The sequence below is a fragment of the Lutibacter sp. A64 genome (genome assembly GCF_022429565.1).
Taxonomy (GTDB): Bacteria; Bacteroidota; Bacteroidia; order Flavobacteriales; family Flavobacteriaceae; genus Lutibacter.
Window position 1 is genome coordinate 553701 of record NZ_CP092487.1, and the last position, 57542, is coordinate 611242.

The 57542-nt window shown below is 29.1% G+C and carries 63 protein-coding genes (2 of these 63 cut by a window edge); 26 read left to right on the forward strand and 37 right to left on the reverse strand.

Annotated elements, in window-relative coordinates:
* The 6 genes from MKD41_RS02035 to MKD41_RS02060 form a co-directional block, all read right to left on the reverse strand.
* Positions 1–813: the beginning of an NADP-dependent isocitrate dehydrogenase gene (locus MKD41_RS02035; RefSeq protein ID WP_240243787.1), read on the reverse strand. Its footprint begins 1413 nt before the window's first position; only the first 813 of its 2226 coding nucleotides appear in the window; the start codon lies at positions 811–813; its stop codon lies beyond the left edge, outside the window.
* A 774-nt stretch (positions 814–1587) separates the two neighbouring features.
* Positions 1588–1938: a 50S ribosomal protein L19 gene (gene rplS / locus MKD41_RS02040; protein ID WP_240243788.1), complete on the reverse strand. Its 351-nt coding sequence runs from the start codon at positions 1936–1938 to the stop codon at positions 1588–1590.
* An 87-nt stretch (positions 1939–2025) separates the two neighbouring features.
* A complete protein-coding gene (gene trmD, locus MKD41_RS02045) occupies positions 2026–2703 on the reverse strand; it encodes a tRNA (guanosine(37)-N1)-methyltransferase TrmD (RefSeq protein ID WP_240243789.1) in 678 nt (225 codons plus the stop codon).
* Between the two features lie 54 nt (positions 2704–2757).
* Positions 2758–4074, reverse strand: coding sequence for a DEAD/DEAH box helicase (locus tag MKD41_RS02050; RefSeq protein WP_240243790.1), 1317 nt, complete (start codon positions 4072–4074; stop codon positions 2758–2760).
* A gap of 97 nt (positions 4075–4171) precedes the next feature.
* Positions 4172–5026 carry a peptide chain release factor N(5)-glutamine methyltransferase gene (prmC, locus tag MKD41_RS02055; RefSeq protein WP_240243791.1) on the reverse strand — a complete coding sequence of 285 codons (855 nt, stop codon included), beginning with the start codon at positions 5024–5026 and terminating at the stop codon, positions 4172–4174.
* A complete protein-coding gene (locus tag MKD41_RS02060; RefSeq protein WP_240243792.1) occupies positions 5026–5517 on the reverse strand; it encodes a GNAT family N-acetyltransferase in 492 nt (163 codons plus the stop codon). Before MKD41_RS02060 ends, prmC begins: the two co-directional genes overlap by 1 nt.
* 22 nt (positions 5518–5539) lie before the next feature.
* Between MKD41_RS02060 and ribD the strand changes: the two genes are divergently transcribed.
* On the forward strand, positions 5540–6589 hold the full coding sequence (gene ribD, locus MKD41_RS02065; protein ID WP_240243793.1) for a bifunctional diaminohydroxyphosphoribosylaminopyrimidine deaminase/5-amino-6-(5-phosphoribosylamino)uracil reductase RibD: 1050 nt from the start codon (positions 5540–5542) through the stop codon (positions 6587–6589).
* Between the two features lie 139 nt (positions 6590–6728).
* On the opposite strand, the gene MKD41_RS02070 is transcribed toward ribD, so the two are convergent.
* Positions 6729–7445, reverse strand: coding sequence for a YebC/PmpR family DNA-binding transcriptional regulator (locus tag MKD41_RS02070; RefSeq protein ID WP_240243794.1), 717 nt, complete (start codon positions 7443–7445; stop codon positions 6729–6731).
* A gap of 68 nt (positions 7446–7513) precedes the next feature.
* Positions 7514–9142 carry an acyl-CoA carboxylase subunit beta gene (locus MKD41_RS02075; RefSeq protein ID WP_240243795.1) on the reverse strand — a complete coding sequence of 543 codons (1629 nt, stop codon included), beginning with the start codon at positions 9140–9142 and terminating at the stop codon, positions 7514–7516.
* A gap of 132 nt (positions 9143–9274) precedes the next feature.
* On the opposite strand from MKD41_RS02075, the gene MKD41_RS02080 reads away from it, so the two are divergent.
* Genes MKD41_RS02080 through MKD41_RS02095 form a run of 4 tightly spaced genes read left to right on the forward strand, consistent with a single transcriptional unit; the run spans position 9275 to position 11332 of the window.
* Complete coding sequence (locus MKD41_RS02080) at positions 9275–9631, forward strand: DoxX family protein (protein WP_240243796.1); 357 nt, start codon at positions 9275–9277, stop codon at positions 9629–9631.
* A 13-nt stretch (positions 9632–9644) separates the two neighbouring features.
* The gene (locus tag MKD41_RS02085; RefSeq protein ID WP_240243797.1) at positions 9645–10175 is read left to right on the forward strand and encodes an NADPH-dependent FMN reductase; all 531 of its coding nucleotides are present in this window, start codon (positions 9645–9647) and stop codon (positions 10173–10175) included.
* Position 10176: 1 nt separating this feature from the next.
* Entirely contained in the window at positions 10177–10644 is a 468-nt protein-coding gene (locus MKD41_RS02090) for a MarR family winged helix-turn-helix transcriptional regulator (protein ID WP_240243798.1), read from the forward strand.
* Positions 10616–11332 carry a pirin family protein gene (locus MKD41_RS02095; protein ID WP_240243799.1) on the forward strand — a complete coding sequence of 239 codons (717 nt, stop codon included), beginning with the start codon at positions 10616–10618 and terminating at the stop codon, positions 11330–11332. Before MKD41_RS02090 ends, MKD41_RS02095 begins: the two co-directional genes overlap by 29 nt.
* Positions 11333–11340: 8 nt before the next feature.
* On the opposite strand, the gene MKD41_RS02100 is transcribed toward MKD41_RS02095, so the two are convergent.
* Positions 11341–13281, reverse strand: a complete 1941-nt coding sequence (locus MKD41_RS02100; protein ID WP_240243800.1) for an ATP-binding protein — start codon at positions 13279–13281, stop codon at positions 11341–11343.
* Positions 13282–13511: 230 nt separating this feature from the next.
* Between MKD41_RS02100 and MKD41_RS02105 the strand changes: the two genes are divergently transcribed.
* Positions 13512–13688: a CAL67264 family membrane protein gene (locus MKD41_RS02105; RefSeq protein ID WP_240228052.1), complete on the forward strand. Its 177-nt coding sequence runs from the start codon at positions 13512–13514 to the stop codon at positions 13686–13688.
* A 127-nt stretch (positions 13689–13815) separates the two neighbouring features.
* Positions 13816–15507, forward strand: a complete 1692-nt coding sequence (gene ettA, locus MKD41_RS02110) for an energy-dependent translational throttle protein EttA (protein WP_240243801.1) — start codon at positions 13816–13818, stop codon at positions 15505–15507.
* Between the two features lie 98 nt (positions 15508–15605).
* On the opposite strand, the gene MKD41_RS02115 is transcribed toward ettA, so the two are convergent.
* The 19 genes from MKD41_RS02115 to MKD41_RS02205 form a co-directional block, all read right to left on the reverse strand.
* The gene (locus MKD41_RS02115; protein ID WP_240243802.1) at positions 15606–16007 is read right to left on the reverse strand and encodes a DUF4878 domain-containing protein; all 402 of its coding nucleotides are present in this window, start codon (positions 16005–16007) and stop codon (positions 15606–15608) included.
* Between the two features lie 16 nt (positions 16008–16023).
* On the reverse strand, positions 16024–16629 hold the full coding sequence (locus tag MKD41_RS02120) for a YiiX/YebB-like N1pC/P60 family cysteine hydrolase (RefSeq protein ID WP_240243803.1): 606 nt from the start codon (positions 16627–16629) through the stop codon (positions 16024–16026).
* 162 nt (positions 16630–16791) lie between these two features.
* Positions 16792–17109: a DUF6122 family protein gene (locus MKD41_RS02125; RefSeq protein WP_371824278.1), complete on the reverse strand. Its 318-nt coding sequence runs from the start codon at positions 17107–17109 to the stop codon at positions 16792–16794.
* Positions 17110–17112: 3 nt separating this feature from the next.
* Positions 17113–17733 (reverse strand): WbqC family protein, encoded by a 621-nt coding sequence (locus MKD41_RS02130; protein ID WP_240243804.1) that lies wholly within the window; start codon positions 17731–17733, stop codon positions 17113–17115.
* A gap of 44 nt (positions 17734–17777) precedes the next feature.
* The gene (gene lepB / locus MKD41_RS02135; RefSeq protein ID WP_240243805.1) at positions 17778–19331 is read right to left on the reverse strand and encodes a signal peptidase I; all 1554 of its coding nucleotides are present in this window, start codon (positions 19329–19331) and stop codon (positions 17778–17780) included.
* Positions 19332–19347: 16 nt separating this feature from the next.
* Entirely contained in the window at positions 19348–20052 is a 705-nt protein-coding gene (gene dapB, locus MKD41_RS02140; protein ID WP_240243806.1) for a 4-hydroxy-tetrahydrodipicolinate reductase, read from the reverse strand.
* A 111-nt stretch (positions 20053–20163) separates the two neighbouring features.
* Complete coding sequence (locus tag MKD41_RS02145) at positions 20164–20745, reverse strand: DUF5683 domain-containing protein (protein WP_240243807.1); 582 nt, start codon at positions 20743–20745, stop codon at positions 20164–20166.
* Positions 20745–21644, reverse strand: coding sequence for a ParB/RepB/Spo0J family partition protein (locus MKD41_RS02150; RefSeq protein ID WP_240243808.1), 900 nt, complete (start codon positions 21642–21644; stop codon positions 20745–20747). The genes MKD41_RS02145 and MKD41_RS02150 overlap by 1 nt, the downstream gene beginning before the upstream one ends.
* 5 nt (positions 21645–21649) lie before the next feature.
* Positions 21650–22417: a ParA family protein gene (locus tag MKD41_RS02155; protein ID WP_240243809.1), complete on the reverse strand. Its 768-nt coding sequence runs from the start codon at positions 22415–22417 to the stop codon at positions 21650–21652.
* A 145-nt stretch (positions 22418–22562) separates the two neighbouring features.
* Positions 22563–23060 carry a GNAT family N-acetyltransferase gene (locus tag MKD41_RS02160; protein ID WP_240243810.1) on the reverse strand — a complete coding sequence of 166 codons (498 nt, stop codon included), beginning with the start codon at positions 23058–23060 and terminating at the stop codon, positions 22563–22565.
* A 145-nt stretch (positions 23061–23205) separates the two neighbouring features.
* Positions 23206–23358, reverse strand: a complete 153-nt coding sequence (locus MKD41_RS02165; protein ID WP_240243811.1) for a hypothetical protein — start codon at positions 23356–23358, stop codon at positions 23206–23208.
* A 47-nt stretch (positions 23359–23405) separates the two neighbouring features.
* Positions 23406–24278 (reverse strand): nucleoside phosphorylase, encoded by an 873-nt coding sequence (locus MKD41_RS02170; protein ID WP_240243812.1) that lies wholly within the window; start codon positions 24276–24278, stop codon positions 23406–23408.
* A gap of 3 nt (positions 24279–24281) precedes the next feature.
* Positions 24282–24632 (reverse strand): translation initiation factor, encoded by a 351-nt coding sequence (locus MKD41_RS02175; RefSeq protein ID WP_240243813.1) that lies wholly within the window; start codon positions 24630–24632, stop codon positions 24282–24284.
* Between the two features lie 43 nt (positions 24633–24675).
* Entirely contained in the window at positions 24676–24846 is a 171-nt protein-coding gene (locus MKD41_RS02180; RefSeq protein WP_240243814.1) for a hypothetical protein, read from the reverse strand.
* Positions 24843–25790 (reverse strand): isopenicillin N synthase family dioxygenase, encoded by a 948-nt coding sequence (locus tag MKD41_RS02185; protein WP_240243815.1) that lies wholly within the window; start codon positions 25788–25790, stop codon positions 24843–24845. Before MKD41_RS02185 ends, MKD41_RS02180 begins: the two co-directional genes overlap by 4 nt.
* Before the next feature lie 115 nt (positions 25791–25905).
* Positions 25906–26643: a DUF6048 family protein gene (locus tag MKD41_RS02190; protein ID WP_240243816.1), complete on the reverse strand. Its 738-nt coding sequence runs from the start codon at positions 26641–26643 to the stop codon at positions 25906–25908.
* A complete protein-coding gene (locus MKD41_RS02195) occupies positions 26609–27067 on the reverse strand; it encodes a DUF6452 family protein (RefSeq protein WP_240243817.1) in 459 nt (152 codons plus the stop codon). Before MKD41_RS02195 ends, MKD41_RS02190 begins: the two co-directional genes overlap by 35 nt.
* Before the next feature lie 2 nt (positions 27068–27069).
* Positions 27070–28479, reverse strand: coding sequence for a 23S rRNA (uracil(1939)-C(5))-methyltransferase RlmD (rlmD, locus tag MKD41_RS02200; protein WP_240243818.1), 1410 nt, complete (start codon positions 28477–28479; stop codon positions 27070–27072).
* A 73-nt stretch (positions 28480–28552) separates the two neighbouring features.
* Positions 28553–28969, reverse strand: coding sequence for a c-type cytochrome (locus tag MKD41_RS02205; protein ID WP_240243819.1), 417 nt, complete (start codon positions 28967–28969; stop codon positions 28553–28555).
* Between the two features lie 205 nt (positions 28970–29174).
* Between MKD41_RS02205 and rocD the strand changes: the two genes are divergently transcribed.
* Positions 29175–30416, forward strand: a complete 1242-nt coding sequence (rocD, locus tag MKD41_RS02210) for an ornithine--oxo-acid transaminase (RefSeq protein ID WP_240243820.1) — start codon at positions 29175–29177, stop codon at positions 30414–30416.
* Between the two features lie 65 nt (positions 30417–30481).
* Here the strand turns inward: rocD and MKD41_RS02215 are convergent, their stop codons facing one another.
* Complete coding sequence (locus MKD41_RS02215; protein ID WP_240243821.1) at positions 30482–32284, reverse strand: DEAD/DEAH box helicase; 1803 nt, start codon at positions 32282–32284, stop codon at positions 30482–30484.
* 91 nt (positions 32285–32375) lie between these two features.
* Complete coding sequence (locus MKD41_RS02220; RefSeq protein ID WP_240243822.1) at positions 32376–33767, reverse strand: TlpA family protein disulfide reductase; 1392 nt, start codon at positions 33765–33767, stop codon at positions 32376–32378.
* A gap of 165 nt (positions 33768–33932) precedes the next feature.
* On the opposite strand from MKD41_RS02220, the gene MKD41_RS02225 reads away from it, so the two are divergent.
* Positions 33933–35558, forward strand: coding sequence for an ABC-F family ATP-binding cassette domain-containing protein (locus MKD41_RS02225; RefSeq protein WP_240243823.1), 1626 nt, complete (start codon positions 33933–33935; stop codon positions 35556–35558).
* 228 nt (positions 35559–35786) lie between these two features.
* Here MKD41_RS02225 and MKD41_RS02230 read toward each other — a convergent pair whose 3' ends face one another.
* Complete coding sequence (locus MKD41_RS02230) at positions 35787–37007, reverse strand: exo-beta-N-acetylmuramidase NamZ family protein (protein ID WP_240243824.1); 1221 nt, start codon at positions 37005–37007, stop codon at positions 35787–35789.
* 17 nt (positions 37008–37024) lie between these two features.
* On the opposite strand from MKD41_RS02230, the gene MKD41_RS02235 reads away from it, so the two are divergent.
* Positions 37025–38260 carry an ABC transporter permease gene (locus MKD41_RS02235; RefSeq protein ID WP_240243825.1) on the forward strand — a complete coding sequence of 412 codons (1236 nt, stop codon included), beginning with the start codon at positions 37025–37027 and terminating at the stop codon, positions 38258–38260.
* Between the two features lie 21 nt (positions 38261–38281).
* Complete coding sequence (locus MKD41_RS02240; RefSeq protein ID WP_240243826.1) at positions 38282–38734, forward strand: GNAT family N-acetyltransferase; 453 nt, start codon at positions 38282–38284, stop codon at positions 38732–38734.
* 47 nt (positions 38735–38781) lie between these two features.
* On the opposite strand, the gene MKD41_RS02245 is transcribed toward MKD41_RS02240, so the two are convergent.
* Entirely contained in the window at positions 38782–40368 is a 1587-nt protein-coding gene (locus tag MKD41_RS02245; protein WP_240243827.1) for a peptide chain release factor 3, read from the reverse strand.
* Between the two features lie 143 nt (positions 40369–40511).
* On the opposite strand from MKD41_RS02245, the gene idi reads away from it, so the two are divergent.
* From idi to MKD41_RS02280, 7 genes are all read left to right on the forward strand, one after another.
* Positions 40512–41030 carry an isopentenyl-diphosphate Delta-isomerase gene (idi, locus tag MKD41_RS02250; RefSeq protein ID WP_240244991.1) on the forward strand — a complete coding sequence of 173 codons (519 nt, stop codon included), beginning with the start codon at positions 40512–40514 and terminating at the stop codon, positions 41028–41030.
* Between the two features lie 2 nt (positions 41031–41032).
* Positions 41033–41329, forward strand: a complete 297-nt coding sequence (locus tag MKD41_RS02255) for a hypothetical protein (RefSeq protein ID WP_240243828.1) — start codon at positions 41033–41035, stop codon at positions 41327–41329.
* Positions 41313–41723 (forward strand): 6-pyruvoyl trahydropterin synthase family protein, encoded by a 411-nt coding sequence (locus MKD41_RS02260; RefSeq protein WP_240243829.1) that lies wholly within the window; start codon positions 41313–41315, stop codon positions 41721–41723. Before MKD41_RS02255 ends, MKD41_RS02260 begins: the two co-directional genes overlap by 17 nt.
* Before the next feature lie 75 nt (positions 41724–41798).
* Positions 41799–42083 carry a hypothetical protein gene (locus MKD41_RS02265; protein ID WP_240243830.1) on the forward strand — a complete coding sequence of 95 codons (285 nt, stop codon included), beginning with the start codon at positions 41799–41801 and terminating at the stop codon, positions 42081–42083.
* 177 nt (positions 42084–42260) lie between these two features.
* Positions 42261–42728 (forward strand): nuclear transport factor 2 family protein, encoded by a 468-nt coding sequence (locus MKD41_RS02270; RefSeq protein ID WP_240243831.1) that lies wholly within the window; start codon positions 42261–42263, stop codon positions 42726–42728.
* 3 nt (positions 42729–42731) lie between these two features.
* Positions 42732–43118, forward strand: coding sequence for a hypothetical protein (locus MKD41_RS02275; protein ID WP_240243832.1), 387 nt, complete (start codon positions 42732–42734; stop codon positions 43116–43118).
* A gap of 120 nt (positions 43119–43238) precedes the next feature.
* Positions 43239–43850 carry a fumarylacetoacetate hydrolase family protein gene (locus tag MKD41_RS02280; RefSeq protein ID WP_240243833.1) on the forward strand — a complete coding sequence of 204 codons (612 nt, stop codon included), beginning with the start codon at positions 43239–43241 and terminating at the stop codon, positions 43848–43850.
* Positions 43851–43896: 46 nt separating this feature from the next.
* Here MKD41_RS02280 and MKD41_RS02285 read toward each other — a convergent pair whose 3' ends face one another.
* Positions 43897–44310: a hypothetical protein gene (locus MKD41_RS02285; RefSeq protein ID WP_240243834.1), complete on the reverse strand. Its 414-nt coding sequence runs from the start codon at positions 44308–44310 to the stop codon at positions 43897–43899.
* Between the two features lie 108 nt (positions 44311–44418).
* On the opposite strand from MKD41_RS02285, the gene MKD41_RS02290 reads away from it, so the two are divergent.
* The 6 genes from MKD41_RS02290 (at position 44419) to MKD41_RS02315 (ending at position 49145) form a co-directional block, all read left to right on the forward strand.
* On the forward strand, positions 44419–45663 hold the full coding sequence (locus tag MKD41_RS02290) for a competence/damage-inducible protein A (protein WP_240243835.1): 1245 nt from the start codon (positions 44419–44421) through the stop codon (positions 45661–45663).
* Positions 45664–45742: 79 nt separating this feature from the next.
* Positions 45743–45982 carry a 50S ribosomal protein L28 gene (gene rpmB, locus MKD41_RS02295; protein WP_240243836.1) on the forward strand — a complete coding sequence of 80 codons (240 nt, stop codon included), beginning with the start codon at positions 45743–45745 and terminating at the stop codon, positions 45980–45982.
* 6 nt (positions 45983–45988) lie between these two features.
* Complete coding sequence (gene rpmG, locus MKD41_RS02300) at positions 45989–46174, forward strand: 50S ribosomal protein L33 (RefSeq protein WP_240243837.1); 186 nt, start codon at positions 45989–45991, stop codon at positions 46172–46174.
* 45 nt (positions 46175–46219) lie between these two features.
* Complete coding sequence (locus MKD41_RS02305) at positions 46220–46372, forward strand: DUF4295 domain-containing protein (protein WP_240227183.1); 153 nt, start codon at positions 46220–46222, stop codon at positions 46370–46372.
* Between the two features lie 91 nt (positions 46373–46463).
* On the forward strand, positions 46464–47417 hold the full coding sequence (ftsY, locus tag MKD41_RS02310; RefSeq protein WP_240243838.1) for a signal recognition particle-docking protein FtsY: 954 nt from the start codon (positions 46464–46466) through the stop codon (positions 47415–47417).
* 78 nt (positions 47418–47495) lie between these two features.
* The gene (locus MKD41_RS02315) at positions 47496–49145 is read left to right on the forward strand and encodes an amidase family protein (protein WP_240243839.1); all 1650 of its coding nucleotides are present in this window, start codon (positions 47496–47498) and stop codon (positions 49143–49145) included.
* Positions 49146–49149: 4 nt separating this feature from the next.
* On the opposite strand, the gene MKD41_RS02320 is transcribed toward MKD41_RS02315, so the two are convergent.
* Entirely contained in the window at positions 49150–50211 is a 1062-nt protein-coding gene (locus tag MKD41_RS02320; RefSeq protein WP_240243840.1) for a serine hydrolase domain-containing protein, read from the reverse strand.
* Between the two features lie 92 nt (positions 50212–50303).
* Between MKD41_RS02320 and rimO the strand changes: the two genes are divergently transcribed.
* The gene (rimO, locus tag MKD41_RS02325; protein WP_240243841.1) at positions 50304–51617 is read left to right on the forward strand and encodes a 30S ribosomal protein S12 methylthiotransferase RimO; all 1314 of its coding nucleotides are present in this window, start codon (positions 50304–50306) and stop codon (positions 51615–51617) included.
* Between the two features lie 88 nt (positions 51618–51705).
* Here rimO and MKD41_RS02330 read toward each other — a convergent pair whose 3' ends face one another.
* The 3 genes from MKD41_RS02330 to MKD41_RS02340 form a co-directional block, all read right to left on the reverse strand.
* Positions 51706–52440: a hypothetical protein gene (locus tag MKD41_RS02330; RefSeq protein WP_240243842.1), complete on the reverse strand. Its 735-nt coding sequence runs from the start codon at positions 52438–52440 to the stop codon at positions 51706–51708.
* An 87-nt stretch (positions 52441–52527) separates the two neighbouring features.
* Entirely contained in the window at positions 52528–54270 is a 1743-nt protein-coding gene (locus MKD41_RS02335; RefSeq protein ID WP_240243843.1) for an OmpA family protein, read from the reverse strand.
* Between the two features lie 304 nt (positions 54271–54574).
* The gene (locus MKD41_RS02340; RefSeq protein WP_240243844.1) at positions 54575–57043 is read right to left on the reverse strand and encodes a M14 family metallopeptidase; all 2469 of its coding nucleotides are present in this window, start codon (positions 57041–57043) and stop codon (positions 54575–54577) included.
* A gap of 100 nt (positions 57044–57143) precedes the next feature.
* Between MKD41_RS02340 and MKD41_RS02345 the strand changes: the two genes are divergently transcribed.
* Positions 57144–57542: the 5' portion of a diphthine--ammonia ligase gene (locus tag MKD41_RS02345; protein ID WP_240243845.1), read on the forward strand. It continues 300 nt past the right edge of the window; only the first 399 of its 699 coding nucleotides appear in the window; the start codon lies at positions 57144–57146; its stop codon lies off the right edge, out of view.

Consider the following 57542-nt stretch of genomic DNA (forward strand, 5'->3'; position numbering starts at 1 on the left):
AGCATGGCCAAAAATAATTGGATCAGAAACCTTCATCATTGTTGCTTTCATATGTAAAGAAAACAATACATTTTTATTTTTAGCATCTTTAATTTGAGCATCTAAAAACTCTAAAAGAGCTTTTTTATTCATTACTGTACCGTCAATTATTTCACCTTTTAGTAGTGCAAGGTTTTCTTTTAAGATGGTAGTATTTCCATTAGCATCAACATGTTCAATGTTTATAGAAGTAGCATCTTTTAAGGTTATAGATTTTTCGTTTGATCTAAAATCTCCGTGATCCATTGTTGCAACATGAGTTTTAGAATTTGAGGCCCAGGCACCCATAGAATGTGGGTTCTTTTTAGCATAATTTTTAACTGCTTTTGGAGCTCTTCTATCTGAATTCCCTTCTCGTAAAACAGGGTTTACTGCAGAACCTTTCACTTTATTAAAACGTTCTCTTATGCTTTTTTCTTCATCAGTTTTAGGCTCTTCAGGGTAATTTGGTATTGTATATCCTAAAGATTGTAACTCTTTAATAGCAGCTTTTAATTGAGGTACAGAAGCAGATATATTAGGTAATTTTATAATATTTGCTTCAGGTTTTTTGGCTAATTCACCCAACTCACCTAATGCATCATTAACTTGTTGTTCGGGTTTTAAGTAATCTGGAAATACAGCTAAGATTCTACTTGCTAAAGAGATATCTTTTGTCTCAATTTCAACATTTGAAGGTTTTACAAAAGCCTTTACAATTGGTAGAAAAGAATAGGTTGCTAAAGCAGGAGCTTCATCTGTTTTAGTATAATAAATTTTAGATGTATTAGTCATAGTATAAATGTTTTTTTATATTATAATTATTAATTTTATGTTGATTGATCTAGTTGTAGATTATTTTATATTTGTAATGTAGCAAATGTACTAAATATTGATTTAAAATACGCTTCGAAAACGTTATAAATAAGGTGTTAATTTTGAATTTTACTTAAAAATAAGAGGTGATTTTTTAAAGAATACTAATCTTAAAAAATAACAAAAGCCATAATATTGATTATTCAATATTATGGCTTTTTGCTGAAACACTTTTTTTAATAAGTTTTTAAATGATATTCTCTACTTCATTTACTAGTTTATTTTTAAAACTAACATATTTAATATTATCATTTAAGTTGTGTTTGTAACCCAACTCATTATTAAAACAGTTGTTTCTTTTAAAATAATACCTAAAACTTTGTTGTAATTCTTTTAAAAACTACTTGCTTCAAAATATTATTTTAAAAACGTTTTTAAAATCTTGTTCCAGTTATTCATGCTAAATACCTTGGCCCATTACTTTTTTAAAGTTAGATTTTAAAAACTATGTTCAAGAACATTTCGAATTTCACGCTAAAATAAATTTTCTAAACTTTAAAAAGTTACAACTTAATGTAATTTAGTTTTATTTTGTTGTTTAATTCTATTGTAAATTAAGTACCTAATTTTTAATTTTCCAAATTTATAATTGTTTTAATATCAACAAGATATAAACTTAGGTTATTAACATTTGTTAATAACAAAAAACCCGTTTCAAGGTTGAAACGGGTTTGTAATTTTATAGAAATAAGACTAACGTCTTTTTTCTGCGATTCTAGCTTTTTTACCAGTTAAACCTCTAAAGTAGAAAATACGTGCTCTACGAACTCTACCATGTTTGTTAACTTCAATTTTTTGAATTGCAGGTAAATTAATTGGGAAAATACGTTCTACACCTACTGTACCAGACATTTTTCTAATTGTAAATGTTTCTGAAGTTCCAGTTCCTCTTCTTTGAATTACTGTTCCTTTAAAAAACTGAGTACGAGTTTTTTGACCCTCTTTAATTTCATAATAAACTGTAATTGAATCTCCTGCTTGAAATTTAGGATATTCTTTCTTTTCTACAAATTCGTCTTGTATAAATTTTACTAAAGTTTCCATTTTAAACTTTTTAATAGTTTTTCATAAATCAACATTCACGATTTTCGTCAGAGGTTAATTTTGAGTGTGCAAATTTAATCAAAAATATTAGTCTTCCAACAAATCTGGTCTAATTTTTTTTGTATGTTCAAATGCTTTTTCATTTCTCCATTCTTCAATTTTAGGAAAATTACCAGATAATAATATTTTTGGAACTTTAAATCCTTTATATTCAGAGGGTCTGGTGTACACTGGAGGTGAAAGTAAATCGTCTTGAAAAGAGTCTGTTAAAGCCGAAGTTTCATCACCTAAAACACCTGGTATTAATCGTATAATTGTGTCGCATAAAACCGCAGCACCTAATTCACCACCACTTAAAACATAATCTCCTATAGAAATTTCCTTCGTAATAAATAAATCTCTAACACGTTGATCTACACCTTTATAATGTCCACATAAAATAATCATGTTTTTGTTTAAAGATAAGGTGTTTGCCGTTTGTTGATTTAAAGTAGGGGCATCTGGCGTCATATAAATTATTTCATCATAGTCTCGTTCAGCTTTTAATTTTGAAATGCATTTATCTATTGGTTCTATCATTAAAACCATTCCTGCACCACCTCCAAATTGATAATCATCTATTTTTCCGTAGCTATTTAATGCATAGGTTCTTAAATCGTGAAAGTGTACTTCAACTAAATTTTTATCGATAGCGCGTTTAATAATTGAATATTCAAACGGACTTTTAATTAATTCTGGTGAAACTGTTATAATGTCAATACGCATGGTGCAAAAGTACTATTTAAGTTTATAACTTTAAATGTTGAAAATTGAATTTTCTTATTTTAAAATACTAATTCTAACTTTTTTCTTTTTAATTCTACTGTTATTTAAGTTGTTTACTAAGGCGTTTAAGTTTTTACTTGAAACCGCAACATAGGCACAGTCTTGTTTTAACTCTATTATTCCAAGTGTTTCTTTTTTAATATTTCCTTGTTTAAAAAATAATCCTGCAATATCTCCTTTTGAAATTTTATCTTTTCTACCTCCCGAAATGTGAAGTGTTTTCCAAGTATTCGCTTTTAATTTTTTTGAATTACCATCTATACTAATTTCAGTAGCATTTTTAATAAAAACTGGTAATTCTTCATTTTTATATTTCAAAATATACGCAGTTCCGTTGCTATGCATACGTGCAGTTCTTCCATTTCGGTGAATAAATTCATCGGGTCTTGATGGTAATTCATAATGAATAATAAAATTTAATTCGGGAATATCGATACCTCTAGCAGCTAAATCTGTAGCGATTAATATTTTATGTGTTCCATTTCTAAATTTAATCAATGCATGTTCTCTGTCTTGTTGTTCCAAATTTCCAGAAAAACAACCGTGTGTAATATTTTTTTCATATAAAAAATCGCTAACATTTTTAATACTATCTTTTAAATTACAAAATATTATTCCACTTCCATCACCAATAGTATATATTAGTTTTTCTAAGGAAGTTAATTTGTCTTGTGTAGGAGAAATTACTGTTTGAAGTTTTAAATTTTGCGTTTTTTCACCTAAATAACTCAATTTTTTTGGCGATTTAAGTCCCACAAATGAAGGAATTTTAACTTTTTGAGTAGCAGAAGTCAATATTTTTTTTGAAACCTTATTCAAAGTTTCGATAATAAATTTCATATCTTCTTCAAACCCAATCTCTAAAGATTTATCAAACTCATCTAAAACTAAGGTTTTAATAGCTGAAATCTCAAAAACTTCTCTATCTAAATGATCAGCAATTCTACCAGGTGTACCAATTAATATTGCAGGCGGATGTTTAATTTCTACTTTATCTTTAGAACCTGATCTTCCTCCATAAACGGCATTGGTTTTGTAGCCACTTCCCATTTCTCTAATAACCTGTTCAATTTGTATGGCAAGTTCTCTAGATGGTACAAGAATTAAAGTTTGTATATTTTTTATAGTAGGGTTTAGAGCTTCAATAATTGGTAGCAAGAAAGCTAATGTTTTTCCTGTGCCAGTAGGGGATAAGAGTATAATTTCTGAATTTGAAGAAATAGCTTTGTAAGCTGCTTCTTGCATTGGATTTAAAGCTGTAATTTCAAGTTTAGAAAGAATTTCTTCCTGATTTTTAAAGTTTTCTAACATTTTGCAAAGGTAATTTATTAAAGTTAGAAAGTTGAAAAAGAATCTAAGGTTAAAAGTTACAAAGTTTGTGGCAGTTAGTCGGAGTCGAAACCAACAACTAAAAACTCGCTTTAATCATTCTATCTTCTCCAAATAAATCTTTTTTTAGTTCTATATTTTTAAAACCTTTTGAAGCTAATAATTCTACGGTTTCTTCTCCTAAATATTGATTGATTTCAAAATATAAGTTTCCGTTTTCAGTGAGATTATTTTTTGCTAAATCGGCAATTTTATCATAAAATAGTAAGGGATTATTATCTTTTACAAACAAGGCTAAATGTGGCTCGTGTTCTAAAACATTTTTTTGCATTTGTACTTTTTCTAATTCGCGCACATAGGGTGGGTTGCTAACAATAATGTCGTATTTTTTAGGCAATTCAGTAATGGTTAAAATATCAGTTTTTAAAAACTCGACCATTACTTGATTTAGTTGCGCATTTTGTTGTGCTGTTTTAATTGCTTCCGAAGAAATATCTATTGCGGAAACTTTAGCATAAGTTAATTCTTTAGCCAAAGAAATTGCAATACAGCCACTTCCAGTACCAATATCAAGTATACTAGCTGTTAATTTTTTACTATCTGTTTTTAGATTTTGAATAATCCAACGGATTAATTCTTCGGTTTCAGGTCTTGGAATTAACACATTACTATTAACTTTAAAAGGCAATCCGTAAAATTCAGTTCCACCTATAATATATTGTATGGGAATGTTCTTTTTTAATTCTGAAAGTGCTTTTATAAGAAAGTTTTCATCGGTTTTGGTGATTTCTAAATTAGGTTGAAGTGCCACCTCAATACGTGATAAGTATAATTGAAACTCAATTAAAATATTGAAAAACGATTGAATTTCAGTGGTTGGATACTGAGATTTTAATTCAGAAAAAAACTGTGTTTTAAATTGTTGTAATTTCATTATAAATTTTTAAGCATCCATAAGTTACATGAGTAGTGTCCCGTATCTCCCATAGGAGCATCTAAATCTTTAAAACCAGTTTTTCTATATAGTTTACGGGCTTCTTCCATATAAGGTAAAGTTTCTAAATAGAAACTCTCAAAACCAAATTCTTTTGCTTTTTGTAGGCAAATATCCATCATTTTACTTCCTAAACCAATACCTCGAGCTTCTGGTTTAAAGTACATTTTTTGTAATTCGCATACATTTCCGTTATAATTATCGAGTTTTTTTATACCAGCTCCTCCAAATATTTCGCTATTTTTTTCAATAACAAAGTATATTGATTTTTTATTGGTGTAATTTTCAGAAAGCGTATCTAATGCAGTATCTGCATATGCTGTTCCTACTTTTGGGGCACCAAATTCAATTAAAATGCTTCTAATTGCTTTTGCAATTTTAGGATTATCTTCAGCAATAATTTCTCTAATTATAAAGTTATTGAGAGTCATTTTATTGTATTATTTTTACGCTGTGAAATTACATGAAAAATATATAAAACGTTGCATTCAATTAGCTAAAAATGGTTTTGGAACTACTTATCCAAATCCAATGGTTGGAAGTGTAATTGTTTTAAACGACGTTATTATTGGAGAAGGTTGGCATAAAAAGGCGGGAGAACCACATGCCGAAGTACACGCAATTAATTCTGTTAAAGATAAATCGCTTTTAAAAAATGCTACAATCTATGTTAGTTTAGAACCTTGTTCTCATTTTGGTAAAACACCGCCTTGTGCAAATTTAATTGTAGCAAATGGTATTAAAAACGTTGTTATTGGAATAGTAGATTCTAATAGTAAAGTGTGTGGGAGAGGAGTGCAGTATTTGAAAAATAATGGTTGTAATGTAATTGTTGGTGTTTTAGAAGATGAATGTTATAAATTAAATAAACGTTTTTTTACATTTCATACTAAAAAAAGACCTTTTATAATTCTGAAATGGGCAGTAACTAAAGACGGTTTTATAGATATATTAAGAGATGATACTTCTGAAATTTCTCCAAATTGGATTTCAAATACTTATTCTCAGCAATACGTACATAAAATGAGAGTTGAAGAACAAGCTATTTTGGTGGGTACAACAACGGCTTTAAATGACAATCCTACTTTAAATGTAAGAACATGGACAGGAAATAATCCTGTTAGAATTGTTATTGATAGAATTTTGAAAATACCCAAAGATTACAATATATTGAATGATGGAATTAAAACCATTGTTTTTTCTGAAGTAAAACATGTTAGTAATTCTTATAAAAATGTAACTTTTGAACACATTAATTTCAATAAAAATGTTCCAGAACAAATTTGTGAAATTTTATATAGGTATGAAATTCAATCTGTAATTATTGAAGGCGGAAAACAAACATTACAAAGTTTTATAGATGCTAATTTATGGGATGAAGCTTTTATTTTTGAAGGAAAAACTACCTTTGGAAAAGGTTTAGAAGCTCCAAAATTAAATGCAAAACTTATTAAATCTAAAAAGTTTTTAGATGATGTTTTAAGTATAGTTACACCAGTATAAAGCGTAATAGTTTAAAAGCGGTTATATTAATGTGAATTTTAATTTTTATAAAATGCTATTCAACAGTAATTTAACAATACTTTTAAAATACGTAATTCGTTAATAAAAAGATTTATTTCCTTCTATAATTTAGGTAAAATTACATTTCCATAGAATGATATACGTTTTGTACATCGTCATCTTCTTCTAGGCGTTCTAATAATTTTTCAACATCTGCTTGTTGATCTTCAGATAATTTTACAGTTGTTGTAGGTATACGTTCAAAACCAGAAGAAAGTATCTCTAAGTTGTTTTCTTCTAAATATTTTTGGATAGCACCAAATTGTTCAAATGGAGCATAGATTAAAATTCCATCTTCATCTTCAAAAACTTCTTCAACTTCAAAATCTATTAATTCCAATTCAAACTCTTCTAAGTCCATTTGTAAATCTTCAGTTTTCACTCTAAAGTTACAAGTGTGGTCGAACATAAAAACTACTGAACCAGAGGTTCCCATATTTCCATCGCATTTACTAAAAGCAGCTCTAACATTTGCAACAGTTCTATTGTTATTGTCAGTTGCAGTTTCAACAACTACAGCTATACCATGTGGAGCGTAACCTTCAAATAATACTTCTTTATAATCTGCAGTATCTTTTTCACTTGCTTTTTTAATTGCACGTTCTACATTGTCTTTAGGCATATTTGCAGCCTTAGCATTTTGAATTACAGCCCTTAAACGTGCATTGGTATCGGGGTTTGGACCACCTTCTTTAACCGCCATAACAATATCTTTACCAATTCTGGTAAATGTTTTTGCCATTGCAGACCAACGTTTCATTTTACGTGCTTTTCTAAATTCAAAGGCTCTTCCCATAATATTAATGTAGTATTTATTTTAAAAGTGATGCAAATGTAAAAATTACTATGTGTTTTTACAATTATTTAAACTTGAATTATTCCTAAATTAAATTGCTTTTCAATAGGAGCGTGGTTTGCTGCATCAATACCTATACTAATCCACTTTCTGGTGTCAAGTGGGTTTATTACTCCGTCTGTCCATAATCTAGCGGCAGCATAATATGGAGATGTTTGTGCATCGTATTTTTGTTGAATGGATTTTAGTATTTCTTTTTCTTTTGTTTTAGTAATTTTTTCTCCTTGTTTTTTTAATGAAGCAGTTTCTATTTGCAGTAAAACTTTAGCAGCTTGTGAACCACCCATAACAGCTAACCTAGCAGATGGCCAAGCAACAATTAACCTTGGGTCATAAGCTTTTCCACACATTGCATAATTTCCAGCGCCGTAAGAATTACCAATTATTATTGTAAATTTTGGAACTACAGAATTACTAACGGCATTTACCATTTTAGCGCCATCTTTTATAATACCTCCGTGTTCACTTTTGCTACCAACCATAAAACCGGTAACATCTTGTAAAAATACCAATGGAATTTTTTTCTGATTGCAATTTGCAATAAATCGCGTTGCCTTATCTGCAGAGTCAGAATAAATAACACCACCAAATTGCATCTCCTTTTTACCGTTTTTTACAACTTTACGCTGATTAGCAACTATGCCAACTGCCCAACCATCAATTCTAGCATAAGCACAAACAATGGTTTTTCCATAGTCTTTTTTGTATTCTTCAAATTCAGAATTATCTACAATGCGTTCTATAATTGCTCTTATTTCGTATTGGTCGGTTCTGGTTTTAGGTAAAATCCCAAATATATCATCAGGGTTTTCAACAGGTGATTGTGCTTTAACTCTATTAAATCCAGCTTTGCCAAAATCTCCAATTTTACCAACAATATTTCTAATTTTATCTAAGGCATCTTTGTCATCGCTTGCTTTATAATCTGTAACTCCGCTAATTTCGCAATGTGTAGTTGCTCCTCCAAGAGTTTCATTATCAATGCTTTCTCCAATAGCAGCTTTTACCAAATAACTTCCAGCAAGAAAAATACTAGCAGTTTTATCAACTATCATTGCTTCATCACTCATAATAGGTAAATACGCACCACCAGCAACACAACTTCCCATAATTGCAGAAATTTGAGTAATTCCCATACTGCTCATCACTGCATTATTTCTAAAAATTCTACCAAAGTGTTCTTTATCTGGAAAAATTTCATCTTGCATTGGTAAATAAACACCAGCACTGTCAACTAAATAAATAATAGGAATTTTATTTTCTATAGAAATTTCTTGAGCTCGTAAATTCTTTTTTCCAGTTATAGGAAACCAAGCTCCTGCTTTTACGGTTGCATCATTTGCTACTACAATACACTGTTTGCCTTTTATATATCCAATTTTAACTACAACTCCACCGGAAGGACAGCCACCGTGTTCTGCATACATTTCATCACCAACTAATGCTCCAATTTCTATGCTGTCAGATTTTTTATCAAATAAATAATCGATTCGTTCTCTTGCAGTTAATTTACCCTTGGCTTTGTGTTTTTCAATTTTTTCTTTTCCACCACCTTTATAAACTTTTAGCAATTTCTTTTTTAATTCTGATAATTGAAGTTTGTTGTAATCTTCATTTACATTGAATTTAATATCCATTTGTTTCAGCTATTTTATAGTTGCTAAAGTACAAAATGAATGTTAAACTTTATAAATTAATTACCCGTTCATTAATTACCTAGGTAAATAAAATATATTTTATGTATATTTGCAACATAAAAACTTAAAATTATGAAAACAAACAAAATTATTTATTGGTTAAGTACAGGATTATTAAGTGCTTTATTATTAATGTCTGCAGGAATGTACATATTTAATAATGCAGAAGTTTCAAAAATGTTTATAGGTTTTGGTTATCCAGTGTATATCATTTACCCTTTAGCTGTAGCTAAAATTTTAGCTGTTGGTGTATTGGTAACTCAAAAACAATCAAAAATTAAAGAATGGACATATTCGGCTTTATTTTTTGAATTTATATTAGCTTTTTTTGCACATGTAATGATTAAAGATGGAGGACAAATGGCTGCAATAATAGCACTTGTGTTATTAGTTGTTTCTTATGTTTTTGGTAGAAAGTTATTTAAATAAATTCAATTTAATTATGAAAAGAATTCTTACAATTGGAGCTAGTACAAGTAAAAAGTCGATAAATAAAATTCTTGCAGAATATACAGGTAGTTTATTGACTGATGTTGAAGTGATAAATATTGATTTAAATAACTATAGTATGTCTATTTTTTCGGTTGATTTAGAAGCTGAAAAAGGTTTTCCAGAAGGCGCAATTAATTTAAATTATGAAATTGAAAAATCTGATGGATTTATAATTTCTTTTGCCGAGCATAATGGAGCGTATACGGCAGCTTTTAAAAATGTATTTGATTGGCTATCAAGAATAAATGGTAAAGTGTGGAGAGATAAACCAATGCTATTATTGGCAACATCACCAGGTGCTCGAGGAGGGCAAACAGTTTTAGAACTTGCCGTTAAAAGGTTTCCATTTAATGGAGGTGAAATTATAGGGAATATGTCAGTTCCATCCTTTTTTGATAATTTTAAAGAGGGAGTGTTAGTTGACCAACATTTAAATTTAAACCTTTTAAGATTAGTAGAAAATTTTCAAAAATCGGTTTAAGATGACAGAATTTTCTAAAGAAATAAATTCAACATTTCCTAATGAAAAAATTAAGGCGCTGTTAAATATAAAGTTTACAGCAAATTATTTTGATACATTGGGAAATGAACAGTTAAAACCTTTTAAAATTTCTGAACAGCAATACAACATACTTAGAATTTTAAGAGGAGCAAAAAAAGCAATTACAGTAAAAACTGTAAAAGAACGTATGGTGCAAAAATCGCCAAATTCTACTCGTTTAATGGATAAATTATGTGATAAAAAATTGATTGAACGTGAACGTTGTGAACATGATAGACGGGTAGTTTATGTAAAAATAACCGAAAAGGGATTGAATTTATTGTCGAAAGTTAAAATGGAAGGTTTAGATAATTATTTCAACAATCTTTCTGAAGATGAGGCAAGAATTTTAAATACTCTTTTAGATAAGTTTAGAACAAATGATAGCAAAAATATACAAATCAAATGATAGAGGAATTGCAGATTATGGTTGGTTAAAAGCAAATTACTCTTTTAGTTTTTCAAATTATTTTAATTCTGAAAAGATGAATTTTGGCGCTTTACGAGTGTTAAATGATGATTTTATTCAAGGGGGAATGGGATTTGGAATGCATCCACATGAAAATATGGAAATTATTTCTATACCCTTAAAAGGAGCCTTAAAACACAGAGATTCTATGTCTAATAAATGGATTTCGTTAGAAGAAGGTGAAGTTCAGGTAATGTCTGCAGGTACTGGTATAGAACATTCAGAAATGAACAATCATCCAACGGAGGAAGTGAATTTATTTCAAATATGGATTATTCCAAATAAACAAAATGTAACGCCTAGCTACAACCAAAAAAAGTTTAATGCATTAGAACGAAAAAATAAATTACAAGTATTGGTATCTTCAATAGAACATAGTGTTGAAGGTGCTTTAATCATACACCAGAATGCACAAGTTTCAAGAATTAATTTAAGCGAAAATTCAGTATTAAAGTATCAATTAAAATCTAAAAATAATGGTGTTTATATTATGGTTATTGAAGGAGAAGTACTTGTAGACAATAAAATTTTAAATAAAAGAGATGCGCTAGGAGTTTATAAAACTGATGTAATTAATTTAAAAGCAAACTTTAGCTCAGACATTTTATTTATAGAAGTGCCAATGTAATACTAAAATTACTCCGTAGGTAGTAAAATTGAAAATTTACTACCTACGCCTATTTGACTTTCAATAGTAATTTTACCGCCTTGTTTTTCAATAAACTCTTTACATAATAATAAACCTAATCCAGATCCTTTTTCATTTTCTGTTCCAGGATTAGATTGGGTTTTTTCTATTTTAAAAAGGTCTTCTATTTTTTCAGATGAAATTCCAATACCTGTATCAGTAATATTTAGTTGAAAGTATTGTTTTTGATTGTAATTAATTATTTCAGAACTAATTTCAACTTTTTTATTTCGTTCTGTAAATTTTAAAGCATTTGAAACTAAATTACGTATTATAATTGAGGTTAAATCTGGATCTCCAATAACATTGGCATTTTCAGGATCTATTGTATTTATAAAGGTTATCTCTTTTAAGTTCGCTTGGTTTTCTAATTGTGAAAAGAGTTCTTTATTGTGTGTTATAATGTTGAATTTTATTTTTTTAGCAATTATTTTTTTTGATTGAGACATAGACCAATTTAAGAGGTCTTCTAATAAAATATATAAATGATCAGATGATTTTTGAATGGTTTTAAGCATTGTTTTTTGCTTATTAATATCCATTGTGTCAAAACGATCTACTAATAAATTAATTAAAGATTTTTGTGTACCTGCAGGGTTTTTAAGGTCGTGTGCAATTATAGAAAAAAATTGGTCCTTTATTTTATTTAAAGTTTTAAGTTCTTCTTCTTTTGATTTATTATCCGTAATATCATAAGCATTCAGAATTACAGTATCGGCTGTTTTATAGGTGACTCTAGCAGAAAACCACATTTTATTATTATTAATAACTAATGGATACTCGAGAATTACTAGTTCTTTACTTTTAAGACATTTTGTAATAGCATTTTTAAATGACTTGGCCAGTTCGGGTTCAAAAATTGTACTTACATTTTTACCTATTAAATCTTTTTGAGGTTTATATAGTAAATCTTTATTGCTGTAATTTACAGTTAAATAATCTCCATCTTTATTAAATTCAACAATTAAACTATCGATAGATTTAAAAATGGCAACCATTTTTCGTTCATTTTGTTTAATCTTTAAAAGTGTTTTGGAAATAAACCAAATTAAAATACTAATAATAAAGGTGCTAATAAATAAAATGTATAAAATTGTTTTATCTTGATCAAGATACGAATTCCATCCATTAACTGGAGTGGCAGCTAAAACCCAATTTCCTATAGGTAAATTAACGTCAATAGATATAGGATCGTTTTCAAAAATAGATGCATCTCCCCAAAAAACAGGCCCATTTTTACCAGTTCCATCAGTTCCTCTTAAAGCAAATTTAAATCCGTTTTCTTCTAAATTTATATTTGCTTCTTTAATTAAGTTTTCTTCTTTTATAACAATGTCTGTAATTCCCCAAAATGAATTATTATTAAGTTTATCAAATATGGGAGTGTAACTTATAAATGCAGTACCACCCTCAATTAATTCAACTGGTCCAGCAATAAAAGTTAATTCAGTTTTAATGGTTTTTTCAACAATTTCTTTTCTTTCAGGATGAGCTAATAAGTTTAAGCCCATAGCAGATTCGTGTCCTTCATATGGATAAATAGCATTTAAAATACAATTTTTAGACAAAGCCATAGTACTAATTACAGAGTCTTGTTTTATGTATTCCTTAGCAAGTTCAGAAAATTCATTGTTAGATATTGAAGGGTTTAAGCTTACGTATGCGGCTACACCACGTGTATAATAGATTCTGGAATATAGAGCTTTTTCTAAATTGGATTTTTTACTGGCTAATAAATCCATTAAGTTAGAGCGTTCATCTTTTTCCCATTGCCCTTTTGTATAATTAGAATAATTGTAAATGGCGATTGATAAAACTATAAAAACACATAAAGAGTATAGTATTGGAATTATTTTTTTTATAAAATTTTTATACGTTTTATGTTTCATTTACAACTTATTAATAATTTATAGTTTTATAAAACGGCTAAAATAAAAAAAATATCTTTTTAGAAGTACATAATGTGCTAATAGTGAAAATTAAATTTTAATTTTTATTTAACACTAAAATTGATTGAACAATAAGGTATAAACGTCTTTTTTTTATGCAATTCATTTTTAATTTACGATATTTGCTTTTAATAATTTTTTTAAAGTAATTTAATTAAATACACAAAAAAATGAATAAAAATACTGTATTAGCTTGGGCTACAGCAATTATGTTAATAGTTGGTTTAGCTTTAATAGCTTTAGGTGCATTTAGATACAATGAAGTTGCAGGTTGGGGATTTGCCTCTGTAGGAATTGGTTTTTTTGCAATTGCTTGGGTTTTTAATGCTTTAAAAGGACGAGTTTAATAAATAGTTATAGGTGTATACTATTGTTTTGCTATAAAATATATGCAAAATTTAAGTGTGTGCTTATTAAATTCTTATTTTAAATTAATAACCAAGTACAATAAACAATTAAAATTATATTATAAATATGTCAGATGATAAGAAAGTAATCTTTTCAATGTCTGGTTTGTCTAAAACCTATCAAGGTGCAAATAAACCAGTTTTAAAAGATATTTATTTAAGCTTTTTTTATGGAGCTAAAATTGGAATTTTAGGTTTAAATGGTTCAGGAAAATCTACTTTATTGAAGATTATTGCTGGAATTGAAAAAAACTATCAAGGAGATGTTGTTTTTGCTCCAGGATATTCTGTTGGTTTTTTATCTCAAGAGCCTAAATTAGATGATTCTAAAACAGTTATTGATATTGTAAAAGAAGGAGTTGCTGAAACTGTTGCAGTGTTAGATGAATACAATAAGATAAACGACATGTTTGGCTTGGAAGAAGTGTATTCTGATGCTGATAAAATGGAAAAATTAATGGCACAACAAGCCATTTTACAAGATAAAATTGATGCTGCAAATGCGTGGGAGTTAGATACCAAACTAGAAATAGCAATGGATGCTTTACGTACTCCAGATGGTGATACGCCAATTAAGAATCTTTCAGGTGGTGAGCGAAGAAGAGTTGCATTGTGTAGATTGCTATTACAAGAGCCAGATGTGCTTTTATTAGATGAGCCAACCAACCACTTAGATGCTGAATCTGTACATTGGTTAGAGCATCATTTACAACAATATAAAGGAACTGTTATTGCAGTAACGCATGATAGATATTTCTTAGATAATGTTGCTGGTTGGATTTTAGAATTGGATAGAGGAGAAGGTATTCCTTGGAAAGGTAATTATTCTTCTTGGTTAGATCAAAAATCGAAACGATTGGCTCAAGAATCTAAACAGGCTTCTAAACGTCAAAAAACCTTAGAACGTGAGTTAGAATGGGTTCGCCAAGGAGTAAAAGGACGTCAAACTAAGCAAAAAGCACGTTTGAAGAATTACGACAAATTAATGAGGCAAGATCAAAATCAGTTAGATGAGAAATTAGAAATATACATTCCAAATGGTCAGCGTTTAGGTACTAATGTTATTGAAGCAAAAGGGGTTTCAAAAGCATTTGGAGATAAGTTGTTATATGAAGATTTGAATTTTAATTTACCCCAAGCTGGTATTGTAGGTATTATTGGTCCTAATGGTGCTGGTAAAACCACTATTTTTAAAATGATAATGGATGAATTAGCTCCAGATAAAGGTGAATTTGTAGTTGGTGATACTGCAAAAATTGCATATGTAGATCAAAGTCATTCAAATATTGATCCTGAAAAAACAATTTGGCAAAACTTTTCTGAAGAACAAGAATTAATTTTAATGGGAGGGAAACAAGTAAATTCTCGCGCATATTTAAGTCGTTTTAATTTTTCAGGAAGTGATCAGAACAAAAAAGTAAGTATGTTGTCTGGTGGAGAGCGTAATAGGTTGCATTTAGCAATGACATTGCGTGAAGAAGGAAATGTTTTGTTATTAGATGAGCCTACTAACGATTTAGATGTTAATACATTGCGTGCGTTGGAAGAAGGTTTAGAAAACTTTGCGGGTTGTGCTGTTGTTATTAGTCACGACCGTTGGTTTTTAGATAGAATTTGTACGCATATTTTAGCTTTTGAAGGAGATTCTCAAGTATATTTCTTTGAAGGTTCTTTCTCAGATTATGAAGAGAACAAGAAAAAACGATTAGGTGGAGATTTAATGCCTAAACGTATTAAATATAAAAAATTAATTAGATAATTATAAAAAAGGCTGTTTCAAAAACTATTGAAAACCGACGTCAGGCTGAACTTTTTTCAGGTTGATGATAATTTCACTTTTAAAACAGCCTTTTTTATTTATACTTTAATAAACCATTTACCATCTATTTTAATAAGTTTAGCGTTTTCTTTTTCAGAATCACCATTTTTAAAGTTAACTGTATAATCTACTCTAGCGCTATTGCCATCTTCTGCAATAGTTTCATTATCTATTACAATATTTTTTAAGCCATCTTTATTATCAAATTCTTCTTTTGCAGCCATTCCAAATAGACCTTCCATTTTTTTAGCTTCTTCTTCAGAGAACTTTTTACCTTCTCCAGTAACATAAAGAGTGGTTACTTTTTCAAAATCTTTAGCTTTCATTAAATCATAAGCTTTTTTTATGGTATCTCCGGGTGAAGTGCCACTTCCACAGGAACTTACACTAAATAAAACGATTGTTAATAAGAGTGCCGATGCTAATTTTAAATGTTTCATAATTACTTTTTTTAAATTAAATTATTCTATTAAATATTGGTTTTTTAGTGAACTCTGAAGGGAATATTATAGCATGTGTACCAACAACAAATTTTAATTCTCTTTCTTTTATATTTAGGGTAATTCCTGCATTTTTGAATGCTTTTAATATAAGTTCTGTACAATAGAGTTTATTATCTGTGTTTAAGTTGTATTCATTATCAAAAGTGCATTTTTTTAAATAGAATTTTTGGGCTTCATTTACTACCTTGCTAAGAGTTTTAGCATTAAAAGTTGATCTATAAACAGCGTATGAAGAAGCCTTTTTAGGGTTTAAAAATTTTTTAAAAGTTTCTTTTTTTAAAGTGTTATTTTTATGAGGGACTGCATGAATTACATAAGGAGTTCCTTTTTCAATTGCTATAATTCCGATATGTGTATATTCTGAAGTCTTGTCTGCTAAGTGAACTAAATAACTTCCGGTAGATTTTCCACATCGTAAAATAAGATCTCCATTTTGTAAGTTTTTAAAATTAACTATTTTAAATGATTGATTGGTATTTATAAAGCGTAGATAATAAAATAATGAACTGCCTAATAAAAGCACTATCAAAAAATAACCAATATTTTTAATAATATTCATTTAGATTATGGTTTAATTATATCTACAAATTTTAAAAATAAAAGGGGTTTGAAAGATATGATATATCTAATTAATTTAGAATATGTAAATAAATAGGAGTAATAATTATTAAAGTTACGAAATTAAGTGTTATTTTTTCTTAAAAATTATAAAAAAATAATTTTAATGAATCCAAAGGCAGTCTATAGAGTCTGTAACAATATGAAAAAGTAATCCAATAGCAACAATTCTTGTTTTTGTAGGGATTAATAATAAACAGTAAATACCTATTGCATAATATGAATGTAGAGGATGGAAATTTATGCTACATCTATTGGCTTCAAAAATTGGAGTAGCAAGAAGATGATCTAAATCTATTGACATAGTTAAAATAAATATAAACCACACTTTTTTCCAACTGTTTTTAAAAAAGAGAAAAGCTATAATGCCGGGCACTATAAAATGCATTCCATAGTGAATAATAAATCGTATAATTTCCAATATTTATAGATTTAAATTTTGAGATTCTAGATAATTTAAAGCATTTGGGCCTTCCATAAAAAGTAAATCTAAAATACTAAGGTTAGAAATAAATCCGTGATTTTGTTCAAAAACTTGAATGTATCTTTCTAAATTGTATTGAGGTTCTTTTTTAGAAATTGCGAGGTTTCTAAAGTCTTTTAAAGGAGTTTCTATTAAAAATTCATCAGTTTTAGTTGTGGTGATTTCTAGCTGTAGGGCTTCCATAATAAATTGATGACTCAACAGGTTTAAATCTAATAAAAATGTGTGTTTTTTATTAAATATTGGTAATAAATCATCAATGTAAAATTCAAAAAAGGGTGATGAATTATAAGCTGTTGTTAAAGTTTTTAAATGAAGCTTGTTCCAATCGTCTTTATAATCAATTTTTACATCTTTTGTTTTTTGTTTCACGCCTTTATTATGTTGTATAGGTACATTTAATAAATGTTTACCATCTGCAGTATAAATATAACATCTGTTTCTATAGGTTTGTTTTTGAAAATTATCTTCAAATTCAAAACAAATATTATTGTTTTTTGAAATAGCTACATATTGAATAATTGGAGCAAAATATGTTGGTTGAAGCAATAACATTTGCATCTGATATCTAAATTCTGTATGTTAAAAACTACTCTAAATCGATATTAAATCTGATTTTCTTTTTCTTCTTTTTTACGTTTTCTGTAAGCGCTATAACCAAACCAAATAGCCAGTACAGCTAAAAAATGGTATAAGTACGATACAGGTTCTCCAGAACCATGTACAGTTGTAAATAGGCGATCCCATCTAATTTTTTCGGAAATACCATTTCCATTAGTGTCCCAACTAAACCAAATAAATACAGGTTTACCAACTACATGGTCAAAAGGTACATAACCCCAATAACGGGCATCTTCAGAATTATGACGGTTATCTCCCATCATCCAATAATAATCTTGTTTAAAAGTGTATTCAGTAGCTTTTTTACCATTGATAAAAATTTCATCTCCATTTACTGTTAAATTATTGTTTTCGTAAACTTCAATAATTCTTTTATAAAATGGTAGTGATTTAGAATTTAAAGCAACAGTTTTTCCTGCTTTAGGAATGTAAATTGGGCCATAATTATCGTCAGACCAAGGGTATTGTGGACTATGCGGGAAAACTCTAGAATTATAATTTCCTGCTGGTGTTAACTCTTTAGTTACACTTTTTATAAGCGGATTGTTTTTAAGTTTAGCAGCATTTTCATCGGTTAAATTAAGGTTGTAATAATCTCCAAAATTACGTCCTTCAGTTACATCATACCTTTTTAAAGTTGCAGCACTTAATTGCTGACCATTAGTTACAACTTTGTGCATGTATTGTGTTTTTGCTCTATCTGGTAATACTGTTTTTTTACCGTTTATATAAATGTAACCTTGTCTAATTTCTAATGAATCTCCTGGAATACCAACAGCACGTTTTACATAATTCGATTTTTTATCGATTGGTTTTTTAACATGAATGTTTGAGGTGTCAAAAAAACGTTGTACCGTATCAACAGGCCAACTAAAAACAACAATTTCATTACGTTTAATATCTTGAAAACCAGGGAGTCTAAAATATGGTAATTGAGGTTTTTGTAAATACGATTTTGTACCAATAATAGGTAAAGAATCATGTACCATTGGGGCAGCAATGGTAGTCATAGGTGTTCTTGCTCCGTAATGAAATTTACTTACAAAAAGAAAGTCACCAACTAACAACGATTTTTCTAATGAAGAAGTTGGTATTGTATAAGGTTGCATAATATAAGTATGCACTAGTGTTGCTGCAATAATAGCAAATACAATAGAACTAACCCATTCGCCAAGTTCAGTTCTTGATTTTAAGCTTCTGTCTTCTACATATGTAACATTTTCTATATAGTTTAAGTAAAAACTATAAAAACCAAGTGTTACTACAGCAAGTATTGAGTCTAAAGTTTTATATTTTCCAAAGCTTCTAACGGTTTCAACCCAAATAACAGGGAACATTAATAAGTTTATTATTGGAATAAATAATAAAAGTACCCACCAAGTAGGTCTTTTAATAATTTTCATTAAAATTATTGCATTGTAAATAGGAATAATTGCTTCCCAAGATTTTCTACCTGCTTTTTTATATAATTTCCAAGTTCCTAAAAAGTGAATAACTTGTACAATTAGAAAAAAGAAAAACCACTCAATCATTGTCATAATAAACTATTTTATATTATTTTAAACCCAAAACATCTTTCATTGTAAAAATACCAGTTTTACCATATAACCATTCTGCTGCAATTACGGCTCCTAAAGCAAAGCCACTTCTATTATGGGCGGTATGTTTAATTTCAATAGTATCTACTTCTGAATTATAAGCAACGGTATGTGTTCCGGGAACATCATCTATACGTTTTGCAACTATAGGTATTTGAGAATCGTTATTTGTTACATTTAAGTTCCAACTTTCTTTGTTGGTATGTTTAATAACTCCTTCAGCAAGTGTAATTGCTGTTCCACTAGGAGCATCTAATTTTTTTGTATGATGAATTTCTTCTAATGTTACATCATATTGGTTTAATTGATGCATCATTTTAGCAAGTTGTTCGTTTAATTCAAAAAAGATATTTACACCTAAACTAAAATTTGAAGCGTAGATAAAAGCACCATTTTTTTGCTTGCAAAGTTCTGTAATAGCAGGGTATTTATCTAACCAACCAGTGGTTCCACTAATTACAGGAATATTGTTATTTAAACAATTTGAAATATTATTAAAAGCAACAGATGGAATACTAAAGTCTATTGCAATATCGGCAATTTTGATATCGTATTCTTTAGTGTTTTCATCAACTTTTAATACTATTGTATGTCCTCTTTGTAAAGCAATTTTTTCAATTGTTTTACCCATTCTGCCATAACCTAATAAAGCTATTTTCATGTGTTTTTTTATTGTTTTTTTACGGTCATGCACAGTTTACTACCTAAATTTATAGTAGGTAATTTAATTGTTTTGCACTGTGATAAACTGTTTAACATGCTCGTTTTATTCTTAAAATTTAAAATTTAACGATGCTACAACTACAGATTTATTACTTGTTGCATCTTTAATAATTTGAGGGGATATGGTTAGATTATTATCAACGTTATGCTGTAATAAATGTGCATTTGTACTCGCTTCAAGAATTTGTAAAACATAGATGCCAACAGTTACTAAAATAGACAAGTCTCTATCTTTTTTATATGATTCTTGAGCTCTGGTTAATGCGTCGTCTGATAAATAAATATGATCACCTTCACCGTCAAATTCGTTTGGTTTATTATCTAATCTTAATTTATAAGCAGTTCGTGCTCTATTGTAATTAGTATTATTTAAATCATAAAAATAAACACCAGTTCCAAGAGCAGCATAAACAAATGGAATTTTCCAATATTTTTTATTGTACGCTTGTCCTAAACCAGGAAGAATTGCAGAGTAAAATGCTGCTTTGGCAGGAGATAGCATATCAAACTCGTTTGGCGAGGTATAGATAGTATCTTTTGCTTTTACTATTATTTCTTCTTCTTGTGAAAAGGAATTAATGGTAACTAGTAAACTAAGAACTAATAAAATGTAAGACTTTTTATACGGCACTATTCCAATAATTTTTTTATTCGGTTAAAATCTTCTTCAGAGTGAAAAGGAATTACTATTTTTCCTTTATCAGCCCCAGATAGTTTAACGTCAATTTTATGTCCAAAGTATTCGCTAAACGTTTTTAATCCTTTAGCTACAAATTTTGGAGTCTCATTAGTTTTAGTAGTTGTTTTTTTTGGTTTTTCAACACCACTTTTAAGTTCTTTAACAACTTGCTCTGTTTGTCTAACAGATAATTTCTCAGCTAATATTTTTTCATAAATAGCTAATTGTTCTTCAGTATTTTCAATATTTATAAGGGCTCTACCGTGTCCCATAGATAAAAAACCATCTCGCATTCCCGTTTGAATTATTGGGTCTAATTTTAATAAACGCAAGTAATTTGTAATTGTAGAACGTTTTTTACCTACACGTTGACTCATTTCTTCTTGTGTTAAATCAATTTCATCGATTAAACGTTGGTAAGATAAAGCAACTTCAATAGGGTCTAAATCTTTTCTTTGAATGTTTTCAACCAATGCCATTTCAAGCATTTCTTGGTCGTTTGCCAATCTAATATAGGCAGGTATTGTTTTGTTTCCAATTAATTTTGAAGCTCTAAATCTACGTTCTCCAGATACTAATTGAAATTTTTCGTTTCCAAGTTTTCTAACTGTAATTGGTTGAATAACGCCTAGTTCTTTAATAGAACTAGCTAATTCACGTAATGCCTCTTCATTAAAATAACTTCTTGGTTGAAAAGGATTTACTTCAATAGATTCTAATTCTATTTCAATAATACTACCAACAACTTTATCTGCATTTTCATCATTAGCTGAATTAACATTAGCCGTATTTTCTTTTAACAAGGCAGATAAACCTCTTCCAAGTGCTTGTTTTTTTAGTGCTTTTGCCATTTCTTTTATTTAGCGTGTTGTTTTAAAATTTCGTTTGCTAAGTTAATATAATTTACGGCACCTTTACTTGTTGCATCATAAGCTATTATACTTTCACCATAACTTGGAGCCTCACTTAGCCTTACATTTCTTTGTATAATGGTTTTAAATACCATATCCTGAAAGTGTTTTTTTACTTCATCAACTACTTGGTTAGATAATCGTAAACGAGAATCGTACATAGTTAATAGTAAGCCTTCAATATCTAATTCTGGATTGTGTAATTTTTGAATACTTTTTATAGTATTTAATAATTTACCTAAACCTTCTAAAGCAAAATATTCACATTGTATAGGTATAACTACAGAATTTGCAGCTACCAATGCATTTAAAGTAATTAATCCTAGAGAAGGAGCACAGTCTATAAGAATATAATCATAGTCGTTTTTAACTTCTTCTAAAACTTCTTTTAGCATAAACTCTCGGTGATCTTTATCAACCAATTCAATTTCTATTGCAACTAAATCTATATGTGCAGGTATTATTGAAACATTGGGCGAATTTGTTGGAAGAATTGCATCTTTTGCAGATGCAGCATGTTCTAGTAGTTGGTAGGTTCCAACTTCAACTTCGTCAACAATAATACCTAATCCAGAAGATGCATTAGCTTGTGGATCGGCATCAATTAATAGTACTTTTTTTTCTAATACTCCTAGAGCTGCGGCTAAATTTACAGTAGTAGTAGTTTTACCAACACCACCTTTTTGGTTGGCAATTGCAATAATTTTTCCCATAAAAGAATATAGAGTTATTTTAAGTTGTAAAAATACAATTTATTATGGTTTATAAAAGGGAATATTGTTAACAAACAGATAAAAAATGTTAGATTTAAAAAATAGTTTAGTAATAAGTTTAGAACCAGTATGGTGAATCTAGTTTTTACTTTGTTTTATAAATTACCCAGTTATTTCTTTCAAAATCAAGTTCTTGATAATAAATGAGTCCAATTTTTTTAAGTACTTTAATAGAAGCTAGGTTTTCTTTTAAAGCTCTTCCAACAATTTCTTTTAATTTAAGGGTATTTATACCATATTCAATACAAGATTTAGCAGCTTCTGTAGCGTAGCCTTTATTCCAATGTTTTTTAAAAAATCGAAAACCAATATCGTATTCATTTTTAGTTGCTGTAAATTTAATGCCGCACCAGCCAATAAATTCTTCATTTTCTTTGTTAATTACAGCCCATCTTCCGCAGCCATATTTATGGTATTGGTCGTAGTTTTCTAGAAAATTTTTAGCGCTTTCAATAGAATCAAATGGTTTGTCTCCAGTATATTTTAAAACTGCTTTATCTAGGTTTAATAAATAAAAAGATTTTGCGTCATTTACATTTAATGTTCTTAAATAGAGTCTCTCTGTTTCTATTATTCTATTCAAAATAGTTATTTTAAAAGTTGAATTTGGTGGTGTTTTTAAATGTAAAGAGTTGTTTTTTAGTTTTTTAAGGTAAAAATAAGTAGTTTATTTTTTTAAAGTATGAGCTCTATAAAATTAATAAACTACTTATTATATAAATCTTAATTTACCTAGCTTCTGCTATACTGTTATTTTCTGAAGTAGGGAGTGTTATTTTTGAATTATCAGATGTTAATCCGCAACCTTTTGAAGATCCGCAGGATGTACATAAAAGCAATACAAAAATGATTGCCAATAAAGGGGTAATTATTTTTTTCATTTTAAAAGGGGTTTAATGAGTTTTAAAAGATGAAATATACAAAAAAATTAAGAGCTAAGTTTATCTAGCGTATAAATTATTAATTCTTCTACAGGTTTATAAGGGTTTTTACTAAAAGTTCCATTGGCTCTATTGGCAATTATTGCATTCATAGAACAAGCATTGTGCCCCAATAATTTAGACAATCCATAAATTGCCGAAGTTTCCATTTCTAAATTTGTTATTTTTACTCCTTTATAGTTAAAGTTGTCAATTTTACTATTTAGTTTTGGGTCTTGAATTTGTAATCTTAAAACTCTTCCTTGTGGTCCGTAAAATCCACCAGCTGTTGCTGTTACACCTGCAAACGTTTTATCGCTTAAAAGTTTTTTTTCTAAAGTGCTACTGTTTTTAACAATATAAGGTCTAGATTTTCTTTCACTCCAATTAGTATGTTTTATAAAAGCTTCTTCAAAATCTGCTTCTAATACATGGTCACAATCGTAAGAAAGTAACATACCATCAAAACCTAACCCGTATTTTGCTAGTACAAAGCTATCTACCGGAATGTCTTTTTGTAAAGAACCAGAAGTACCAATTCTAACAATATTTAATTGTGTAAGTTCTTTTTTTACAGTTCTAGTTTCTAAATCTATATTAACTAGCGCATCCAATTCATTCATAACAATATCTATATTGTCTGGACCAATTCCTGTAGATATTACAGACATTCTAATATCTTTATAAACACCTGTAATTGTTCTAAATTCTCTTTTTTGGGTTTCAAATTCTATAGAATCGAAATGTTTTGTGATTTTTGGAACTCTATTTTGATCTCCAACAAAAATTATAGTATTTGCAATATTTTCTGGTTTTAAATTTAAATGGTAAACACTACCATCTGGATTTAAAATTAATTCTGAGTCTGCTATTTTATTCATAAGTTATCCGCCAACGCGTTTTATGTTATATCCTTCTTTTTTAAGAATCTGCATTATTTTATCTCGGTAATTACCTTGAATTATAATTTCGTTGTCTTTTACGCTACCACCAACACCGCATTTGGTTTTAAGTAATTTACCTAAAGCTTTTAAGTCGCTATCTAAACCTTTAAAGCCAGTAATAACGGTAACTGTTTTTCCGCCTCTTCCTTTGTTAGAGAAATGTGCTTCTAAAAATTGTTTGTTAGCAGGTAAGGTTTCTGTGTTTTCATTATTTTCATACTCAAAATTTTCATTTGTTGAAAATACAAAACCACCTAAATCTTCAAGACTATTTATTTTCTTTTTTCCCATTTTAAATACTGAAATTATAGATGTAAATTTACTGAAATTAGATTTATTTTTTAAGTTTATTCCAAATAAAAAGTAAGGCAGCAAAAAGTTCAAAAACTAAACCAATGGCCATAACTAAATTTGATTGAGGGTTTTTTGTGAATTTTAATATTACACCAGCAATAATTAAAAATACACCAAATGTGAAAAAGGAAATTACTTTTTTTGAAATCATTTTATTAAGCCTAAATCTTTTAAACGTTCCGTTAAAAACTCACCAGCAGTAATATCATCATATACTTTTGGGCGTAATTCATTAATGCATTCTGGTAAGCAATTTAATGACATTTCACTTATTGGATGTGTGAAAAATGGAATAGAATAACGTGAGTTTCCCCATTCTTCTCTTGGAGGATTTACAACTCTATGTATTGTTGAACGTAATTTATTATTTGTAAGACGCTCTAACATATCTCCTACATTTATTACTAATTGCTCTGGTAAAGCAGTAACAGGAATCCATTTTCCTTGTTTGTTTTGAACTTCTAAACCAGATGCCGATGCACCCATTAGTAATGTTATTAAATTAATATCGCCATGTGCTGCAGCTCTAACAGCTCCTTTAGGTTCACCTTGAATAGGAGGGTAGTGGATTGGTCGTAAAATACTATTTCCATTTATGACATATTTGTCGAAATAAAATTCGTCTAAACCAATGTATAAAGAAAGTGCTCTTAAAACATATATTGCTGTCTTTTCTAAATTTTTATAAGCTTCCATTCCAACTTTATTAAAGTTCGGAACTTCTTTAACAATTACATTTTCGGGATATGCTGCTTTTAATTTTTCATTACCAACCACTTCTTGTCCAAAGTGCCAAAATTCTTTTAAATCTCCTACTGTTTTTCCTTTAGCACTTTCTTTGCCAAAAGAAGTATATCCACGTTGTCCACCAATTCCTTCAATAGTATACGATTCTTTAGTAGCTTCGCTAAGTTCAAAAAAACTTTTTACTTCTTTGTATAGGTTATTTGTAAGCTCTTCTGATAAAAAATGACCTTTTAAAGCTACAAATCCAATTTCTTCATAAGCTTCACCAATTTCCTTTATAAATTTTTCCTTTTTCTTGGAATCACCAGATAAAAAGTCTGATAAATCTACACTTGGTATATTTTTCATGTGATAGTATTGTTGTTTAGCTGTAGTATATTAACTTAAATTTAAGTGTACTAAATGCTTTTATAATAAATATCGATTTATTGTTTAAAATTATTATTTCTTAAAAATAATAAAATTATTTAAACTTATTGAGAAGGGGAATATTATAACTTATAGTATAATTAAAACCAACACCTAAGTCATTAGAGAAAACTCTATTAAAACCTGGAATGTATAGGTTTTTAAAATTATTAGGCTCTTTGGTAGTAATCATTTTTTTAACACTAAACTGCATTCCTAAATATAGGTTTTTAAAAGTTTCTACTTTCATTCCAAATAAAAACTCTAACCAATGTGCATTTAAATCTTTAAAATTGGTACCTGCTTCAATTGGATCTGTAATAAAGTAGGTGCCAGACATATTTGGGGTATAGCTATTTAATGTTTGTTCAAAAAAGCTGAAACCATAGCGTGCACCTACATAAATTTGGTTATCCATTCCTTTCCAGTTTTCATAAGCATTAAAATTGGCACCAAGTTTAATAAATGATCCTTTTGTAGTGTAATTTAAATAATCTTCGGTTTTTAGAACGTCTTCAAAACCTAATTCTGCAGCAGCATAGATATTGTCTGAAAGGCGTAAATCACCAGTTATTTCAAATCCTTTGGTATCTTCTTCTAAAAAAGAAATAATTGGTTTGCTAATGTCTACACCAACTCTAATTCCATAACTAACTTTAGTTTTTAGAGAATCTGGAACTATTTCTATTTCTTGTTCTTGTATTTTTTCTTTATCAGTTTCCTGTTCTTGAGCGTATGCAGTAAATTGAATTAAAATACTAATGATAAATATTAATATGTGCCGTTGTGTCATTGTCAATAATTGTGTTATTAATATGATATGATTTAATCCAATTGTTGGTTAAACTGTCTATGGTTAAGTTTTCGAAAACTGCTTTGTAACCACAAGATCTTGAGACAAAAACATCGTTTCTATCATAACTAAAGTATATAGTATCTAATGTTCCTGCAGATGCAATTTGGTATGCAGTTTTGTATGCGTTTAAATCTAATTGAAGAGAAACTGAATCTAGGGTTGTATTGGTATAATCTTCAAGTAGTTCATAATTTATAGCTCTTAAAGAATCAATTAAAATGGTTTTTGTGAGTGTGTCATTTTCAAAATCATAAAATTTTAGCACTAAATTTGGAGTTGTGTTTTCCAAACAAATATCATCTTTTTCACAACTTACAACTAAGATGATTGCTAAAATTATTATTGTAATATATTTTTTCATAATTATTTTAATTCTAAAAGAACTACATTTTCTACATGATGTGTTTGCGGAAACATATCTACTGCTTGTGTTTTAATTATTGTGTATTGTTCTTTCATTAAACTTAAATCTCTTGCTTGCGTAGCAGAGTTACAGCTAACATAAACAATACGTTTTGGTGCTATTTCTAAAATTTTAGCCACAACATTTTTATGCATCCCATCTCTTGGTGGATCTGTAATAATAACATCTGGTTGCCCATGTTTGTTTATAAAACTGTCGTTAAATACATCTTTCATATCACCTGCATAAAACTCAACGTTTTCTATGTTATTTAATTGTGCATTTAGTTTAGCATCTTCAATGGCTTCAGGTACAGATTCTACACCTATTATTTTTTTAGCTTTTTTTGACACAAATTGAGCAATGGTTCCGGTTCCTGTATAAAAATCGTAAACAACTTCATTGCCAGTTAAATTAGCAAAATTTCTTGTAATTTTATACAATTCGTAAGCTTGTGTAGAGTTTGTTTGATAAAATGATTTTGGCCCAATTTTAAATTTTAAACCTTCCATTTCTTCAAAAATATGATCTCTTCCTTTAAATAATTGAATGTTTTGATCGTATAAAGTGTCGTTTCCTTTACTGTTAATTACATATTGTAATGATGTAATTTGAGTAAATTTTTCAGATAAAGCATTTAATAAACCGATGCGTTTTTCGGTATCTTCTTTAAAAAATTGAATTACAACCATAATTTCACCAGTTGAAGAAATACGTAACATAAGGGTACGTAATAAACCAGATTGCTCTCTAGGATTGTAAAATTCTAATCCGTTTTCTATTCCATAATTTTTAATAAAATTACGTATATCATTAGAAGGGTCTTCTTGTAAATGACATTTGGAAACATCTAAAATTTTATCCCACATACCAGAAATATGAAATCCACAAGCATTTCTGTTGTCAATTTCTTCGTCAGAGTTTATTTCATCTAAGGTTAGCCAACGGCTGTTAGAAAAAGAAAATTCCATTTTATTTCTATAGAAGTAGGTTTTTTCACAGCCTAAAATAGGAGTTACTTCGGGCAAGTCTAAATGTCCAATACGTACAAGATTGTTTATAACTTCATTTTCTTTGTAGGTTAATTGGTGTTTATAGTCCATGTTTTGCCATTTGCAACCACCACAATGTTCAAAATGTTCGCAAACAGGTGTTGTTCTTTTATCGGAATATTTATGAAATTTTATTGCAGTTCCTTCAAAATAAGCTTTTCTTTTTTTACCAGTTCTAATGTCAACAACATCTCCAGGAACGGTATTTGTTAAAAAAATAACACGTCCGTCTGGGGCTTTAGCAATAGTTTTACCTCTTGCTCCAGCGTCTATAACTTCTATGTTTTCAAAAATAAGTTGTTTCTTTCTTCTTGCCATGTTGCAAATGTAATATTTTAGCACAAAAAAAGCACCTCTAAAAGAGATGCTTTTAATTAAATTGTTGGGTGTATTATTTTACACTTCTCATATATGCAGCAAGTGCAGCTAATTCGTCGCCAGTTAAGTCTTTTACAAAACCATCTAAGTTAGCTTTCATAATAGCTACTTGACCTGGATCAGTATCAACAATTGCAGGAGATTCTCCTTTTAAGAATTTAACAAGGTTTCCTTCTTTTTCGTTATAAACTTTTACAATTTCTTTTATAGAAGGACCAATAACTTTAGTATCTGCTTGGTGACAAGTTGTACACGTTTTATCTGTAAATAATTGCTTACCTAAAGCAATGTTATCAACAGCATCAGCTACTTTTTCTTGTACTGCTTCTACTTTTGTTTCAACTTCTTTTTTTACTTCTTCTTTCTTTTTATCACCACAACTTGTAAATATTGCAGCAACTAAACCTAATGCTAAAACCGATTTTTTCATTTTTTTTTGTTTAAATATGATCGTAACAAATTTATTCAAATATTTTTAACCAAATGTGATTTTTATAACATTTTTATTCTGTTTTGGGTTTTGTTTAATGAAGTGCTGAAAATATCAGTAGATATTTTGTAATTTGCGATTAAATTAGGATGATTTCTCTCCTTAAATGAGGAATTGATAATTTTTAATTTAGAATTTTATTGAGATGATTTCAGAAAAATTAACATCACAACAAGCAATTGATTTCGAAAACCAATATGGAGCACACAATTACCATCCGTTACCAGTAGTTTTAAGTAGAGGAGAAGGTGTATATGTTTGGGATGTAGAAGGAAAAAAGTATTACGATTTTTTATCTGCTTACTCGGCAGTTAACCAAGGGCATTGTCACCCTACAATTATTAATGCTTTAACTCAACAAGCGAGTAAATTAACACTAACATCGCGTGCATTTTATAATGATATATTGGGTAATTACGAAAAATATGTAACTCAGTATTTTGGTTTTGAAAAAGTATTACCAATGAATACTGGTGCAGAAGCTGTTGAAACGGCTATTAAATTATGTAGAAAATATGCCTACGAGAAAAAAGGAATTCCAGAAAATGAAGCACAAATTATAGTTTGTAAAAATAATTTTCACGGACGTACAACAACAATTATTTCTTTTTCTAATGATGAGGATGCACGTAAAAACTTTGGTCCGTTTACTGCAGGATTTATAAAAATTGAATATGATAATTTAGAAGCTTTAGAAAATACATTAAAAACCACTAAAAACGTTGCTGGTTTTTTAGTAGAGCCAATTCAGGGTGAAGCAGGAGTTTATGTGCCTTCTAAAGGTTATTTAGCTAAAGCAAAAGCTTTATGCGAAAAATACAAAGTACTTTTTATTGCTGATGAAGTGCAAACAGGTGTGGCTAGAACAGGTAAATTGTTAGCTGTAAATCATGAAAATGTAACACCAGATATTTTAATTTTGGGAAAAGCTTTAAGTGGAGGTGTATATCCGGTTTCAGCAGTCTTTTCGAATACTGAAATTATGAATGTTATTAAACCTGGTCAACATGGATCTACTTTTGGTGGTAATCCGTTGGCTTGTGCTGTTGCAATTGCTGCTTTAGAAGTTGTAAGAGATGAAAAATTAGCTGAAAATTCTGAAGTTTTAGGAGCTCTTTTTAGAACTGAAATACAAAAATTAGTTGAATCTAGTGATTTAGTAAACTCTGTACGCGGTAAAGGATTATTAAATGCTATTTTAATTAATGATACCGAAAAGAGTTCTACAGCTTGGGATATTTGTATAAAATTAAGAGATAATGGATTGTTAGCAAAACCAACACACGGAAATATTATTCGTTTTGCGCCGCCATTGGTTATGAATAAAGAACAATTGTTAGATTGTGTTGAAATTATTAAAAAAACAATATTAGAATTTAAAATTTAGTTGTTTTAAAATTAGAACATAAAAAAAAGCGGCTTAAAAGCCGCTTTTTTTATAAAATATATTTTTTATCCTTTTCTTCTTCTTGAAGAGCCGTTAGAATTATCGCGTTTTCTGCCAAAACCGCTAGTGTTTCCACCTTCTTTACGGTCTTTACTACGTCTTCTTCCGCCACCGCTTCGGCTGTTTTCATTTTTACCACCATCTCTTCTTCTTCGGCCACTTCCGCTACCGCCTCTGCCAGATCGTTTTTTTTCTGTAATTTCAACATTTACGCCTCTGCCTTCAAAATTAACATCGTTTTCTTGGAAAGAAGCAATGGTTTCATCTTTATAATTTTTATCTAATTCAAAAAATGAGAAGGTGTCTAAGATTTCAATTTGACCAATTTCTATGTTTTTTGCAATTTGTTGATCGTTAATTAAACCGATAAGTTTTGCAGGGTTTAATCTGTCTTTTCTTCCAATATTTATAAAGAAACGAGTCATATTTTCATCATCTCTTCTTTTTCCTCTGCTATCTCTATCGTTACCTCTCATTTGATCACTGTCATTTAAGTCAGGAGCATTTTCATAATAAGAAAGAAAAGTATTAAATTCTAAAGAAACAAATCGTTTAATTAATTCTTCACGACTTAAATCTTCTAATTTTTCATAAATAGAAGGTAAGAAATCGTTAATTTCAGTTTCATTAACTTTAATGTCGTGAACTTTATCAATTAATTTAAATAATTGATTTTGGCAAATTTCTTTTCCAGTAGGAACGGGAGTGCTTATAAATTTTTTTCCAATAATTCTTTCAATTGGACGTAATTTTCCTTTTTCTCTACCTGTAACAATTGCAATAGAAATTCCTTCTTTACCTGCACGTCCAGTTCTACCACTACGGTGTGTGTAAGATTCTATTTGATCTGGTAATTTGTGGTTAATTACATGTGTTAAATCATTAACATCTAACCCTCTAGCAGCAACATCTGTAGCTACTAAAAGTTGTAAATGTTTTTTGCGGAATTTTTCCATAACGCTATCGCGTTGTGCTTGAGATAAATCTCCGTGAAGTGAATCTGCGTTGTAACCATCTTTAATTAATTTATCTGCAATTTCTTGAGTTTCTCTACGAGTTCTACAAAAAATAATGCTATAAATATCAGGATTTACGTCTGCTATTCTTTTTAATGCAGCATATCTATTTCTTTCTGAAACAACATAATATTGATGAGAAACTTGATCTGATCCTTTATTTTTTTCACCAGAAGTAATCTCAACTGGTTTGTGTAAGTATTTTTTAGCAATGCTTTCTACTTCTCTTGGAAATGTTGCAGAAAATAATAAAGTTTGTTTTTCTTCTGGAGTAACAGCAAGAATTTTATCTAGTTCATCTTTGAAACCCATATTAAGCATTTCATCAGCTTCATCTAAAACTAACCATCTTAAATTGTCTAGTTTCAATTGTCTTCTATTAATAAGATCAACTGTTCTACCAGGAGTGCCTACTACAATTTGAGCACCTTTTTTTAGTTTTCTAATTTGTTCTTCAATATTAGCACCACCATAAACTGCTGCTACATTACACCCTTTAGAGTATTTTGAAAATTCTTCAATATTATTTGCAATTTGAAGCGCTAACTCTCGTGTTGGCGATAAAATTATAGCTTGTGTGTTTTTGCTTCCTAAATCAATTTGTTCTAAAATTGGTAAGCTAAACGCTGCTGTTTTTCCTGTACCTGTTTGTGCAAAAGCTTTTAAATCATCTGTTGATGCTAGTACTTGTGGAATTGCTTTTGATTGGATTTCTGTAGGATTTTCATATCCCAAATCGGTAAGAGCCTTAATAATATCTTTATTAAGACCTAATTCTTTAAATGTCGACATTCTGTATATATTATTGATTTACAGACGCCCATCTATAAACCGGTTAAAAACGTGCAAAGGTACACTTAAAATCGATGCGAAGCATTAAAAATTAATTTTTTTCTAATTTATTTAATTCAGAATTAAACTTTTGGCTATCTAAATAGGTAAATCCATTGGTTACTATTCCTTTGTTATTTACCATAATTGTTCTTGGGTAACTACTTGTAAGATAGTTGTGTGCATAACTATTCTTAGTAAGTTTAAATTGGTTATTAAGGTCTAATAAATTTAAATCTGGGTCTGAGGTAAATGCTCTCGAGTTTGGCTGCATATTTATACCAACAAACAGTATTTTAGGGTGTTTTTTTACTAAATAATTAATTCTTTTGGTTAAATATTCTAAAGACATATGCTCTGCCGACCAAAAATAAATAACAGTATTATTGTTTTTTATAACCTTTTTAATATTTAAGATAGAATTGTTATAAGATTCAATTTCAAAATCTTGTAAAGGCTCTTCATTTAAAACATATTTGCTGTCGTTTACTAAATTTTTTACTTGTGTAAGGTAAGTTTCATCTGTACAGTTATCTAAAAATATATTTAAAGTTTCTTTATTAATAGAGCAGGTAGATTCACTCTTTAAAAAATCTTCTATTACAATACTTTTTAATAGTGCATTTTTAAAATCTTCAAGTTTTACATTTTCTACTATTGCATTTAATAAGTTTATAGTAATGTCTGATTTAGTACTATCTTTTTCTTTTTGTTGGTAACTTAAATTAAATAAGTAGTTAATTACATAGTTTCTATAAGGGTAAAAAGATAAAAAATTAGCTTCGTTTAAATTTACTTGTTTTCTGTAATTGTAAAAATCAGATGAAATATCTGGGAAATTTTTTAATCTATGTGCTCTTTTATAATACAAAGGGTATAGTTCCTTTAATCTATAAAGAGGGTAATGTATAGCCGTATTTGTTAATTTTTGAAAACCCGTAGTAATGTTTTCTCTGTTTTTAGAGAATTCATTATAAATGGCTTGTCTTTTTTTAGCAAGCGAATCTATTTTAAATTGAAAATCAGCTTCATTTAAATAAAAATATCGAAACATTTTGGCTTCTTCTTTTTCATTTTGTAAAAATAAATTAATTAAAAACTCATTTTTACTGCTTCCTCTACCTGAATAAACGATAGATTCATCAAAATCCCAAGTATTTAGGCGTACTAAAATACTATCACTAGGCTCTATGTATACATATTGAAATTCGTTTGCATGTTTAAATGTATATAAACCTTCTTCAAAATTTTTATATTCGGCAATAAACCTATTGTCTGGTTTAAGAGGTAGCGTGTCTATTACTTTGTCATTTTTTAATAATAGAACAAAATTTGTTCTAGGATTTACTACTTGACCTCCAAAATAGGTTAACGAATTATTTCTTTTAGTTGAGTTACAACTAAAAAGAAAAAGGGTTAATATAGAGCTTATTAAATATTTCATAATTATATGAATTCTCTACAAAAATACATACAACTTTAGGTATTGCTTGTTAATAAGGTGTTAAATCTAAACATAAAACAATCTAAAAAGATTACTTAGAATTAAATGTTTATAGTAAATCTATTTTAGTACTTTTGCAGCGAATTTTAAAAAATAAAAATTACAATGCTTTCAGTATCAAATTTATCTGTTCAATTTGGAAAACGTGTTTTGTTTGACGATGTAAATACAAAATTTACAATTGGTAATTGTTATGGAATAATTGGCGCAAATGGGTCTGGTAAATCAACATTTCTAAAAATTATTTCAAATAAAATAGAACCAACTTCAGGTCAAGTTCACTTAGAACCTGGAAAACGTATGTCGGTTTTATCTCAAGATCACTATGTTTTTGATGAATTTCCTGTTTTAGATACAGTGATGATGGGAAACAAAAAACTATATGATATTAAAAATGAAATGGATGCCATATATGCTAAAGAAGATTTTTCTGAAGCTGATGGTGTAAAAGCTGGTGAACTAGGAGCAGAATTTGAAGAAATGGGAGGTTGGAACGCAGAAAGTGAAGCTGCAACCTTATTGTCTTCTTTAGGAATTAAAGAAGAAATGCATTATACTTTAATGGCTGAATTAGATGGTAAATCTAAAGTAAGAGTGCTATTGGCACAAGCTTTATTTGGAAATCCAGATGTGTTAATAATGGATGAGCCAACAAACGATTTAGATTTTGAAACTATTGGTTGGTTAGAAAACTTTTTAGCAAATTACGACAATACTGTTATTGTAGTATCGCATGACCGTCACTTTTTAGATGCAGTTTGTACTCATATTTCAGATATAGATTTTGGAAAAATTACACATTATTCTGGTAACTATTCTTTCTGGTACGAAAGTAGCCAGTTAGCTGCAAAACAAAGAGCGCAACAAAGTAAAAAAGCTGAAGATAAAAAGAAAGAATTAGAAGAATTTATACGTCGTTTTTCTGCCAATGTTGCTAAATCTAAACAAGCAACAAGTCGTAAAAAAATGATTGAACGTTTAAATGTAGACGAAATTAAACCATCGAGTAGAAGGTATCCTGCAATTATTTTTGAACGCGAAAGAGAAGCTGGAGATCAAATATTAAATGTAGAGCATTTATCTAAAGCTACCGAAGAGGAAGTTTTATTTAATGATATTCATTTTAATTTAAATAGAGGTGATAAAGTAGCATTAATTTCAAAAAATTCTAGAGCTGTAACTGCTTTTTATGAAATTTTAAATGGAAATACTAAAGCAGATTCTGGTAAATTTCAATGGGGAGTTACTACATCACAATCATATTTACCATTAGATAATTCAGAATTTTTTACTGATGCTAATTTAAACCTAGTAGATTGGTTACGTCAATATGCTAAAACTGAAGAAGAGCGCGAAGAAGTTTATTTAAGAGGATTTTTAGGTAAAATGATTTTTAGTGGTGAAGAAGCACTAAAACAATGTAATGTGCTTTCTGGAGGTGAAAAAGTGAGATGTATGATGAGTAGAATGATGATGATGAGAGCTAATGTTTTAATGTTAGATGAACCTACAAATCACTTAGATTTAGAGACAATTCAAGCATTTAATAACTCTTTAAGTAATTTTAAAGGAACTGTTATTTTTACAACACATGACCACGAATTTGCGCAAACAGTAGCAAACAGAGTTATAGAAATTACGCCAAAAGGTGTTATAGATAGGTTTACTTCTTTTGATGAATATTTAGAAGATCCTAAAGTTAAGGCACTTAGAGAGAAAATGTATAAGTAAACTACAACTAGTGTTGAACGTTTAAAAGTAGAGCGTTTAATAGTTTACTAGAGACTGTCTAGAAAGTAGTATTTCGTCAACCTGAATTAAATTCAGAAAGGCGATGTCTTTTTAGACAGTCTCTTTTTTTGTCTTAAATTTTATAATTTAAACTTAGTTATTTTTGATGGCTGAACTGTTTTGAAGCCATTTTAAGTCACAATTATAAAGAGAAAAGAATATAAAACTTTATTTATAGATTAAATACTTTGCTCTTATTTTTTTAAAATCTTCAATTGCTGGTTGCCAAGAAGCGTGAATTTCTTCAGCAGTTAATCCATTTTTTAATTGTTGTTCTAGTTCTAAATTTCCTGCGTGTACCGTAAAAGTTGCTCCAAAGAATTTTTCAGTTTTAGGCGTTTTGTTATAAGCATCAACCAAATATTCAATATTTACAGAATTTAATTTCTCTAGATCTTTTAAATTTACACCGTAGCATAATTTACCTTTATGTTTTGGTGATTTTGACCCAAAGTTAGGTTGAGGAGTATAGCTAAAATCACTTTTAGGAAAAAATGGTGCGCCATATTGTTGAAATTGATTTTCAGTTCCACGTCCTGCATTTATTATTGTTCCTTCAAAAAAACCTAAGCTAGGATATAAATTTATGGATTGATCGTTTGGTAAATTTGGTGAAGGGCGAATTGGTAAATGATATGGAATTTGGTGTGTGTAATTTTTTAAAGGAATCACTGTTAAATCGCATTTAACATTGTTTTTTAGCCAATTTTCACCATTTATCATTTTAGCATATTCGCCAATTGTCATTCCATAAACCAGCGGAACAGGGTGCATACCAACAAAACTTTTATGTTCCATCTTTAATGTTGGTCCATCTACATAATGCGCATTAGGGTTTGGTCTGTCTAAAACCATTATAGGAATATTATTTTCTGCACAAGCTTCCATAATATAATGTAAGGTAGAAATATAGGTGTAAAAACGTACACCAACATCTTGAATGTCGAAAACAACCAAATCAATATCTTTTAATTGTTCTGCGGTAGGTTTTTTATTTTTTCCGTATAATGAAATAATTGGAATTCCTGTTTTTTTATCTACGCCATCATCAACAAGTTCAGCAGCATCGGCTTTTCCTCTAAAACCGTGTTCAGGAGAAAATACTTTTTTAATAGCTATATTTAGCTGAAATAAACTGTCGACTAAATGTGTATAATTATTGTTTTTTAATAATACCGAAGTTTGGTTGGCAACAATAGCAATGTTTTTTTGTTTTAAAATAGGTAAATAAAGCTGTGTTTGTTGCGCCCCAGTTACTATTTCTTTTGAAGAAATTTCAGTAGTTTTTGCTGTATTTGATTTGTTATTAGCGGTATTTGTTTGTCCACAGGAAATCAAACTAAAAAACTGCAAAAAAACTAATAAGAAATATGTATTTTTGGTCGACATAGAAATAAAATATAAAATTGAATTACGAATTATTTATAGCAAAACGTATTATTGCTGCTAAGCAATACAAAAGTAGCATTTCATCTCCAATAATAAAAATAGCAATTAGTGCAATTGCTGTTGGAATTATTGTTATGATGATTGCCATTGCAACAGGTTTTGGATTACAAGAAAAAATACGAGAAAAATTATCTGGATTTAATGGACATATTCAAATTACTAATTTTGATAATAATAACTCTGAAATAACATTAGTCCCTATTTCTAAAAATCAAGATTTTTATCCAGAATTTAAAAATGTTGGAAATATTAAAAAAGTACAGCCTTATGCTACAAAAGGAGGGATTATAAGAACAGAAACAGATTTTGAAGGGATTATTTTAAAAGGAGTTGATAAGGATTACGATTGGACCTTTTTTGAAGAATATTTGGTTGAAGGAATTATACCTGATTTTACAAATAATGTAACAAATGATGTGTTAATTTCTAAAGAAATTTCTAACAGACTGCATATAAACTTAGGAGATACATTTAATGTTTTATTTGTTAAAGATGATCCTTCAAAAGCACCTTGGTTAAGAGTTGTAAAAGCTGTTGGAATTTACAATTCTGGATTTCAAGATTTTGATGAAAATTTTGTTATTGGAGATATTCGTCATATTCAAAAAATGAATAGATGGGCTGCAGATGAAGTAGGCGGTTTTGAAGTGTTAATTGCTAATTTTGATGAAATAAACTTAAAAAGCAACCAAATTTATAAAGAAACAGCATCAACATTAAATAGCCAAAGTATTATTGAAAAATACCCAGGAATATTTGAGTGGATAAGTCTGTTTGACAATAATATATACCTTATAATTATAATTATGGTTTTGGTTGCAGGTATAAATATGATTACTGCTTTGCTGGTTTTAATTTTAGAAAGAACACAAATGATTGGTATTTTAAAAGCCTTAGGAAGCACCAATGTAGGTATTAGAAAGGTGTTTTTATACAATGCAGGTTATTTAATTTTAAAGGGACTTTTTTGGGGTAATTTAATAGGTTTAAGTATTTTATTAGCTCAAAAATATTTTGGATTTATCACTTTAAATTCAGAAACATATTATGTTAGTGAAGCTCCAGTTTATTTAGATGTAGGGTATATAATTTTACTTAATATTTGTACGCTTTTATTGTGTTTATTAATGCTAATTGTACCTACCTTATTAATAACTAAAATAGATCCTGTAAAATCTATTAAGTTTGAATAATAATTTTTAATTTTAATAAGAATGGTGTTTAGAAAAGCAACTGTAAAAGATGTTTCTAAAATTGTTGAAATAATTGCAGATGATAAACTTGGTGTAAAAAGAGAGCATTTTACAAATCCTTTAGCAGAATCGTATTTTGAGGCTTTTAAGGTAATTGATGCAGATAAAAATCAAGAGCTTATGGTTGTTGAAGATGAAAATTCTGAAATTGTTGCAACATTTCAATTGTCATTTATTCAATACCTAAATTATTGCGGCGGCTTAAGAGCGCAAATAGAAGTTGTTCAAGTTAGAAAAGATAAAAGAGGCTTAGGTATTGGCAAACAAATTTTTAAATGGGCTATTGCTCGTTCAAAAGAAAAAAAAGCATTTTTACTTCAGCTAACAAGCGATAAGAAAAGACCAAAAGCTATAAAGTTTTATGAAAGTTTAGGGTTTAAAGCTTCTCATGAAGGAATGAAATTACATTTTTAACCCTTTCAATTATTCAACATGAATTCTTTCTAACTTTTTAACTAAACTTAAAACTCACTGGTAAAGTGTAGTTTAACTGTTGGATATTTGCTTTGCGTCATTTGAATTGTAAATGCAGAATCTGCTAAAAATACCAATTGTCCTTGTTTATCTTTAGCCAAAAAGCGTTGTTTTACTCTCTTAAACTCTTTAAATTCTTCATTTTTAGGGTTTTCAGGACTTACCCAACAAGCTTTATGTACAGGAAGATTTTCGTAACTACATTTAGCACCATATTCGTGTTCTAAACGGTATTGGATCACTTCGTATTGTAGTGCACCAACGGTGCCAACTATTTTTCTTCCGTTTAAATCTAAGGTAAATAATTGCGCTACACCTTCATCCATTAATTGGTCTAAACCTTTGTAAAGTTGTTTAGATTTTAAAGGATCGGCATTGTTTACATAACGGAAATGTTCAGGAGAAAAACTTGGAATCCCTTTAAAGTTTAGTATTTCACCTTCTGTTAATGTATCTCCAATTTTAAAGTTTCCTGTATCTTGTATCCCAACAATATCACCAGGAAAAGATTCATTTACAATTTCTTTCTTTTCTGCAAAAAATGCATTTGGACTAGAGAACTTCATTTTTTTATTTAAACGTACGTGCAAATAAGGAGCGTTTCGTTTAAAAGTTCCAGATACAATTTTTATAAAAGCCAATCGGTTTCTGTGGTTAGGATCCATATTTGCATGGATTTTAAATACAAAACCAGCTAATTTTTCTTCTTTAGAATCAACCAAACGTTCTTCAGATTTTTTTGGTTGAGGAGATGGCGCAATTTCAATAAAACAATCTAATAATTCTTTTACTCCAAAATTATTTAATGCAGAACCAAAAAACACCGGTTGTAATTGACCTTTTAAATAAGCTTCTTTATCAAAATCTGGATATACTTCGTCTACAATTTCTAATTCTTCACGTAGGTTTTCGGCCCATTTTTCGCCAATAATAGAATCTAATTCTGGATTGTTAATATCTGTAAATTCAACACCTTCAGAAACAGTTTGTTTATTATCTCCAGAAAAAACATTTATTTTCTTTTCGTATATATTATAAATACCTTTAAAATCGTATCCCATACCAATTGGGAAACTTAGCGGACAAACTTTTAAGCCTAATTTTTGCTCAACTTCATCTAACAAATCAAACGCATCTTTACCTTCACGGTCTAATTTATTTATAAAAACTATCATTGGTATATTACGCATTCTACATACTTCTACCAATTTTTCAGTTTGTTCTTCAACACCTTTTGCAACATCAATTACAACAATTACGCTATCTACAGCGGTTAAAGTTCTAAATGTATCTTCAGCAAAATCTTTATGTCCAGGTGTATCTAAAATGTTTATTTTTTTGTCTTTGTAGATAAAAGCCAATACAGATGTGGCTACAGAAATTCCACGCTGACGTTCAATTTCCATAAAATCGGAAGTTGCTCCTTTTTTAATTTTATTATTTTTTACAGCACCAGCTTCTTGTATAGCGCCACCAAATAATAATAATTTCTCTGTTAATGTTGTTTTACCAGCATCTGGATGCGATATAATTCCAAAAGTCCTTCTGCGTTGTATTTCTTCTAAAAAAGCCATTTATAAAATTTTGAGGTGCAAATATAAGCTATTCTTATTGAAAGATTGAAGTATTGAATAATTCAAAATAGAAGATTTTTTCAACTTTTAAATCTTTTAGTTTTGAATAATCTTTTTGTAGATTTGTGACAATTCAAATAAGTATGATGGAAGAGCAAGTAATATTAGTAAACGAAAAGGATGAACAAATTGGTTTAATGCCTAAAATGGAGGCTCATGAAAAAGCACTTTTACATAGAGCATTTTCTGTATTTGTATTTAATGATAAAAACCAATTAATGTTGCAACAACGGGCAGCAGATAAATACCATTCGCCATTATTATGGGCAAATACTTGTTGTAGCCATCAACGAGATGGAGAACGTAATATTGAAGCCGGAAAAAGACGTTTGCAAGAAGAAATGGGCTTTGTTTGCGAATTAGAAGAAAAAACATCATTTATTTATAAAGCTCCGTTTGATAATGGTTTAACAGAACATGAATTAGACCATATTATGGTTGGAACTTATTCAGAAGATCCAGTAATAAATAGGGAAGAAGTAGCGGCTTTTAAATGGATGACTTTAGAAGAGGTAAAAGAAGATATTTCACAAAAACCTGAAATCTATACAGAATGGTTTAAAATTATTTTTGAAAAATTTTACGAATTTTTACAATTGTAATTATGACAGCCAAAGATTTAAAGGTACTTGAAAACTGGAGAAATAAGCAAAAAATGGGTAAATGGAAATATATTGCTGTTTATGGAGGCTTTTTTATGCTTCTAATGCTTATTTTTAGAAATATTGGCGATTATTTTTCAGACAAATTGCCTTTAGATTTTTTTACAATTAAAAATATATTAAAACAACTAATAAGTGCCGGAATTGCTGGTTTAAGTTATGGTTTAATCTCTTGGTTTATGAACCAAAGAACCTATAAAAAGTTAATAATAAAACAAATAAATGAAGGTAACAGTTAATAGAAAAGCTCATTTTAATGCAGCGCATAGATTGTACAATGCAGATTGGACAGATGCTAGAAATGCTACGGTTTTTGGAAAATGTGCCAATCCAAATTATCACGGACATAATTATGATTTAATTGTAGCTGTAAAAGGTGAAATACATCCAGAAACAGGGTTTGTTATGGATATGAAAGTTCTAAAAAAATTAATTGAAACTGAAATTGAAGAACAATTTGATCATAAAAATTTAAATGAAGAAGTTCCAGAGTTTAAAACATTAAACCCAACTGCTGAAAATATTTCTGTTGTAATTTGGAATAAATTACGTGCTAAAATTGATGAAAATCTAGAATTATCCATTACGCTTTACGAAACCCCAAGAAACTTTGTAACTTATTGTGGCGAGTAGCTTAATTTAATTGGCACTTTTAGAACATATTGTATATAAGAGCTGTTTATTTAGTTAAATAATATTGTATACACTATGAAAAAAATAATCTGCTTAATTTTAATTCTAACATTAAATTCTTGTCATTTTATTGGGAAAAGAAATGGAATTAAATTTAAAATAACAAACAAATTTAAAGCTCCCATTAATAATGTGAAATTTACAACTTCAGAATATATTACTGCATTTGAATTTGATAAAATAGGAGTTGGTAAAACTGTTTCCGGTTTTCTTTCAATTAAAAATAATAAAACCGATGGGAGTTATGTATTGGAGTATACACGTGTAAAAGGTGAAAAAGCAACCAAAAATTATGGATAGTACACAAATGGAGGAGCTTTAGAAAGATGGGTTGCATTTAAAATTGATAATGATACTATAACCTATAATTTCAGTAAAATTAACTAAGAATTATGCTTTTTATGTAAAATTAATTTACAAACTAATAGCTATTGCATTTATGTAAAGCTGAAAATAAAGGGCTTAAAAAATAAATTTATGAATAATAAAGAATTAATAGAAAAATTTTACACTTCGTTTTCTAATGGTAATGCTAGTGGAATGACAGAATGCTATCATAAAGGTATTCAATTTCAAGATCCCGTGTTTGGAAAATTGAAAGGTGATGAAGCTTTTAAAATGTGGGAAATGTTGTTGTCTAAAAAATCTGCAACTACAAAAATTAGCTTTTCAGGCATTAAAACAAGCGAAAATAAAGGAAGTGTTAACTGGGTGGCGAATTATGTCTATGGAAAAAACAAGCGCAAAGTAACAAACAAAGTTAGTGCTAATTTTAAATTTAAAGATGGTAAAATTATAGAACATATAGATACTTTTAATGTTTGGAAATGGTCTAAACAAGCTCTTGGTACTGTTGGTTTTTTACTCGGGTGGACTCCTTTTATGAAACATAAAATTCAGAAAATCACTAAAAAACAGTTAGAAAACTTTATGAGTGAAAATTAATTAATGAAGAAGCGACTAAAACCTAAAAAGGAAAAATTATATTTAATACTTTCAGTTCTAATTATTTCAATCGGATTTATTTTAACAATGTTTTATAGACCCTATGTTTATAAAAATAAAATCAATGATTTTGGACTTGCAGACACTATAGGAAGTTTAGTTTCTGTAATTGGATTTTGTTTTTTTATTTGGAGTTATAAAGCATATTCTAATAAAGAAAAAAATAGACAAATAATTTTAGCAACAATAATTTATGCATTTGTTTGGGAGTTTTTAGGGTATTTAAATATTTATGGTACTTTTGATATTAAAGATGTTATTGCTGCGATAATAAGTGGATTACTAACTTTTTTTTTAAAGGAGTTTATTGATCGTAAAAATAATATTTAAAGTTTTTAAATCAGTCAAATCAAAAATTTAAAGAATAGTATCTTTAAAATAAATTATTTCAATAATTTAGTGCTTCGTTATTAACGTAAACATAAATCAATAATTCAATTATTTATACGTATGAAAATAATTTGTATAGGAAGAAATTACGCCAAGCATATTGAAGAACTTCAAAGTGAAAAACCAGAAGATCCAGTAATATTTTTAAAACCAGATTCAGCTATTTTAGCAAAAAATCAACCTTTTTTTATACCACCTTTTTCAAATGATTTGCATTATGAAGTAGAGGTTTTAGTGAAAATAAATAAAGTTGGTAAATATATTGAAGAAAAATTTGCCCATAAATATTACGATGAAATAGGTTTGGGAATTGATTTTACGGCAAGAGATTTACAAAATAAATTAAAAGATAAAGGTTTGCCTTGGGAAAAATGTAAAGGTTTTGATGGAAGTGCTGTTATTGGTGCTTTTTTCCCAAAGGAAAATTTAGGAGATTTATCTAACTTAGAATTTACATTATCTAAAAACAATAAAATAGTACAAGAAGGAAATACCAATGCTATGCTTTGGAAAATAGATGAGTTAATTGCTTATGTTTCACAATTTTTCACCTTAAAGAAAGGAGATGTTATCTTTACCGGAACACCTGCTGGTGTTGGAAAAGTTGTAGAGAATGATGTTTTAGTTGGAACTATTGCAAATAAAGAAGCACTCTCAGTAAAAATAAAATAGTTTATTAGGTTAAAAATATAGAATAGCTAAATAAGGTATACAGTTATTAAAAGGTGAATAAAATTGGTCCTTTATATTCTTCAGCTTCTTTTCTGTGTTCTTTCATAATATCATAACCATAATGTGTTCTAACTAAATCTTTAAAGTTATACTGTAGTCTAGGAAAGTTTCTTAATAACTTATTAAAGCTGCTATTTTTAGAGTTGCTCATAAAATAGTATAAGATTTCAGTATAAGCTCTAGTTAGTGTATAATTAAACTTATCACTTTTTAACGCATTAATATAATAGTTTTCTTTTAATCTACAGTTCTTAATAATAGCAGTCTCAAGACCATATTTTTTAATTAAAATATAAGACATTCTTAAAAGAACTTCGTGTGTAAAGTAAGAAGGACTCAAAGTACAATTTTCAATTTGTTCTATAAGTTCGTTGTCATTTAATTCATCTGGTGCAATCATAGCTTTCTATATAGGTATTAATTAATACGTTCTTTTTATATTAAAGATGTGTTTTTTTTAAAAAGGTTGCGTCAGAATTAGTACTTTTATCAAAATATTTTAATAAAAATGCAAGCAGAAATAATTACTATTGGAGATGAAATTTTAATCGGTCAAATTTTAGATTCAAATTCAAAGTGGATTGCAGAAGAATTAAATAAAATTGGTATATCAGTTTATCAAATAACTTCAATTCAAGATACAAAAGAACATATTTCAAAAGCTTTAAATGAAGCAGAGAAAAATTCGGACATTGTTATATTAACAGGAGGTTTAGGACCTACTAAAGATGATGTTACTAAATTAACCTTGGCAACTTATTTTAATGATAAATTAGTGTTAAAAGAAGAAATAGTAGCGCAAATTAAAGAAATGTTCGCTAAAATAGATTATCCTTTTACAGCTGTAAATAGAGACCAAGCATTAGTTCCTTCAAAATGTATTCCTTTAAAAAATAATTGGGGAACAGCGCCGGGAATGTGGTTTCATAAAAACAATACAGTAATCATCTCATTGCCAGGTGTACCCAATGAAATGAAAGGCTTAATGCAAGATGAAGTATTGCCAAAATTAAGACATACTTTTAAATTACCTTATATTTTACATAAAACCATATTAACTTATGGAATGGGAGAGAGTATGGTTGCAGAGCGTATTGAAGACTGGGAAGATAATTTACCAGAATTTATTAAATTAGCATATTTGCCAGCTTATGGAAAGTTAAGGTTGCGATTAACAGCTAAAGGAGCTGAAAAAACATTATTGGAAACCAGCATGCGTTTAGAACTTGAAAAACTTTTTAAATTAATCCCCGATTTAATTGTAGGAGTTGAAGATTCTCAAACTATAGAAGTTGCAGTAGGTAAATTATTAAAAGCTAAAAAACAAACCTTAGCGGTTGCCGAAAGTTGTACAGGAGGAGAAATTTCTAAAATGTTAACGGCAATTCCGGGTGCATCGAGCTATTTTTTAGCTGCTGTTGTAGCATATCAAGCGAAAGTTAAAATATCAGAATTAAATGTAGATAAAAATTTAATTGAGCGTTTTTCGGTTGTTAGCGCAGAAGTAGCAGAAGCTATGGCAATTGGTGTTCAACAAAAATTTAAATCGGATTATGCAATAGCAACTACCGGAAATGCTGGGCCTACAGCCGATTTAACAGATAAAACAGTAGGAACGGTTTTTATTGCAATAGCCACACCAACAGGTGTTTTTTCAAAAGAATATTTTTTCGGACAGCCGAGAGAAAAGGTGATAGGAAAGGCTTCAAACAAGGCTTTAGAACTGCTGAGAAAAGAAATTTTAAAAAACTAGTTAAATAAGTTTGTGTATTTAGATATAAAGAATTAATTTTGCATCTCGTTTTGAGAATACATAAAAAAGGTACAGAAATATGTCAAGAGTTTGTGAACTTACTGGAAAAAAAGCAATGGTTGGAAACAATGTTTCTCACGCATTGAATAGAACAAAAAGAAAATTTGACGCTAATTTAATTAAAAAGCGTTTTTATATTCCTGAAGAGGATAAATGGGTTACTTTAAAAGTATCTACATCTGCTTTAAAGAATATTAATAAAAAAGGAATCTCTGCGGTTATTAAAGAAGCAAGAGAAAATGGTTTTTTAAAAAAATAATAAGCAATGGCAAAGACTAAAGGAAACAGAATTCAGGTGATTTTAGAATGTACTGAGCACAAAGCTTCAGGACAAGCAGGTACTTCTAGATATATTACAACTAAGAATAAAAAGAATACTCCTGATAGAATGGAACTTAAAAAATTCAATCCTATCTTGAAGAAAATGACTGTTCATAAAGAAATTAAATAATTAGAGGTTTTTTAATAAAAACTTCAAATAAAACTTAATAAGACCATGGCAAAGAAATCAGTAGCATCATTACAAACAGGATCAAAAAGATTAAGCAAAGCTATAAAAATGGTAAAATCACCTAAAACAGGTGCTTACACTTTTGTAGAAGCTATTATGGATCCAGCAAATGTAAAAGACTTTTTGAGCAAAAAATAAATTTTTTGTTTTTAAAATATTATAAAGCTACTTTCAAATTATTGAGGGTAGCTTTTCTTTTTTTATATTTATAACCTAAATTTGTAGAAAAATGAGTTTATTTAAAAGAATATTTTCAAAAGAGAAAAAAGAAACTCTAGACAAAGGTTTAGAGAAAACAAAAACATCTTTTTTTTCGAAGCTATCAAAAGCAGTTGCAGGTAAAACTAAAGTTGACGATGATGTATTAGATAATCTAGAAGAAGTTTTGGTATCTTCAGATGTTGGAGTGGAAACAACGCTTAAAATAATTGATAGAATTGAAGCCAGAGTGGCCCGAGATAAATATTTGGGTACTGATGAGTTAAATAAAATTCTTCGTGAAGAAATTGCAGGTTTACTTTCTGAAACTAATGTTGGTAACGAAATCGATTTTACTATTCCATCAACTAAAAAACCTTATGTAATTATGGTTGTAGGTGTTAATGGCGTTGGAAAAACTACTACAATAGGTAAACTAGCTTCGCAATTTAAAAAAGCTGGAAAAAGCGTTGTTTTAGGTGCTGCAGATACCTTTAGAGCTGCTGCAATAGATCAATTACAAGTTTGGGCAGATAGAGTTGATATTCCAATTGTTCGTCAAGAAATGGGAAGTGATCCAGCTTCTGTGGCTTTCGATACTTTAAAATCTGCCGTTTCTCAAAATGCAGATGTGGTTATTATAGATACTGCCGGAAGATTGCACAATAAAGTAAATTTAATGAACGAGTTGACTAAAATTAAACGTGTAATGCAAAAGGTGGTAACAGATGCGCCGCATGATGTATTGTTGGTTTTAGACGGATCAACTGGTCAAAATGCTTTTGAACAAGCAAAGCAGTTTACATTGGCAACTGAAGTAACATCGTTAGCCGTTACAAAACTTGACGGTACTGCAAAAGGTGGTGTCGTTATCGGAATTTCAGATCAGTTTAAAATTCCAGTTAAATATATTGGAGTTGGAGAGGGAATTGATGATTTACAGGTGTTTAATAAAATTGAATTTGTAGACTCCTTCTTTAAATAAAAGAACATAAATAAAATATTTAAAGCCTCTTTTTTAAGAGGTTTTTTTATTTTTATACTTTCTGTAAAATCAAATCAAATGAAAAATATATTTTTTGTAGTTCTATTATTTATTTTACTTAATGCGTGCAAACAAAAAGAAGAACCTGTTATTTTTACAAAATACGATGAATCAACAGAGTTATTAGAACAGCAAAATCACGAAATTAATAGAATGCAATTTAAATTAATTCAATCTAAATATTTAGATATGAATGAAGTTTTTAAACCATTTGAAGAAGATTTAGCTAACTTTTCAGAAGATGATTATTTAAATTTAGTACCATTTATTTTAGAGAAAGATATTCCTACAATACAAGAATATGTAAACAATAGAATTTTATCTTATGAAAGAATTGTATTGTTTTACTTATATAGAATTAGGAAATATGAAAGCAATTCTAATTTAGCTCTACATAGTATTATAGCTCTAAACCCTACTATTATTGAAGAAGCACGTGAAAAGGATAGAAAACGACCTGCTAATTTAAAAAATGCTGTATACGGTTTACCTATACTTTTAAAAGATAATATTAATACTGTTGGAATGCCAACTACCGCTGGAGCTTTTGCTCTTTCAGAAAATTTAAATACAGAAAATGCTTTTATTGTTAAACAACTAAAAGATAAAGGAGCTTTAATTTTAGGGAAAGCAAATTTAAGTGAGTGGGCTTACTTTTTTTGTAGCGATTGCCCTGTCGGTTATAGTGCTATTGGCGGACAAACATTAAATCCGTATGGAAGAAAAATATTTGAAACCGGTGGTTCTAGTTCTGGAAGTGGTGTAAGTGTTGCCGCTAATTATGCGGTAGCAGCAGTAGGTACAGAAACTTCAGGATCAATTTTATCTCCTTCAAGTAAAAACGCTGTTGTAGGTTTAAAACCAACAGTAGGTTTGTTAAGTAGAACAGGAATTGTACCAATTTCAAGTACTTTAGATACACCAGGTCCAATGACAAAAAGTGTTATTGATACTGCAATTTTACTTTCGGCAATGTTGGGTGAAGATGCTAACGATATTATAACAAAGGGAAATAATAAACAATTAAAGTATGTAGATTCTTTAAATTATTCAACTTTAAGAGGAAAAAGAGTAGGGGTGTTTAAAGAATTATTAACAGATTCAATTTATAAAAAATCAATACAAGTTATAAGAAGAGCAGGAGCGGAAATTATTGAATTTGAACAACCTAAAATTTCATTAAATGGGTTTTTAACTTTGTTGCGTATTGATATGAAAAAAGATTTACCAGCGTATTTAAGAAATGATGCAGATAAAAATATAAAAATTTCAAATATTGAATCTATAGTCGAATTTAATTTACAAGATGTTGTAAAACGAGCGCCTTACGGACAACAATTATTTGAGGCTATTTTACAAGATACTACTTCAATTGAAGCATTTGAATTGATAAAACAAAATTTACATACAAAAGGACTTGAATTTTTTAATACTCCAATGGATACACATAATTTAGATGCTATTTTATCAATAAATAATTATCATGCAGGTTTTGCAGCTGTAGCTAAATATCCGTGTTTAGCTGTACCAATGGGGTATGAAGGCACAGGAGAGCCTATTAGTTTAACATTTATAGCAAAACCTTTTCAAGAAGAGAAATTATTAAAATTAGGATATGCTTTTGAAAAATTAACGAAAGTAAGAACGCTTCCAAATAATTATAAATAGTATTTTAATTTATAATTAAATTTAGTTTTTGCCATAGTTCATTATCGAAATTAGAAAGCGCAAAATTTGTATCATCAGCACTTTCTCCCATTCTAATAACAACTAATTTTTTACTGGGCGATACGTAAATTTTTTGATCATTTTTACCTAAAGCAGCATATAAATCATTTGGAGCATCTGGAATTAATGCACCTTGAAATTCATATTGAGATTGTGGTAAGTGGTAATTAGATTTTCCATTTAACCACCATAAATATCCGTAAGCTTTATTAATGTCTTGTGAAGTATTTATAGAAGCGTTAAAAAATGTTTCATTTACAATTTTGGTAGTATTCCAAGTTCCTTTGTTTAAGGTAAGTAAACCAAATCTAGCCATACTTCTCGTTGTGCTATAGTAAATATTAAAGTCACCAGTTTGTAGCCAGGTTCCAGTCATTCCAATTTTATCTTTCAAATTGGAATTGAAAAATGCTGAAAATGATTGATTAGAAGCTTTCTCTATAATATCTTGTAATTTAACATATACATTATGGTATGCCCATCGTGTTCCAGCATCACTTTTAAATTTTAAATTTATTGGCTCTACATTGTCTCCTAAGCTATCATCTAAACCGGAGTTCATACTAAGTAAATGTTTACAAGTAATCATGTTTTCCTTTTTAATTGGAGCACTTGTCCAACCAGTACCTAAATAATCAGCTACTTTATTATTGATATTTATAAAGCCTTTTTCTTCGGCAATACCTGTTGTAATAGAGGTTAAGGTTTTACCTGCACTTGCCCAATACCAAGGTTTTGATATAGAATGATTATTAAAATATGATTCAATAGCAATTTTTCCATTGTATAAAACTATAAAACCTTTAGTGTTCTTTTCTTCTAAATAATTTAATAAAGGCTGTATTTCAGTTTCATTCCAATTTAATTCAGAAGGAGAGACTGTTTCCCAAGTATTTCCAGTTAGCGGAGGGAAATATGTAGATTGTGATATTTCGGTTAATTCTTCATTTTTGTCACAAGCTACAATGCTAATTAGTAAAAGTAAAGTTCTTAAATATTTTTTCATTAGAGAAAGTTAAATTTCAGGTATTTATAATTAGACTAAACTTAATTGAAAAGGTTTGATTACTTTTGCAAATATTATTAAAAATAAAATTTGTGCGTACAAAATCTAAAAAAGAAAATAAAATCAACGTAGTTACTTTAGGTTGTTCAAAAAACGTTTACGATAGTGAAGTTTTAATGGGGCAATTAAAAGCAAATAATAAAGACGTTGTACACGAAGATGAAAATGATGAAGGAAACATTGTTGTTATAAATACCTGTGGTTTTATTGGAGATGCCAAAGAAGAATCGGTTAATACTATTCTGCATTATGTAAATAAGAAAGAATTAGGAGAAGTTGATAGAGTGTATGTTTCTGGTTGTTTAAGTGAGCGTTATAAGCCAGATTTACAAAAGGAAATTCCTGATGTAGATGAATACTTTGGTACTCATGATTTACCGAACTTGTTAAAGGTATTAGATGCAGATTATAAGCACGAATTGGTTGGAGAACGTTTAACAACAACGCCAACTCATTATGCATATTTAAAAATTGCTGAAGGTTGCGACAGACCTTGTTCTTTTTGTGCAATACCATTAATGCGAGGAAAACATGTTTCAACTCCTATTGAAGATTTAGTTGTTGAGGCTACAAAATTGGCTAAAAAAGGAATTAAAGAACTTATTTTAATAGCGCAAGATTTAACGTATTACGGATTAGATATATACAAAAAAAGAGCATTGGCCGATTTGTTAAAAGAATTGGTTAAAATTGATGGTATAGAGTGGATTCGCTTGCATTACGCTTTTCCAACTGGATTTCCGTTAGATGTGTTGGAAGTAATACATAACGAACCTAAAGTTTGTAACTATTTAGACATTCCTTTACAGCATATTAATGACGATATTTTAAAATCGATGCGAAGAGGTACTTCACACAAAAAGACAACTAATTTACTTGCTGAATTTAGAAAATCGGTTCCTGATATGGCAATTAGAACTACATTAATTGTTGGATATCCAGGTGAAACAGAAGCTGCTTTTCAAGAATTAAAAGATTGGGTAGAAGCAATGCGTTTTGAACGTTTAGGTGCTTTTGCATATTCGCATGAAGAAAATACACATGCAGCTAATTTAGTAGATGATGTTCCAGAAGAGGTGAAACAACAACGTGTAAATGAGATTATGGAATTACAAAGTCAGATTTCTTTTGATTTGAATCAAGAAAAAGTTGGTAAAACTTTTAAGGTGATTATTGATAGAAAAGATGGAAACGTATTTGTTGGTAGAACCGAATTTGATTCGCCTGATGTTGATAATGAAGTGTTAATTGATGCTACTAAATATTATGTGCAAGTTGGTAAATTTGCACAAATTAAAATTACTTCAGCTTCAGAGTTTGATTTGTATGGGGAACCTGTTAATTAATTGAAGATTAACAATTACTTATTTGGTAATTTATAAAATAGTAAAGGCAATTTTGAAATTTCAAAATTGCCTTTTTCAATTATAACTATTACGGACAACATTGTTTAAAACAAAAATTATCAAACCACCATTCTTCAACTGGATTTCCTCCTTCATCAATAAAGAAAGCAACACCGCTTATATTTTGAATAAGTGTGTTAAAAGCTAAAATATCGGCTGGTGTAGGAGGTGTGGTATTATTAACACCATTAATTGTCCAAGCACCAAATGTATTAGAAGGTAAGGTTGTTTCTGTAGCTAATTCTAACGGAACTTCAATGGTAACTGGGGCATTTCCTGAAATTACTAAACTAGCAGGGTCTAAAACAAAACTAGCAATATTTGATGAGGCTGCAGGACTAGTTCCGTCAAAAATTACAAGGCTATTGTTTGTTGCTGTGTTATTATTAGCGCCTGCAAAATATTCAACATCATAATGTAGTTCGCAACCTTGTGCTATTAAATCACTTGGAAAATCTGTAGTATTATAAGCCCAAGATGCACCACTACCGTCATCTACATATAATACATTAGAACCAGCTCTTAATTGAACTTGTAAATCATTTAAAGATAAGCCTAACCAGTTACCTGGGTTTTCAACTTTATCGTCTTCAAAATCTTCAAAAAGTTCGCAATATTCTTCACATATTTCTGTGTATTCGCAACTTTCATCATCTTCATTACAGGAAGCTATAATTAAAATAAGACCTAAAAATAATAGTTTTAGATAGTTGAAATTAATCGATTTTTTTTGGGAGCTGTATTTACTATATAGTGTTTTCATTTTTTTATATTTTAATTAAACCAAGGCATTGTTAATTGTAAATTTGCCTTGGTTTTGTTATTTAATTATTTATTAGATTATTTTGTATTAAAAGCAAACTACTTTAAATTCTGTTCTTCTATTAATACGGTGTTCTTCATCTGTACATGGTACATTATTTGTACATTTTGTGTTTTTAAGTTCGCTTTCTCCAGCACCTCGAGCTATTAATCTACTAGGTGAAATACCTTTGCTAGCAATGTAGTTTACTGTTGCGTCTGCTCTTCGTTGCGATAAAGATTGGTTATACTCATCACTACCTTGACTGTCTGTATGAGAAGACATTTCTACAGTAATATTTGGGTTTTCTTGCATTAATCTTACAACATAATCCAAATCTGGTTTTGCTGCTGGTAGAATTATAGCTTTATCTAAATCAAAATTTATATTTTCTAATTTTATTGCTTTTCCACAAGGGTCAATACACATTTCAAAGTCTATAAATAATGAAGAATTTCTATTGTATGCATCTGTAGTTACTTCAACCTCATTAGAAAAATAACCATCTTTTTTACCATTTAAAGCGTAAGTTGAAGCTTGTTTTAGGTGAAAAATAAAATTACCTTCAGTATTTGAGATTGTATTTTTTTGTTTAGCATTAATTTTATCTTTTAGTAAAATAGCTACATCTTTAATTCCGTCTGCAGTATTACATTCTACAACATTTCCTTTTAAAATATAGTTTTCATCTGCATATACAATTACCTTTTGAATTGTAGATCCATCAGCTTTACAATCTTTAAATTCTGCTTTAGTAATGCTGGTTTCTTCAAGGTCTATAGTATAAAGTTTTCCTTTTACAATGTAATTATCTGGTTCAACATCGTTAAAAACTACAACTCCATAAGAATTTGTTGTACCACTTTGTATAATATTTCCGTTTATATCTGATAGAACAATAGCTGTATTTGGTAAAATTTCGCCTGTAAATTTATCTTTTGCAGTAACTGTTACACCACAACCACAGGTTGCACAACAATGTGGGAAATGATCTAATCCACATACACTGCATACTTTTTTATCTAATTTAATGGTTAATCCAGCAAATACACCTACAGATGCAATATCACAATCGCAAGGAGCTTCTCTAACAATTGGACCACTTCTATCTAACATATTTTGTCCATCCATAGTTGTAATTGGGTGGTATCCAGCAGAAATCCCTAAGCCTGAATCTAATGTTTCCGTAACATCAAAATGTCTTAAATAATAGGCTCCAGCGTGTACTCCAAATGTTTTGTTGAAAAAGTAAGTAATGCGTGCTTGGGCTTTTGCAGAAATTACGTTTTTAGCATTGTAACCTGCATGAAAATTTAATAAATCGTTTGTGCCAGCATCCGTTAAAAGTGTTCTACCACCTTTTATAGATCCTAAACCAGCTCTGGTATTTAGTTCTCCAACTAAATTACCTTGTTGGTTTTCGTATTTAAAACTAGGACCAATTCCGTAAAACATACGCGTAATACTAGCTTCACTTAAATTAAAGTTTGTTATTAAACCTCCGCTTCCTATCAAATTTTCGGTAGGGTACGTACTTTCAGGTTTGTTTTTTATATAATCGAAGTCTACTCCAATACCAAACCATTTCCAGTAATAATCTAAAGATATTCCAGCTTCTAAACCAGCTTTATAATCTATATAAGGAGTGTTGTTATTATAGGTTGGAAAGTCGTACCCAACTCTTGGACTAATTTGAAAATAATTGCTTTTATTAGTCTCATTTTGTGCGTTTATATTTGTTAGCGTAAAAAATGTTATCACTAGCAAAAATGTTTTAAATAATGTCCTCATAATATCTTTTTTTAGTTTATAGTAATAGATAAACTGAAGTATTATTTTGTTACCCTATTTTTAATTTTTTTTAAAGTTTTATTAAATTTACACTAGTTAAGAAAGGTTAAAGGTGTTGATTTATAGTTAGTTATTATGAAGTAATAGAGGTTAAAGAACTTTATAAATTAATGTAAATCAAAAAAGGCTGTATAAAAAATTATAAATTAGCATCCTATTGATGAGAATTTTACTTTTTATACAGCCTCTCTATTTATAAGGTTCCTGTAATGTATTTTCAGAAAAATATGAACGGATTTAATATCTAATTCAAGAAAATTGCATTTACAAAAAATAGTTTTCCGTTTTGCCAAAAAGATCTAAATAAAGGATTGTCTACCATATAAATAATAGTACCACTACCTTTTCTTTCTATTCCAAATAAAAGTGAGTTATCAATATCTTTTAAAGCATTAGAACCAGCATATCCAGATACATGTTCAAAATTTTCTGGAAAATAAGCTACATTATATCCACTTTCTAATAATTGGTACGATGTAGAACTTTGTTTTAAACTGTAATAGTTATTCTCGTATCCAAAAGCTAAAGGGTGTGACGCATCAACAGTACTTTTAAAAATACTACCTGTAATTGCATTTTTAATGCTTTCATTTTCTCGTTGGTCAAACGGAATTAAATTTAATTGTTTAGCATCTTTATCTTCTTTTGTTTTTTGCTTTTTTAAGCCAAAGCCTTCTTTATCAGCAAAATTATTTACGGCGCTACCTAGTGCTATTATTTTTCCTCCGTTTGAAGCAAATGAGTTAAGTTTTTTTAGAGTTTGTTCATTTGCCCTATAGCTATTTGGTAAAATTAAAACTTGGTATTTAGTTAAGTCAATTCTGTTAAGATTTGCAGTGTTTAAAATATTTAAAGGATACTTTAATTGCTTTTCAAAAAAGTGCCAAATTTCCCCAAAACTTAGAGATGAAGTTCCTTCTCCAGCTAAAACAGCAATTTTTTTAGATGTTATAAGTTGCACATTAGAAGACCCGAAATCTGCTCCAGTAGCAACAAAACCAGTATTAGTTGTAGTTAGTTTTTTATTTAATTTGTTTGCTATTTCAACAATAACTGCATCAAAATTAGGAATATGTTTATTTTCACCTCGCATAATTATTAGAGATCCTTTTTTAAATTCATTCCCTTCAACCGAAAAATCTTTATAACTAAAGCGTACATTAAATCCTTTTTCTAATAAATCACCTAATAATTCAGCATCAGAAACTTCATTCCATTTATGTAAGTAAGCATAGGCATTTTCAGCAATTTTATTTGTGTAATTTTGCTTGTTAACCTCTACTAATTCAGAGTCGAAAGTAATGTTGTTTTCGGTTGCAAAACCTTGCAAACCGTATGCGTAAGGCAAGCTCCAAGCAGTAATATCATAGGTTATTGGTGTTGAAAGTTGTGTTTCTTGTTCAAACAAAACTTTCACCATTTTTCCTTTTGGTTGGTTTGTAGAAATTATTAAATCATTTTTATTTGTTGTAAAGTTTTCGGTAGTTTTGGTGTTGTAATTATATGCTTTAACTTTTTTTCCTTCAGAAATATAAAAATCAATTTCATGTTTTTGTAAAAAGTTTACTACTCCTTGAATTTTTTCAGAAGCTCCCCTTAAAATATAGTTTTTATATTTTAGTTCAGAATTGTCGAAAAACTTAGCATATTCTTCTAACATTTTTGATGTATTTTTAACTGCAACCTCTATTGTAGAAAGTCCCGTAGTTGTATGGTGTGCAATTCTATCTTTTAGTGTTAAAACGGTTTTATTATCTGTTACAATACCCAAACCAGCCATACCATGCCCTGCTTGTTCATATGTCATTCCAATAGCCCCCATATACGTAGGGTAGGTGTCTCCATAACTTGGGTACAATAGGTCAAAAGATTCTTTTGTAAAATAGCGCCAGCCTTCTTTATCGAAATGTTTTGCATGATTTTTTCCAATTTCAGTCTGAAAATCACGTTGCCAAGTTGTAATAATTTCGTGAAAAGGTTCTGCAGCAGGTGCAAAATAATATGGATTATTTATAAATTGTTCATGAAAATCTACATGAACTTGTGGCATCCATTTATTATATATTTTTAAACGTTGTTGCGATTCAATTTGAGTTGCCCAAGCCCAATCTCTATTTAAATCGAATAAATAATGGTTTGGTCTTCCGCTAGGCCAAGGTTCTTTGTGTTCAATAACATCTGGATTTGTGTTATAAGGGGTGCTTTTGGTTTGGTTGTACCAATTAACATAGCGATCTCTACCATCTGGATTTAAACAAGGGTCAATAATAACAACTGTATTTTTTAGCCAATCTTGTTTTTCGGTAATTAATTTATATAAAGTTAACATTGCAGCTTCAGAGGCAGAAGCTTCATTACCGTGTACATTATAACTTAGCCAAACAATTCCAATTTCAGAATCAGATTCACCCTTTATAATTCCAGTTTTTTGTAAGTTAGCTTTTCTAATAGCTTCTAAATTTTTACTATTTTCTTCAGAAGAAATAAAAGAAACATACAAGGGTCTATGTTCGTTTGTTTCACCATATTTTTCTAGAGAAACATTTACAGAATTAGAACTAACATAGTTAAAATAATCTATTATTTTATGGTGTCTTGTAAATTGTGTTCCTAATTCATATCCTAAAAATTCTGAAGGTGATTGAATTGTTTGAGCAAAACTTATAAGTGTAAAAAATGTACAAATTAGAAGTGAAAGGCGAAAGTTTTTCATAAATTATAAAAATTAAAGGTCCAAATGTACTTAAATTAACTTAATTAAAACATTGTATAAATTGTATTGTTTGTTTTATTTTTACCAAAAACTATAATTTGTGAAACAGGCATATTTTAATTGGAGTACAGGGAAAGATTCGGCATTGGCATTGTATAAAATATTACAAAACAGGGAGTATGCCATTGGAAGTTTGGTAACTACGGTAAATCAAAAATTTAACAGAGTGTCTATGCATGGTGTATCTGAAAATTTATTGGATTTACAAGCAAAAGAACTAGGTTTACCATTGTATAAAATATATTTTCCAGAAGAGGTTTCTATGGAGAGTTACAATACAATTATGAAAGCTGAGCTTGCTAAAATTGTAAATTCAAAAAATTATAAATATTCGGTTTTTGGAGATATTTTTTTAGAAGATCTAAAAGTATTTAGGGAAACTAAATTAGCCGAACTTAATATAAATGGTGTTTTTCCTCTGTGGAAATTAGATACTAAT

Bases quoted from the DNA above. Each gene is read 5' to 3' on its own strand.
- MKD41_RS02175 (WP_240243813.1), bottom strand. From the start codon at position 24,632: ATGGGAAAAAAGAAAATAAATAGTCTTGAAGATTTAGGTGGTTTTGTA.
- dapB (WP_240243806.1), bottom strand. From the start codon at position 20,052: ATGAAAATAGCTTTATTAGGTTATGGCAGAATGGGTAAAACAATTGAA.
- MKD41_RS02280 (WP_240243833.1), top strand. From the start codon at position 43,239: ATGAAAATAATTTGTATAGGAAGAAATTACGCCAAGCATATTGAAGAA.
- MKD41_RS02225 (WP_240243823.1), top strand. From the start codon at position 33,933: ATGCTTTCAGTATCAAATTTATCTGTTCAATTTGGAAAACGTGTTTTG.
- ftsY (WP_240243838.1), top strand. From the start codon at position 46,464: ATGAGTTTATTTAAAAGAATATTTTCAAAAGAGAAAAAAGAAACTCTA.
- ettA (WP_240243801.1), top strand. From the start codon at position 13,816: ATGTCAGATGATAAGAAAGTAATCTTTTCAATGTCTGGTTTGTCTAAA.
- MKD41_RS02240 (WP_240243826.1), top strand. From the start codon at position 38,282: ATGGTGTTTAGAAAAGCAACTGTAAAAGATGTTTCTAAAATTGTTGAA.
- MKD41_RS02085 (WP_240243797.1), top strand. From the start codon at position 9,645: ATGAAAAGAATTCTTACAATTGGAGCTAGTACAAGTAAAAAGTCGATA.
- MKD41_RS02260 (WP_240243829.1), top strand. From the start codon at position 41,313: ATGAAGGTAACAGTTAATAGAAAAGCTCATTTTAATGCAGCGCATAGA.
- rocD (WP_240243820.1), top strand. From the start codon at position 29,175: ATGATTTCAGAAAAATTAACATCACAACAAGCAATTGATTTCGAAAAC.
- MKD41_RS02075 (WP_240243795.1), bottom strand. From the start codon at position 9,142: ATGGATATTAAATTCAATGTAAATGAAGATTACAACAAACTTCAATTA.
- MKD41_RS02315 (WP_240243839.1), top strand. From the start codon at position 47,496: ATGAAAAATATATTTTTTGTAGTTCTATTATTTATTTTACTTAATGCG.
- rlmD (WP_240243818.1), bottom strand. From the start codon at position 28,479: ATGGCAAGAAGAAAGAAACAACTTATTTTTGAAAACATAGAAGTTATA.
- rplS (WP_240243788.1), bottom strand. From the start codon at position 1,938: ATGGAAACTTTAGTAAAATTTATACAAGACGAATTTGTAGAAAAGAAA.
- MKD41_RS02180 (WP_240243814.1), bottom strand. From the start codon at position 24,846: ATGATTTCAAAAAAAGTAATTTCCTTTTTCACATTTGGTGTATTTTTA.
- MKD41_RS02265 (WP_240243830.1), top strand. From the start codon at position 41,799: ATGAAAAAAATAATCTGCTTAATTTTAATTCTAACATTAAATTCTTGT.
- MKD41_RS02340 (WP_240243844.1), bottom strand. From the start codon at position 57,043: ATGAAAAACTTTCGCCTTTCACTTCTAATTTGTACATTTTTTACACTT.
- MKD41_RS02120 (WP_240243803.1), bottom strand. From the start codon at position 16,629: ATGAATATTATTAAAAATATTGGTTATTTTTTGATAGTGCTTTTATTA.
- MKD41_RS02050 (WP_240243790.1), bottom strand. From the start codon at position 4,074: ATGTTAGAAAACTTTAAAAATCAGGAAGAAATTCTTTCTAAACTTGAA.
- MKD41_RS02170 (WP_240243812.1), bottom strand. From the start codon at position 24,278: ATGAATAAAATAGCAGACTCAGAATTAATTTTAAATCCAGATGGTAGT.
- MKD41_RS02330 (WP_240243842.1), bottom strand. From the start codon at position 52,440: ATGAAAACACTATATAGTAAATACAGCTCCCAAAAAAAATCGATTAAT.
- MKD41_RS02155 (WP_240243809.1), bottom strand. From the start codon at position 22,417: ATGGGAAAAATTATTGCAATTGCCAACCAAAAAGGTGGTGTTGGTAAA.
- MKD41_RS02205 (WP_240243819.1), bottom strand. From the start codon at position 28,969: ATGAAAAAATCGGTTTTAGCATTAGGTTTAGTTGCTGCAATATTTACA.
- MKD41_RS02230 (WP_240243824.1), bottom strand. From the start codon at position 37,007: ATGTCGACCAAAAATACATATTTCTTATTAGTTTTTTTGCAGTTTTTT.
- MKD41_RS02215 (WP_240243821.1), bottom strand. From the start codon at position 32,284: ATGTCGACATTTAAAGAATTAGGTCTTAATAAAGATATTATTAAGGCT.
- MKD41_RS02130 (WP_240243804.1), bottom strand. From the start codon at position 17,733: ATGCAAATGTTATTGCTTCAACCAACATATTTTGCTCCAATTATTCAA.
- MKD41_RS02335 (WP_240243843.1), bottom strand. From the start codon at position 54,270: ATGAGGACATTATTTAAAACATTTTTGCTAGTGATAACATTTTTTACG.
- MKD41_RS02285 (WP_240243834.1), bottom strand. From the start codon at position 44,310: ATGATTGCACCAGATGAATTAAATGACAACGAACTTATAGAACAAATT.
- MKD41_RS02105 (WP_240228052.1), top strand. From the start codon at position 13,512: ATGAATAAAAATACTGTATTAGCTTGGGCTACAGCAATTATGTTAATA.
- idi (WP_240244991.1), top strand. From the start codon at position 40,512: ATGATGGAAGAGCAAGTAATATTAGTAAACGAAAAGGATGAACAAATT.
- MKD41_RS02100 (WP_240243800.1), bottom strand. From the start codon at position 13,281: ATGAAACATAAAACGTATAAAAATTTTATAAAAAAAATAATTCCAATA.
- MKD41_RS02060 (WP_240243792.1), bottom strand. From the start codon at position 5,517: ATGACTCTCAATAACTTTATAATTAGAGAAATTATTGCTGAAGATAAT.
- MKD41_RS02165 (WP_240243811.1), bottom strand. From the start codon at position 23,358: ATGAAAAAAATAATTACCCCTTTATTGGCAATCATTTTTGTATTGCTT.
- MKD41_RS02255 (WP_240243828.1), top strand. From the start codon at position 41,033: ATGACAGCCAAAGATTTAAAGGTACTTGAAAACTGGAGAAATAAGCAA.
- MKD41_RS02190 (WP_240243816.1), bottom strand. From the start codon at position 26,643: ATGACACAACGGCACATATTAATATTTATCATTAGTATTTTAATTCAA.
- MKD41_RS02305 (WP_240227183.1), top strand. From the start codon at position 46,220: ATGGCAAAGAAATCAGTAGCATCATTACAAACAGGATCAAAAAGATTA.
- MKD41_RS02270 (WP_240243831.1), top strand. From the start codon at position 42,261: ATGAATAATAAAGAATTAATAGAAAAATTTTACACTTCGTTTTCTAAT.
- MKD41_RS02275 (WP_240243832.1), top strand. From the start codon at position 42,732: ATGAAGAAGCGACTAAAACCTAAAAAGGAAAAATTATATTTAATACTT.
- MKD41_RS02070 (WP_240243794.1), bottom strand. From the start codon at position 7,445: ATGGGAAGAGCCTTTGAATTTAGAAAAGCACGTAAAATGAAACGTTGG.
- prmC (WP_240243791.1), bottom strand. From the start codon at position 5,026: ATGAAATTACAACAATTTAAAACACAGTTTTTTTCTGAATTAAAATCT.
- MKD41_RS02290 (WP_240243835.1), top strand. From the start codon at position 44,419: ATGCAAGCAGAAATAATTACTATTGGAGATGAAATTTTAATCGGTCAA.
- MKD41_RS02320 (WP_240243840.1), bottom strand. From the start codon at position 50,211: ATGAAAAAATATTTAAGAACTTTACTTTTACTAATTAGCATTGTAGCT.
- MKD41_RS02245 (WP_240243827.1), bottom strand. From the start codon at position 40,368: ATGGCTTTTTTAGAAGAAATACAACGCAGAAGGACTTTTGGAATTATA.
- MKD41_RS02080 (WP_240243796.1), top strand. From the start codon at position 9,275: ATGAAAACAAACAAAATTATTTATTGGTTAAGTACAGGATTATTAAGT.
- MKD41_RS02150 (WP_240243808.1), bottom strand. From the start codon at position 21,644: ATGGCAAAAGCACTAAAAAAACAAGCACTTGGAAGAGGTTTATCTGCC.
- trmD (WP_240243789.1), bottom strand. From the start codon at position 2,703: ATGCGTATTGACATTATAACAGTTTCACCAGAATTAATTAAAAGTCCG.
- MKD41_RS02220 (WP_240243822.1), bottom strand. From the start codon at position 33,767: ATGAAATATTTAATAAGCTCTATATTAACCCTTTTTCTTTTTAGTTGT.
- MKD41_RS02095 (WP_240243799.1), top strand. From the start codon at position 10,616: ATGATAGCAAAAATATACAAATCAAATGATAGAGGAATTGCAGATTAT.
- lepB (WP_240243805.1), bottom strand. From the start codon at position 19,331: ATGACAATGATTGAGTGGTTTTTCTTTTTTCTAATTGTACAAGTTATT.
- MKD41_RS02185 (WP_240243815.1), bottom strand. From the start codon at position 25,790: ATGAAAAATATACCAAGTGTAGATTTATCAGACTTTTTATCTGGTGAT.
- MKD41_RS02090 (WP_240243798.1), top strand. From the start codon at position 10,177: ATGACAGAATTTTCTAAAGAAATAAATTCAACATTTCCTAATGAAAAA.
- rpmB (WP_240243836.1), top strand. From the start codon at position 45,743: ATGTCAAGAGTTTGTGAACTTACTGGAAAAAAAGCAATGGTTGGAAAC.
- rpmG (WP_240243837.1), top strand. From the start codon at position 45,989: ATGGCAAAGACTAAAGGAAACAGAATTCAGGTGATTTTAGAATGTACT.
- MKD41_RS02195 (WP_240243817.1), bottom strand. From the start codon at position 27,067: ATGAAAAAATATATTACAATAATAATTTTAGCAATCATCTTAGTTGTA.
- MKD41_RS02115 (WP_240243802.1), bottom strand. From the start codon at position 16,007: ATGAAACATTTAAAATTAGCATCGGCACTCTTATTAACAATCGTTTTA.